At 34.9% G+C, this 53,337-nt stretch carries 33 protein-coding genes; 7 read left to right on the forward strand and 26 right to left on the reverse strand.

Features of this window, described 5'->3' with window-relative positions; genetic code table 11:
• From KHA98_RS21770 to KHA98_RS21790, 5 genes are all read right to left on the reverse strand, one after another.
• On the reverse strand, positions 1-448 hold a 448-nt coding region (locus tag KHA98_RS21770; protein WP_379732444.1), incomplete at its 3' end, for a sugar-binding domain-containing protein.
• A gap of 130 nt (positions 449-578) precedes the next feature.
• A complete protein-coding gene (locus KHA98_RS21775) occupies positions 579-1,358 on the reverse strand; it encodes an L-fucose dehydrogenase (RefSeq protein WP_213260102.1) in 780 nt (259 codons plus the stop codon).
• Between the two features lie 33 nt (positions 1,359-1,391).
• The gene (locus KHA98_RS21780) at positions 1,392-2,225 is read right to left on the reverse strand and encodes an amidohydrolase family protein (RefSeq protein ID WP_213260103.1); all 834 of its coding nucleotides are present in this window, start codon (positions 2,223-2,225) and stop codon (positions 1,392-1,394) included.
• Complete coding sequence (locus tag KHA98_RS21785; RefSeq protein ID WP_213260104.1) at positions 2,212-2,559, reverse strand: L-rhamnose mutarotase; 348 nt, start codon at positions 2,557-2,559, stop codon at positions 2,212-2,214. Before KHA98_RS21785 ends, KHA98_RS21780 begins: the two co-directional genes overlap by 14 nt.
• Before the next feature lie 427 nt (positions 2,560-2,986).
• Positions 2,987-3,853 carry an AraC family transcriptional regulator gene (locus tag KHA98_RS21790; RefSeq protein WP_213260105.1) on the reverse strand — a complete coding sequence of 289 codons (867 nt, stop codon included), beginning with the start codon at positions 3,851-3,853 and terminating at the stop codon, positions 2,987-2,989.
• 459 nt (positions 3,854-4,312) lie between these two features.
• Between KHA98_RS21790 and KHA98_RS21795 the strand changes: the two genes are divergently transcribed.
• The 4 genes from KHA98_RS21795 (at position 4,313) to KHA98_RS21810 (ending at position 12,070) form a co-directional block, all read left to right on the forward strand.
• A complete protein-coding gene (locus KHA98_RS21795) occupies positions 4,313-6,805 on the forward strand; it encodes a carboxylesterase family protein (RefSeq protein WP_213260106.1) in 2,493 nt (830 codons plus the stop codon).
• A gap of 216 nt (positions 6,806-7,021) precedes the next feature.
• Positions 7,022-8,029 carry an isoaspartyl peptidase/L-asparaginase family protein gene (locus tag KHA98_RS21800; RefSeq protein ID WP_213260107.1) on the forward strand — a complete coding sequence of 336 codons (1,008 nt, stop codon included), beginning with the start codon at positions 7,022-7,024 and terminating at the stop codon, positions 8,027-8,029.
• A gap of 384 nt (positions 8,030-8,413) precedes the next feature.
• Complete coding sequence (locus KHA98_RS21805; RefSeq protein WP_213260108.1) at positions 8,414-9,862, forward strand: alpha-L-fucosidase; 1,449 nt, start codon at positions 8,414-8,416, stop codon at positions 9,860-9,862.
• Positions 9,863-9,943: 81 nt separating this feature from the next.
• Positions 9,944-12,070, forward strand: coding sequence for an alpha-L-fucosidase (locus KHA98_RS21810; RefSeq protein ID WP_213260109.1), 2,127 nt, complete (start codon positions 9,944-9,946; stop codon positions 12,068-12,070).
• Positions 12,071-12,603: 533 nt separating this feature from the next.
• Here KHA98_RS21810 and KHA98_RS21815 read toward each other — a convergent pair.
• The 8 genes from KHA98_RS21815 to KHA98_RS21850 all read right to left on the reverse strand — a co-directional run bounded on the left by KHA98_RS21815 (position 12,604) and on the right by KHA98_RS21850 (position 27,751).
• On the reverse strand, positions 12,604-14,847 hold the full coding sequence (locus KHA98_RS21815) for a GH92 family glycosyl hydrolase (RefSeq protein WP_213260110.1): 2,244 nt from the start codon (positions 14,845-14,847) through the stop codon (positions 12,604-12,606).
• A gap of 7 nt (positions 14,848-14,854) precedes the next feature.
• On the reverse strand, positions 14,855-16,339 hold the full coding sequence (locus KHA98_RS21820) for an alpha-L-fucosidase (protein ID WP_213260111.1): 1,485 nt from the start codon (positions 16,337-16,339) through the stop codon (positions 14,855-14,857).
• 309 nt (positions 16,340-16,648) lie between these two features.
• The gene (locus KHA98_RS21825; protein ID WP_213260112.1) at positions 16,649-18,970 is read right to left on the reverse strand and encodes a glycoside hydrolase family 20 protein; all 2,322 of its coding nucleotides are present in this window, start codon (positions 18,968-18,970) and stop codon (positions 16,649-16,651) included.
• Between the two features lie 5 nt (positions 18,971-18,975).
• The gene (locus KHA98_RS21830) at positions 18,976-22,116 is read right to left on the reverse strand and encodes a glycoside hydrolase family 2 TIM barrel-domain containing protein (RefSeq protein WP_213260113.1); all 3,141 of its coding nucleotides are present in this window, start codon (positions 22,114-22,116) and stop codon (positions 18,976-18,978) included.
• A gap of 213 nt (positions 22,117-22,329) precedes the next feature.
• The gene (locus tag KHA98_RS21835; protein ID WP_213260114.1) at positions 22,330-23,409 is read right to left on the reverse strand and encodes a putative glycoside hydrolase; all 1,080 of its coding nucleotides are present in this window, start codon (positions 23,407-23,409) and stop codon (positions 22,330-22,332) included.
• Between the two features lie 7 nt (positions 23,410-23,416).
• Positions 23,417-24,484: a carbohydrate-binding family 9-like protein gene (locus KHA98_RS21840; RefSeq protein ID WP_213260115.1), complete on the reverse strand. Its 1,068-nt coding sequence runs from the start codon at positions 24,482-24,484 to the stop codon at positions 23,417-23,419.
• Between the two features lie 7 nt (positions 24,485-24,491).
• The gene (locus tag KHA98_RS21845) at positions 24,492-25,457 is read right to left on the reverse strand and encodes a glycoside hydrolase family 130 protein (RefSeq protein WP_246522483.1); all 966 of its coding nucleotides are present in this window, start codon (positions 25,455-25,457) and stop codon (positions 24,492-24,494) included.
• A 416-nt stretch (positions 25,458-25,873) separates the two neighbouring features.
• On the reverse strand, positions 25,874-27,751 hold the full coding sequence (locus tag KHA98_RS21850; protein ID WP_213260116.1) for a sodium:solute symporter family protein: 1,878 nt from the start codon (positions 27,749-27,751) through the stop codon (positions 25,874-25,876).
• 444 nt (positions 27,752-28,195) lie between these two features.
• Between KHA98_RS21850 and KHA98_RS21855 the strand changes: the two genes are divergently transcribed.
• Together KHA98_RS21855 and KHA98_RS21860 are read left to right on the forward strand one after the other, a co-directional pair.
• The gene (locus KHA98_RS21855; protein ID WP_213260117.1) at positions 28,196-29,254 is read left to right on the forward strand and encodes a sensor histidine kinase; all 1,059 of its coding nucleotides are present in this window, start codon (positions 28,196-28,198) and stop codon (positions 29,252-29,254) included.
• A 65-nt stretch (positions 29,255-29,319) separates the two neighbouring features.
• The gene (locus KHA98_RS21860; RefSeq protein ID WP_213260118.1) at positions 29,320-30,033 is read left to right on the forward strand and encodes a LytR/AlgR family response regulator transcription factor; all 714 of its coding nucleotides are present in this window, start codon (positions 29,320-29,322) and stop codon (positions 30,031-30,033) included.
• 12 nt (positions 30,034-30,045) lie between these two features.
• On the opposite strand, the gene KHA98_RS21865 is transcribed toward KHA98_RS21860, so the two are convergent.
• The 13 genes from KHA98_RS21865 to KHA98_RS21925 all read right to left on the reverse strand — a co-directional run bounded on the left by KHA98_RS21865 (position 30,046) and on the right by KHA98_RS21925 (position 51,536).
• The gene (locus KHA98_RS21865) at positions 30,046-30,378 is read right to left on the reverse strand and encodes a 2Fe-2S iron-sulfur cluster-binding family protein (RefSeq protein ID WP_213260119.1); all 333 of its coding nucleotides are present in this window, start codon (positions 30,376-30,378) and stop codon (positions 30,046-30,048) included.
• Between the two features lie 8 nt (positions 30,379-30,386).
• Positions 30,387-30,740 carry a DUF488 domain-containing protein gene (locus tag KHA98_RS21870; protein WP_213260120.1) on the reverse strand — a complete coding sequence of 118 codons (354 nt, stop codon included), beginning with the start codon at positions 30,738-30,740 and terminating at the stop codon, positions 30,387-30,389.
• A gap of 324 nt (positions 30,741-31,064) precedes the next feature.
• A complete protein-coding gene (locus KHA98_RS21875; RefSeq protein WP_213260121.1) occupies positions 31,065-32,009 on the reverse strand; it encodes an ROK family protein in 945 nt (314 codons plus the stop codon).
• Between the two features lie 315 nt (positions 32,010-32,324).
• Positions 32,325-33,227 (reverse strand): ROK family protein, encoded by a 903-nt coding sequence (locus tag KHA98_RS21880; protein ID WP_213260122.1) that lies wholly within the window; start codon positions 33,225-33,227, stop codon positions 32,325-32,327.
• 141 nt (positions 33,228-33,368) lie between these two features.
• A complete protein-coding gene (locus KHA98_RS21885) occupies positions 33,369-34,829 on the reverse strand; it encodes a glycoside hydrolase family 125 protein (protein ID WP_213260123.1) in 1,461 nt (486 codons plus the stop codon).
• Positions 34,830-34,833: 4 nt separating this feature from the next.
• Positions 34,834-37,116 (reverse strand): GH92 family glycosyl hydrolase, encoded by a 2,283-nt coding sequence (locus tag KHA98_RS21890; RefSeq protein WP_213260124.1) that lies wholly within the window; start codon positions 37,114-37,116, stop codon positions 34,834-34,836.
• A 245-nt stretch (positions 37,117-37,361) separates the two neighbouring features.
• Positions 37,362-39,626 (reverse strand): GH92 family glycosyl hydrolase, encoded by a 2,265-nt coding sequence (locus tag KHA98_RS21895; RefSeq protein WP_213260125.1) that lies wholly within the window; start codon positions 39,624-39,626, stop codon positions 37,362-37,364.
• Positions 39,627-39,800: 174 nt separating this feature from the next.
• Positions 39,801-41,792, reverse strand: coding sequence for a beta-mannosidase (locus KHA98_RS21900; RefSeq protein WP_213260126.1), 1,992 nt, complete (start codon positions 41,790-41,792; stop codon positions 39,801-39,803).
• 442 nt (positions 41,793-42,234) lie between these two features.
• Positions 42,235-43,749 (reverse strand): SusD/RagB family nutrient-binding outer membrane lipoprotein, encoded by a 1,515-nt coding sequence (locus tag KHA98_RS21905; RefSeq protein ID WP_213260127.1) that lies wholly within the window; start codon positions 43,747-43,749, stop codon positions 42,235-42,237.
• A 16-nt stretch (positions 43,750-43,765) separates the two neighbouring features.
• A complete protein-coding gene (locus tag KHA98_RS21910) occupies positions 43,766-46,855 on the reverse strand; it encodes a SusC/RagA family TonB-linked outer membrane protein (protein WP_246522486.1) in 3,090 nt (1,029 codons plus the stop codon).
• Between the two features lie 312 nt (positions 46,856-47,167).
• Positions 47,168-48,178 (reverse strand): LacI family DNA-binding transcriptional regulator, encoded by a 1,011-nt coding sequence (locus KHA98_RS21915; protein WP_213260129.1) that lies wholly within the window; start codon positions 48,176-48,178, stop codon positions 47,168-47,170.
• Between the two features lie 212 nt (positions 48,179-48,390).
• Entirely contained in the window at positions 48,391-49,359 is a 969-nt protein-coding gene (locus tag KHA98_RS21920) for a type I phosphomannose isomerase catalytic subunit (protein WP_213260130.1), read from the reverse strand.
• A gap of 74 nt (positions 49,360-49,433) precedes the next feature.
• Complete coding sequence (locus tag KHA98_RS21925; RefSeq protein WP_213260131.1) at positions 49,434-51,536, reverse strand: glycoside hydrolase family 97 protein; 2,103 nt, start codon at positions 51,534-51,536, stop codon at positions 49,434-49,436.
• A gap of 287 nt (positions 51,537-51,823) precedes the next feature.
• Between KHA98_RS21925 and KHA98_RS21930 the strand changes: the two genes are divergently transcribed.
• Positions 51,824-52,852: a proline-specific peptidase family protein gene (locus KHA98_RS21930; RefSeq protein WP_213260132.1), complete on the forward strand. Its 1,029-nt coding sequence runs from the start codon at positions 51,824-51,826 to the stop codon at positions 52,850-52,852.
• Positions 52,853-53,337: the final 485 nt, after the last annotated feature.

Consider the following 53,337-nt stretch of genomic DNA (forward strand, 5'->3'; position numbering starts at 1 on the left):
CATAAGGCCAGGTTCCGACATAATTTCCGTTGAGGTAAATTTTGGCATTGGCCATTGCTCCATCAAAATCAACAAAAATCTGTTTTCCAGAATCGGAGGCAGGAACGGTGAAATGTTTGCGATACCAGCCAATTCCTTTCCATGGCAATTTTCCGGTTTCGCCTCTTAATTCAATTCTAAAAGGCCCTTTTATAGCCCAGTCGTGCGGAAGGTTTAATTTTTCCCAGTTAATTTCATTAGTAGCAACTGCTTCCAGATTTTTAGGTTCTTCCTTAATCAATCCATCTGCCTGAAGTCCGTAGCGGGAAAAAATCCAGTTATCATCAAAAGACTGCGTATCGACTGAGCCCATTCTTTTAATCGCGGTTTGCTGAGAAAATCCGGTCGATCCTATCATGAAACAGAGCAATAAAGCGAGACTGTTGCGTAATGAAAACATCTTACCCATATCTATATTTTTTATTATTTTGGTTTGGTTGGTTTTGTTCGTAAAACGAACGGCATTCTAAATACTCTTTTCTGGTTATTTACTTTTAATATATTGTCTGGTTATAATAAATACTAAAAATATATTTAGATTATAATGAACGATCTAAATGAGTATAACCTCCATCAACATAAATAAGCTGCCCCGTAGTATGACTTGATTTATCAGACAATAAGAACACGGCCATATTGGCAATTTCCTCAGCGGTCGTCATTCTGTTTTCTAACGGAATCTTAGCGGTTATTTCTTTTAATTTTTGTTCCGGATTTTCTAATGTGTTAATCCAGGTTTCATACAATGGTGTGTAACATTCTGCGACAATCACAGCGTTTACACGAATTCCGTATTTGAGTAATTCAACAGCCCATTCGCGGGTCAAAGCATTACGCCCGCCGTTTGACGCTGCATAAGCAGAAGTATTTCCCTGCCCTGTATCGGCTGTTTTTGAACCTATGTTTACAATTGCTCCTTTTGTTTTTTTCAACTCCGGCAAAGCATATTGTGCCATCAAATAATAATGAACCAGGTTTTTATGAATCGATGCCATGAAATCTTCATAATTGCCATTCTCAAGACCTACTCCGTCATTTACACCTGCATTATTTACTAAGCCATCTATACGACCACACAATTCAATTACTTTATTTACGGTATTTTTACACGCTTCCGGATTAGTCAGTTCAGCTACTACGGCGAGTGCTTTTCCTCCTTCTGCTTCTATTTCTTTAATCGCAATTTGATTGTCGCTATCCTGTCTTCCAATTATTACGGGAGTTGCACCTTCGGCAGCCAGAACTTTACAAATTCCAAGTCCGATTCCTTTTGCGCCTCCGGTTACAATGATTATTTTATTATTAAGATTAAGATTCATTTGTGGTTGATTTTAGTTAGATAGTTGTATTGCTTATTCCTTCAATTGATAAAAATCAATTGCATTTCTGCTCCAGAATTTATCCTGATCTGCTTTAGAAAATTTAGAAAAATAATCTTCTACAATTTCACAGGATTCTGCATAAGATGCTGCCAGTAAACTTACCGGCCAGTCACTGCCAAACATTAGACGGTCAATTCCGAATACTTCAGTCACAACGTCCAGACAATGCGTAAAATCTTCTGCTGTCCAGTTATTCCAGTCGGCTTCGGTTATTAAACCCGATACTTTACACATCACGTTCGGAAATTGTGCTATAGCTCTCATTCCGGTTTCCCATTCTCCAAATTCCTTATTTTTAAAATCCGGTTTTGCCAGATGATCAATTACAAATTTTTGTTTTGGAAATTGGGCTACCAGTTTTGCAACATTCTCCAGATGTTTTGGAAAAATCAGAATATCATACGTGAAATTATATTTTTCTAGTTTTGAAATTCCGTCTTGGAATTTTTCCTGCAGCATAAAATCAATATCGGCTTCCGCCTGAATGATATGTCTGAATCCTTTTAATTTTTCATGTTTGGTATAATACTGCAAACGTTCTTCTATAGTATTGGCACACAAATCGATCCAGCCTACTACTCCTTTTATAAATGGATTGTTTTTTGCCAGATCCAGCAGAAAAAGAGTTTCCTCTTCGCTTTGGTCTGCTTGTACGGCCACACATCCTCCAAACTGATTTTCTACTAATAAAGGTTCTAAATCGGCCGGCAAAAAATCCCGTCTGATCACTTTCATCTGATCATCGATCCAGGCGTCTTTTACAGGGTCGTATTTCCAAAAATGTTGGTGGCTATCTATTTTCATTCAAATCGAATATTTTGTCCATCATCATCCATTTTTCACCTTCTTTTGCCCATGGCAATGCTTTTTGGTATTTCCACATCAATTCTTCCCATTTCTGAACTACTGGATTATTGGCGTCCATTTGTCCTTTTCTTTCAAAAGTAAAAGTCTCATTAGCTTCAATAATCATAAACATTCTGTTGCCTACACAATAAATATCTAAATTTTCAATTCCTGAATCTGTAATACTCTGCGTAATCTCCGGCCAGATTTTTTCATGATATTTTTTGTATTCGGCCATTAATATGGGATCTTCGACTAAATCTAATGCAAGACAATATTTTTGAGTTACCATGCTTATTCTATTTTAAAATTTAAGTTTGAAACCTAAACTATTGATTATCATTTAAAATTCGATTTACACTTTAGACCCTCTTTTTGTATACAATTACCTGACTATAATCGTTTTAAAAGATGCTCTGTTTTAGCCCTTAAAATACTAAATCGTTTTAATATTTTTGAAAGGTTTAGTACTGCAATCTCAAAAAAATAAAATTATTGCATTATATTCTTTTAAATTACCTCAAAATTATCATTAATTAAGCATTTATTATCTTTACAAGTAATTTCACAAAAAACAACTGAATAAGTAGCCTTTTTTGGAATAAATTATAGATTGAGAAATTTTATACTATTTCGAAAAATAAAAAAGAAAAAGAAGTATGTGTTTTTTGAGTAGAACAAAATAAGTATTACTAAAAAGAATTTATTAGTTCGAAATACTAAACCAAAGTATTTTTTCGGTATTCTTTTGGAGTTGTTCCAATTAATTTTTTAAACAGTTTATTGAAGTTTGAGGCTGTTTTATATCCGCATTCATAGGCTATTTCAGAAATACCCAAATCGGTTTCGATCAAATATTTGCAGGCATTTGAAACCCTTATCTCATTTAGATATTCTACAAATGGTTTTTTCGTTTTGGCTTTAAACATTCTGCAAAAAGAGGTTGGGGTCAGATTGGCAATTTTAGCGATTTCGTCCAGCGAAATTTCTTCTTTATAATTTGACTTCACATATTTAAAAACTTCTGCAAGCCTGTCGCTTTTATTATCTTCATTTACTGAGACATATGAGTTATCATTAATATATCTAAGGTCTTTGCTTTTAGACAATAGAAATATAATTTCAAGTAATCCCATTACGACTTCAAAACCTTTTTTGTTAAGTAATTTGCTCATTTTTTTGGCAATAAGCGCATTGGTTTCGCCAGAAATGGAAACTCCTTTTATAGCCTGAGAAAAAAACTTTTTTACTTCCTGGGCTTCCGGTAAATCATAGAAAGAAGTACCAAAAAGATCTCTGCTAAAATAAATTACAATTGCTTTTGCCTTTAGACTGTTTATTCCTTTATAAAAAATTTCATCATTAAGCCATACATGCGGAATATCATCGCCAAGAAAAACCATATCTCCGGGCTCAAAAGATTCTACAGAATTGCCTATAATTCTCTTGCCATGACTTTCTAAAATATACACCAATTCAAATTCAGGATGCGAATGAAAAGGCGACTGAAAAAACGACTCCTCACGAGAAAATACAGACAGCGATGTATTGGTATAGGAAGCGATGGTAGTCTTAACAATTTTCATTTTCAGAATAGCAATGATAATTAATAATTAAATAATGATAAAATTGAATTAATTACTAAATTAATTTAGATATAATTTTATTTTTTCACAAAAAACAAAAATAACAAAAAATACACATCATATTACTAAATCGATTTACTTAGCAGAAAATTGATGCTATAAATCTAAAAAATCACGGTAATTTTGGTTACTAAATCGTTAACTGTACGTTTAAAAATTCTTGCTTAACCCTTAATAAATGGGCAAAACACAAAATTTAACACGTAAAAAATGGAAGCGTTTTTATAAAACAGTAAGGTTAAATGAATTAGCAAGTGATTTCTTTAAAAATCATTTTAGTACTGACATAAACGAGAAAAAAAGTTCAAAAATATTCAAATGCATCTTGTAACGAAAAAGATGTAAATCAGATTTTTTGAAGCTGAAAAAACATAAAACAAAACATCTAAAATAAAAAAAATGAACAAAGGCCTTTTAATTTTCCTTCTTGCTTTAGGTACAAATTGTATTGCACAAACAAAAGCTACCGGAAATGTTGTTGAATATTTCGGAAAGGAAAAAATTACAACCACTGCCGAGGGAAGCGTTTTATATCATTTCAGTGAAGGTTACACACTTCCTGCTGATAAAAAAAGCGGAACTCTTTTTAATGGTCAAGATCCCGTTGCCTGGCAATATGCCGTTGGAAAATTTACCAACCCGGCTAAACAAAAAAGTGACTGGTTGCCTCTAAAAGTCGATACTGCCGGAGTATTTAATGGGAAAGAAATGAAATCTGCTTTTCTTTTTACGGAATACAATTCGCCAAAAGAACAAATCGTAATTCTGGAAACTACCGGAGGAACCCGCACTTACATAAACGGTTTGCCACATGAAGGTGATCATTATGATTTTGGCTATACCTTAATTCCGTTTAAACTAAAAAAAGGCAGCAACGAATTTGTTTATACAAAAGGACGTTTTGGACGTGTAAAATCAAAGATTATTGTGCCTTCAAAAAGCATTCAGTTTACCAAACGTGATTTGACACTTCCGGATGTTATTAATGGAGAAAAGGACGAAAAATGGGCTGCTGTCCGCATTATAAACGCCACTGAAAAAGAATTAAAAAATCTTGTAATCACTGCAAAATTATCCAGCGGAGAAACGGCTGTATATGCAACAGATGCTATTATTCCTTTGTTTGTTCGAAAAGTAAAATTTAAAGTTCCTGCTACAAAAGCCAACTTTACCGGCGAATTAAAAATGGAACTAACCCTTACAGATAAAAGTGGAAAAGTAATTGATAAAACAGAAATTCCAATACAACAACGTTCAGCAACCGTACATCATGAACGTACTTTTTTAAGTAAAGTAGATAATAGTGTACAATATTACAGTATTGCTCCTGCGTTGGGCGAAGGACAAAAAGCATTGGTTTTATCGGTTCACGGTGCTTCGGTTGAAGCGCGAAATCAGGCGAGAGCTTACAAACAAAAAGACTGGGCGCATATTGTAGCCGCCACCAATCGTCGTCCGTTTGGGTTTAACTGGGAAGATTGGGGAAGAATTGATGCTTTGGAAGTTTTAGAAGAAGCCAAAAAAGTATTTCATACGATTCCGGCTCAAACGTATTTAACGGGACATTCTATGGGCGGACACGGAACCTGGTTTCTTGGAACAACGTATCCTGGAAAATTTGCGGCAATCGCGCCCTGCGCCTCCTATCCTGACATTTCAATGTACGGATTTGACAAAGGAGATGAAATGCACGACCAAAACAAAGCTTTTGAATCTATTAAACGTTCAGCCAATTCGGGACGTGTAAAAAGCCTTGTACAAAACCTAAAACAAGCCGGCGTTTATATTCTTCATGGCGATGCCGATTCAACGGTTCCAATTTCACAAGTGCGTGAAATGCGTCAGATTTTAGGAACTTTTCATCCTAACTTTTGTTATTATGAATATCCGGGTGGTGAGCATTGGTACGGAGATCATTCTGTGGATTGGTTTCCTATTTTTGAATTCTTTAAACGTCAGACAATTCCAGCCAACAAAGAGGTTAAAGAAATTGATTTTAATACTGCTACACCACAAGTTTCTTCAACGGATTACTGGATAAAATTACAGCAGCAAATCGTTCCGTTTAATTTTTCGAATATCACGGCTAAATTGGACAAAGAGCAAATTACCATTACAACTAAAAATGTTTCGATAATGGAAGTTGATTTGGCTTCCTTAGATTTAAAAGATGAAATCTCCATCAATATTGATGATCAAATCCCGAAAACGCCATCAGATAAAAAAGCAATTCTGGCTTTGCAAGGGGAAAAATGGACGTTAATAAACGAAATCAATACTTCTAAAAAATATGCAGATCGTCAGGGCGGATTCAAGTTTGCATTTAATAACAATGTTGTTTTTGTTTACGCGACCGGTGGTTCTGCGACAGAACGCGAATGGTACCTCAACAGAGCCCGTTTTGATGCAGAGACTTTCTATTACAGAGGAAACGGAAGCATCGATGTAATTGCTGACAAAGAGTTTTCATTAGAAAAATACAAAGACCGAAATGTGATTATCTACGGAAATGCATCAAATAATAGTGCCTGGAAATTGGTATTAAAAAATTCACCAATTCAAATTGATAATCAGCAAGTGAAAATTGGAAGCAAAGTACTGAAAGGTGATGATTTGGCTGCTTATTTTGTGGTTCCGAGAAACGACAGTAAAACGGCAATGATTGGTGTTGTTGCCGGAACTGCTGAAAAAGGAATGAAAGCAACCTGGGCAAACAATTATATTTCCGGAATTACCGGTTTTCCTGACGTCATGATTTTTAAAGCTGATTTACTTTTAAACGGTTTACCGGATATGAAGGTTAGCGGTTTCTTTGATAACGACTGGACTGCTAAATCTTTAGAATTTTTCGATACTACAGATCAAAATAGAACAGCAAAAGCAGAAAATTAAAAATTTAAAAACCAAAATAAGAACGTTTAAATTATTTTACTAATACGATTTAGTATTTCAAATAAAACGCCTATTTTTAGCAAAAAAAGACATCGAATCAAATGAATATCATTGATTTAACCAAATCGGAATCTATCATTTAAAAAGAACAGTGTTTGCTTACAAAAAGAATCCATTTTTCTCTTTTTTTTAAGCATACAGATTAAATAAAAAAACATGACAAATCGTAGAAATTTTCTAAAAACAACTGCAATAGCATCTGCTGCTGTAGTATTAAATCCTTTCTCAGTAAATGCGGAAGAGATTAAAGAGAAACGCAATGAACTTCCTGACGGAAAAGTGAGAAAACCAATTGTACTTTCTACCTGGCGTTTTGGACTTCAGGCTAATGAAGCGGCATGGGAAGTATTAAAAAATGGTGGTCGTGCCTTAGACGCGGTAGAAGCCGGAGTTAAAGTTCCGGAAGCAGATCCAAAAGAAAGAAGTGTAGGATACGGCGGAAGACCTGATCGTGACGGACGTGTGACACTTGATGCCTGTATTATGGATGAATTATCTAATATTGGTTCTGTTGGCTGTCTGGAATACATCAAACATCCCATTTCTGTGGCTCGTGCTGTTATGGAAAAAACACCACACGTTATGCTGGTTGGTGACGGAGCGCTTCAGTTTGCTTTATCACAAGGGTTTCAGAAAGAAAACTTATTACTTCCTGATTCAGAACGCGAATGGAAAGAATGGCTAAAATCATCCGAATATAAGCCAATTGCCAATATCGAAAATCATGATACTATTGGAATGATTGCTCTTGACGCTGCAGGAAATCTTTCGGGCGCCTGTACAACAAGCGGAATGGCATTTAAAATGCACGGTCGTTTGGGAGATTCCCCGATTATTGGTGCAGGATTATATGTTGATAACGAAATTGGTGCTGCAACCGCAACCGGACATGGCGAGGAAGTGATTAGAATTGCAGGTTGTCATCTTGTTGTTGAATTAATGCGTCAGGGAAGATCTCCGCAAAAAGCATGTGAAGAAGCCGTTCTGAGGGTCGTTAAACTAATGAAAAACAGAAACAAGGATTTAAAAGATATTCAGGTTGGATTTATTGCTTTGAATAAAAAAGGAGATTATGGTTCTTACTGCGTTCAAAGCGGTTTTAATTACGCTGTTTATGATGAAACCGGAAATCGATTAATTGATCCGGAGTTTTATTTAAAATAACTAATTGAAGATAATTAATAATAAAAAAAACGTACAAATCTGCGTTTTGGTAATAATGAATCCGTAAAATCAGAACGCGGATGAAACTGATTTGCTACCGCAAAAACGCTGATTAACACAGATTTTTACCTATTGGGTAATTATTCAAAATAACCCTTTGAATATAATTAATAATAAAAAATCCGTGCAAATCAGCGTTTTCGTGATAACGAATCCGTAAAATCAGCGTTCAAAATGAGTTCATTTAATAAGAACTGGTAAAAACGTAGTAAAATCAGAACGCGGATGAAACTGATTTGCTACCGCAAAACGCTTATTAATACAGATTTTTACTTGTTGGATATCTATTTTCAACAGCCAAAAAACCAAAATAAAAAAACCAAAATGAAGAATAAATTCAAGTTATTGTTTACAGCTTTAATCTGTGCCAGCGGATTTTCGCTTCAGGCTCAGGGAGATTTCAGCATGAAAGCCGACCAATCTGAAGAGGCTGGTTATATCTGGACAAAAGATCCAAAGGTAAAAGCCAATCTTGACAAATGGCAGGGTTACAAATTTGGCGTATTAATCCATATGGGTCTTTATACGCAACTGGGAACTGTAGAATCCTGGGGACTGGCTCCGGAAGACTGGGTAACCAGAGATGGTTATGATGATTACTACAAATATGCTACTGATTACAGAAATACAAAATACAAACTGAACCCAACGAATTTAAATTCTGAAAAATGGGCAAAAATGTTCAAAGGTGCGGGAGCGAAATATATGATTTTCACCTCTAAACATCATGATGGTTTCTGTATGTACGATTCAAAATTTACCGATTTTAAAATCACTAATCCGGAATTGCCTTATGCTAAAAATCCAAAGGCTGATGTATTAAAAGATGTATTGGATGCTTCGAGAAAAGAAGGATTAGCGGTTGGGGTTTATTACTCAAAACCGGACTGGACTACCGAAAATTTCTGGTGGTCTTATTATCCGCCAAAAGACAGAAATCCGACTTATGATATTAAAAAGTTTCCAGAACGCTGGAAAAGTTATGTAGAATATACTCAGAATCAATTAAACGAACTGACTACAAATTATGGAAAAGTTGATATTTTATGGCTTGACGGATGCTGGGTCCGACCGTTATCGACTATCAACAAAAAGGTAGAAGAATTTTGCAAATATCCGTATGATATGGATATTGATATGAAATTAATTTCGGAAACTGCCCGCAAAAAACAACCGGGAATGCTGGTTGTAGATCGCTGGGTTCCTAGTGAATATGAAAACTATTTAACGCCGGAACAAAAAACGCCCGAAGTACCTTTAACTGTGCCTTGGGAAAGTTGTATTACCTTAGGCGGTGCCTGGGGATGGGTACCAAATGATCATTATAAATCATCTAAAGAGGTGGTTCAGTTAATGACCAATATTGTGGTTAAAGGCGGAAACTTATTATTGGGTGTTGGTCCGGATGCTAAAGGAGAATTTGATCCCAAAATTGAAAAAACTTTAGCAAATGTTGGAAAATGGTTAGCAGTAAACGGTGAAGCTATTTATGATACTAAACCGGTTGCTCCTTATCTGGATGGAAAAGTGGGTTACACTCAAAAAGGAAATGCAATCTACGGAATTTACATGCCTGCAAAAGAGGAAAAAGAATTACCTTCGGAAATTACAATCAAAACGGATATGAAAGGCAGTTTAAAAGCTGTTTTAGTATCTTCTAAACAGAAATTGAAAAGCAAAAAAACTGAAGGCGGAATTATTGTTACCATTCCGAATGAGTTGAGAACATCTTTGGCAACTCAGGAAGCAGTGGTTATTAAAGTTACTCCATAATTCAAAATGATATCGAAATAATCAGTCAACAGTATGTAACTTTTGACTGATTTTTTTCTTAAAACTATTCACAAATACAAAATGAAAAAACTGCTATTAACAATTTTGGGATGTTTTGCCTTTTTGTCAATGACGGCTCAAAAATTAAATGCTCCGGCACCATATGGCGCTTTACCAACCGAATCTCAATTGCGCTGGCAGGAAGTGGAACAATATGTTTTAGTGCACTTTACGCCCACTACTTTTCAGAATAAAGAATGGGGATATGGAGATGCAGATCCTAAAATTTTTAATCCGTTAAAATTTGATGCCAGTCAAATTGTAAATGCCGCCAAAGATGGAGGTTTTAAAGGGGTTATTTTTGTTGCCAAACACCACGACGGATTTTGTTTATGGCCAACTAAAACAACGGCTTATAACATTAGCGCAAGCCCTTTTCGCAACGGAAAAGGTGATATGGTAAAAGAATTTGAACAGGCAGCTCGTAAAGCGGGAATGAAATTCGGATTGTACTGTTCACCATGGGATAGAAATAATGAAGACTACGGAACACCAAAATATGTAGAAACATACCGAAATCAGTTAAGAGAATTATATTCTAATTATGGTGATTTGTTTATTACCTGGTTTGATGGTGCTAATGGCGGAGATGGCTATTATGGCGGTAAAAAAGAAAAAAGAAATATTGATCGCTCTACCTATTACGGATGGAATACCACTTGGGAAATTTCCAGAAAGCTACAGCCGGGAGCTGTTGTTTTTGCTGATAATGGAGATGTACGATGGGTAGGAAACGAACAGGGTTTTGCGGCAGAAACTTCATGGGCAACTTTTACACCGGAACCAACTGCCGGAAAATTAGTTGCTGCTCCGGGTGAAACCAATTCGGAGAAAGCTCCGGAAGGAACAAGAGACGGAAAATTCTGGAAACCTGCCGAATGTGATGTACCGCTAAGAAATGGCTGGTTTTATCATGCTAATGAAGATAATCATGTAAAATCGGTTTCTGAATTGTTTGAAATTTACTTAAAATCTGTTGGAAGAGGTGCCGGAATGGATATCGGACTTTCACCCACTACAGATGGTTTATTGCACCCAAATGATGTTAAAGCACTGAAAAATTTTGGCGATTTTCTAAAGAAATTATTTGCTGATAATCTTGCTCAGTCGGCTGTGATTACTGCTTCTGAAATTCGTGGTGATAATCAGATTTTTTTCGGAACAAAAAATCTTACTGACAACGATCGCTACTCCTATTGGGCAACCAATGATGAGGTAAAAAAAGCATGGTTGACTCTGGAATGGAATAAAGAACAAACGTTTAATATCATTCGTTTAAGAGAAAATATCAAACTTGGTCAGCGTATTGAAAAAGTCGAAATTGATGCTTTTCTCGATGGAAATTGGAAAAAAGTAGGCGACGCGACAAGCATTGGTGCTAACCGATTGATCCGTTTACCACATTATATCACTACTTCAAAATTGAGAATTCTTATCAAAGAATCTCCGGTTTGTATTGCTTTAAGTGATGTTGGTGTTTTTAGGGAGCCGGAACAATTGGCTCTTCCTAAAATTAAAAGACACAAAGATGGAAATGTTATTATTACAACAGAAACAGCCGTAAATCAGATTCACTATACAATTGACGGAACTGAACCTACAATTCACTCGCCAGTATATGAAGGTCCATTTCTGTTTTTGTCATCAGGAGATATTAAAGCCAAATCGTTTGGAACCGATATGAAAGCTGGCGAAACTGCCATTCAATCTTTTAATATTTGCAAAAAAGACTGGAAAGTAGTTAACGCTACTTTTGAAAATGAAGAAAAAGATCAGGCTGTAAACGCTATTGATGAAAATGCCTTAACTTTTTGGAGTACAGCCGACAATACTTCTTTAATGCCTTTACCACAATATATTGTTATTGATATGGGAGAAGAAATAGAGATTTCTACTTTATCTTATTTGCCTCGCCAGAACGGAACGGGCGGAATTGTAAAAAATTACCAATGGGAAATTAGTACAGATGGTACCACCTGGAAAACTGCCGCTGAAGGTGAATTTGCTAATATCAAAAGTAATCCGGTGGAGCAAAATATTACTTTAAAAACATCGAAGAAAGCCAGATACATTAAATTTATTGGTAAATCCACTATCGATGGTAATTACATTTCTGTGGCTGAACTGGGTGTAAAAACAACTAAATAAACCCATGGAGTGAAATTGATTTTATCTAATTCCACTCAGCAGATTAAATTTAATCTGCTTTAATCTGCGTAGATCTGCGTGAAAAATATATGCGCAAAAAGCATTTCACGCAGATCTACGCAGATTTTAGCAGATTAAATTAGATTTTTACTTGCAATAAGATAATGTGCATTTGTTTTATCGATTCAAAAAGCAATCTGAACTCCTGCAAGGTTTTAAAAACCTTGTAGGTCTATTTATTCAAACCCAAATAATTAGGAAAAAAAAGTAAAAATTAATACCTACAAGGTCAAAAAAAGACCTTGCAGGAAAACAAAATAAGAACGTTTAGAAACAGCTCATTTAATTTCCTCCAGTTTCAACTGGAGTTTTTTTTGTGTATTAAATTAAAAAGGCTTTAGCCAAAAACTCGTATTTTAGCTAAAGCCTTTTATGTTGACTTTATTTTTTCCTCTAGTTAAAACTGGAGGCTATTGACTAAACTAAAGACTGTTCAATGTCCTTTTAGAAAGCCCTTTGTAAACATTTGCTTTTTATTCCTGAATCACTTTTAATGTTGTTCCGTTTACGAAATCATCATGTGAAATAAAATAGCTATTCAGGTTTTTTCCGTTTAACTGAATTTCTTTGATTTTTCCATCATTATTGATTTCTCTTTCAATTACAATACTTTCTTTCTTGTAATATTTTGGATCCAGTTTAATCGTTACTTTATCAAACATTGGCGTTGTAAGGGTATATAATGGATCTCCGGGAGATATTGGATAGAATCCCATCATCGAATAAACTAACCATGCAGACATCGTTCCTGTATCATCATTTCCGGGTAATCCTTTTGGTTCGTTTTTGAAATATTCTTTTACTAATTTCTTCACCATTTCCTGACTCTTCCACTCTTCACCTTTCACATAATTGAACAAATAAGGATAAGCAATATCGGGTTCGTTGGCCATATCAAATTGTTTGATGTCAAAAACTTTTTGCAATTGCTCAGAAAAAGGTTTTTCACCGCCCATTAATTTCATTAATCCCTTGATATCATGTGGTACCATAAAAGCGTACTGCCATGCATTTCCTTCTATAAAACCAACATTGGCCTGAAAATTGGATCCTGCCGCAGGATCAAAAGGTTCATACCATTTTTCAGTAGCTGTTCTTGGTCGAAGCAATTTTAAATCTTTGTCGTATAATTTTTGGTAGGATAGCGAACGTTTCGCAAAACGTTTGTAATCTTCTTTTTCACCTAAAGCCTTCGCTAATAGTGAAATTGCATAATCTGAAGTATTATATTCTAGTGTAGTAGAAACTGGTCCTGGATAATTGGTTGACAAATATCCTCTATCGATATATTCTTTAAGTCCCGGACGCAAAGGATTTTCTTCAATCTGATCGGCACCTTTTAGCATCGCGTGGTACGCCTTGTAAATATCAAAATCCTGAATTCCTTTTAAGCAGGCATCAACTATAACAATACTTGCGGGATCTCCAACCATTGTAAAAGTTTCGGTCGAATTTAATTCCCATTTTGGCAGCCAGCCATTTTCATCATACATTTCCAACATGCTTTTTATCATATCAGATTGTTGCTTCGGATAGACTAAAGACGTTAACGGATGCATATTTCTGTACGTATCCCACAAGGAAAATACGGTATAACGAGTACCCATGGTTTTACCAATCGCACTTCTTTTTATTTCCGGATATTCACCATTAACATCATTTAAAACATTAGGATGAATTAAAGTGTGATACAAGGCCGTGTAAAAAATAGTCTTGTCTTCTTTTGTACCACCTTCTACCAAAATTTTAGAAAGTTCCTCGTTCCAGTCTTTATAGGTTTCTTTATAAATCGTGTCAAATGGTTTGTTTCCTGTTTCTTTTTCAAGGTTTTCGCGGGCATTTTGTATGCTTACGTATGAAATCCCTACTTTAACCTCAACGACTTGTTCTTTATCAAATTTATAGGAGAAATAAGTTCCGATACTATCGCCAACAACCGTTTTTACGGTATTGTCCATCATTCTTGTTTTTCCGTTATAACCCATCCATTGTGCTTCTACACCTTCATATTTAGGTGTTTTTTTCCAGACTCCAAACTTAGTTGCTGGTTTTGAAAACTTTGCCACAAAATATACCGGATAGGCGTCTTCTGGACTATTGTAACAAAAAGAACCAACGCTTCTCATTCCTTCAATTTCTGTCGAAGAAACTACTTTTACCATCGCGCCTTCTTCGTTTGTTAATCCTAAACCAAGATTCAGTAATATATTTGATTTTCCTTTCGGGAAAGTAAATTTGCTCACTCCAACTCTCTTTGTAGCCGTAAATTCTCCTTTTACTTTATATTTATCAATGCCTACGCTGTAATAAGCTGCTTTGGCAACTTCATTAGAATAAGTTGAACCGTATTTTAAGTGATTGATTTCAACATCTCCCGTTGTTGGCATTAGTAAAATAACACCCAATTCCGGACAGCCTACTCCGCTTAAATTGACCTGACTAAATCCAGTCAGAAATTTATTTTCATTTACATAAGGATTGGACAGCCACTGACTGTCTTTTTCCATTGGTTTGTTCTTAATCCCGGCAACATTAAACGGACTAATACTTGCCATTCCTCTTGGTGCAATTGGCCCCGGGAAAGTTGCTCCATAATTTGAAGTTCCAATAAATGGGTTTACAAAATCTGCAGGTTCTTGTCCAAAAACCGTTATACTAAAAAACAGCAGGCAAAAAGCACATGCTGTTTTTATTATTTGTCTTGCATTACAAATCATAAAAATTTTATCTTTTAATCGCTTCAATCTTGAGAGTCCAGGCTTCTTTACATGGCAAATTATTTCTTAAACTCTCCGGAATTGTCACTTTAAATCCTTCTGCAAATTTAGTCCATTGTAATTGTTTTTTACTACCCAAAAGTGTGATTTTTGTTCCTTTTGCAGGATTAATAGATTTTACAACAATCTCTGACGGAATTGTGTTTTCTCCTTCTTTTGCCAAATAAAACAAGAATACATTTCCGGCTTTATTTTGAGTCATGCAAATATTGTCTTCTTTATAAGGCGCAATTGGCTTTGTATCGTAAATGGCAGTACTATTTACTTTCATCCAGTCTCCGTAAGCAGTCAATAAATCATACGCGTCTTGCTGCCATTCGCCTTCCGGACTTGGTGCAATATTCAATAATAAATTCCCGCCTTTTGCTACAACATCAATCAGCATGTGAATTCCTTGTCTTCCGGTCAGGTATTTTGCATCCGGAGTATAAGACCATCCGCCGCCGGAAGTAATACAGGATTCCCACGGATAAGGCAATGTTTTTTCGGGCACTCTGTTTTCCGGCGTCAGGTAATTTTGGTTTTTACCATGAACTGCGCGGTCTACAACTATCAGTCCCGGTTGTTTCTGACGAGCTTTAATTACAAGTTCATCCATTTTAGGATCCTGATCGACAACTCTGTGTTTTATAAAACCGTTTTTAGATTCGTTTTCTGCAAATTTCTCAGCATAGTTTTCTTTGATATTTTGCAAATCTCTCTTTTTAACCCAACCTCCGTCTAACCATAAAATATCAACTTTACCGTAATTGGTCAAGATTTCTAAAATCTGATTGTGGGTGAAGTCTACATATTTTTGCCATTTTTCAGGATATAAGGACGGATCATAATTTACGTTTCTGTCAAAAGGAGGGAAATAAGGATCCCAATAGTTTTCGTTATGCCAGTCCGGTTTAGAAAAGTATGCTCCGGTCGAAATGTTCTCATTTCTAAAAGCTGTAAAAACCTCTTTTAAAATGTCCGCTTTTGGATTTGTACTGAAAGGACATTCTTTATCGGTTACTTTATAATCGGTATATTTTGAATCAAACATGGTAAATCCGTCATGATGTTTGGTGGTGAAAACCATGTATTTCATTCCGGCTGCTTTTGCCGCCTTTGCCCATTTTGAAGGATCAAATTTTGTCGGATTAAATGTTTTTTTCAATCCTTCATATTCTTTTACATATTCTGTATAATTTCCCGGATTGCTTCCTTTTTTACGTTCGCACCAGCCGTAATCTTCCGGACAAATCGACCAGGATTCTACAATTCCCCATTGGCTGTAAGTTCCCCAGTGCATTAACAATCCGAATTTCTTTCCCTGCCATTGCTCCAGATTTTTTAATACTAAAGGATCGGTTTCCGGTACGTAACGCTCATCTTCGTAAATAGCCTGCGAGAACATTTGAACTGAAAATAATACCGTGATCAGAAATAGTGCTTTTTTCATCTTTATTCTGTTTTGTTGTTTTTATTTCACTTTAAACCTTTGTGTGTAATTATTTAAACACATAGAATCATAGCTTATAGGAATCTTAATAAGGCGTTTCACTTGTATCAATTCACATAGCATTTGTTGTCTTGATCTTTGTCAAAGTTTGAAACTTTGACAAAGATTTTACTCATTTTTGTCATTCCGAGGAACGAGGAATCGCACTAGAAACTCGACAAAGATTGGCGACCACTGTTGCGGAATCCCGCGTGTGATTTCTCGTTCCTCGAAATGACAAAAAGGGCTTATCAAAGTTCCGCGAACGATTTAATTCACTAAAATTTCATCCACAAATAACCAGGAACTTTCTCCTCTGGGGCTCTTTCTTAAATTTGCTCCGACTACTTTTACATATCTCGCATTTTGTTTCTGAAAGCTGATTTTGAAATCTTTCAATTCTGAAATTGGGTTCGCATTATAAGGACGGGATACTTTTCCAACTTCTTTATAATTAATTCCATCATTAGAAATCAGTACTTTTATTTGAATCGGAAAAAATACTCCCGCGCCCTGACTTTCTAAAGTTCCTACTGTAACTTGTTGAATACTTTCCGGTTTTTCAAAATCAATTACCAGTTCCATGTCATTTACAAGCCATGCCTGCCATTGTCCGTCATGAAAGTTTTTAGATCCGCGAATGGTATTTACCATCGTAAAAGGACCATCGCCTTTGTAATTGTTATTAAAAGGTGTCAAGTAATTTACTTTATGCGCCACGGCTTTGTGAAATACAATGGTATCTGTAAAAGTTTTTCCAACTGGTTTATTGTCCTGAAATAAAGACGCTTTTAAAACGGTAGTTTCTTTAAACTGAATTGGATTTGTATATCTTTCTGCATGCTGATCCATCATTTTATCTCCCAAAACATAACGAATATCCGGATTTGGAAATTCATTTTTCAACGTGACATTGATTTGTTTTTTAGTTAAATCTGCTGTTGAAGAAGCGGTAACCAGATAAGCACTTTTTGCATAATTGATTCCCAGATAATCGTAACGTTTAAATTGTTTGGCCAGTCTTGCACTGAAATCCTCCCAATTACGGTTTTCTTTTGAGCTCCATAAAACCTCTGATAAAGCGGCTAATCTTGGAAAAATCATATACTCAGAATCTTTTGGTCCGGCCAGATGTTCTGCCCATAAATTGGCTTGTCCGCCTAAAACATGATTGGCTTCGGCAGCTGTCATAGTTGAAACCACAGGATCAAATTCGTACACTTTATTTAACGGATTATAGGCATCAAAAGCTAAAGGTTCTTCATTTTGCGGTCCCTGATAAAAGTTGAAATAGCAAGGTGATTCCGGTGTCATAATTACATCATGTCCTTGTGCTGCCGCTTCAGTTCCGCCTTTTGTTCCTCTCCAGCTCATTACTGTGGCTTCAGGAGCTAAACCACCTTCTAATATTTCGTCCCAGCCAATTAGTTTTTTGCCTTTAGAATTGATGTATTTCTCCATTCTTTTTACAAAATAACTTTGTAGTTCGTGTACGTTTTTCAGGCCTTCGTCTTTCATTCTTTTTTGACAATTCGGACATTTTTCCCAATTGGTTTTGGTCGCTTCATCTCCTCCAATATGAATGTATTTTGAAGGAAAAACAGTCATTACCTCATCCAATACATTTTGCAGAAACTCAAAAGTTGTTTCTTTTCCTGCGCAATAAATGTCGGTAATTGGCCATAATCCGCCTGAAGGAACTCCGATACGCTGATCAAAACAAGCTAGTTCAGGATAGGCTGCAATAGCACTGCTTACGTGTGCCGGCATTTCGATTTCCGGAATTATTTCAATATTTTTTGATGCTGCGTATTTTACGATTTCTTTTAATTCGTCTTGTGTTAAAAAACCACCGTACGTTCCTTTTTCATCTGGATTGGTAACCAGTCTCGCATTCCATGATAAATTTTCCTGATCAACTCTCCATGCACCAACTTCAGTTAGTTTTGGGTATTTTTTGATTTCGATTCTCCAGCCCTGATCGTCTACTAAATGTAAATGCAGCACATTCATTTTGTGCATTGCCAGACGGTCAATTGTAGAAAGAATATAGTTTTTGTCGAAGAAATGTCTTGACAAATCGAGCATTAAACCTCGATATTGAAAACGGGGTTCATCTGTAATCGTTACATTCGGAATTTGCCATTTTGCTGATGTAATAACATATTTACTTTCTATCGCAGCGGGAAGCAATTGTCTGATGGTTTCTAAACCGTAGATAAATCCGGCATTTCCGTTTGCGGTAATGACAATACTATTTTTATTTACTTCTAATTTGTAGGCTTCTTTATCCAATAAAGGGTCGACTTCAAACTTAATATAATTACTATTTGGGGCTTTTGCAGCAACTACGGGACGCCAGCCAGCCGCAACTCCAAATTTGCTGATTAAAGCATTTGAAATGTCTTTTTGAAAATCGGTGCCGGCAACAAAAGTGGTGTTTTTTGAAAACTCAAAAGATCCCGGATATAAAATCATCTGATTGGGTTTCGGGATGATTTGAATGTCATTCTCTATTACTTGTTTCTGACTGTAACCCGAACTTAAAACAGTTAAGAAGATTAAGACGAATAAGGGTTTTAATACTCTCATAATTATTATTTTAAAGAGGGTGTAATTTTAAATTGGTATTGATAATTTTTGTCTTTCAAGAGATATTTTTCCATTGGCCATGCCTGCCAGCTGTCTATTCCTCCTACTCCCATTTGTTTATAGTCGATTTTTAAACTGGTTAAATCTCTTTCTTTCAATTCGGCAGCATGTCTTTGATCTTTTTCTAAACCGTCATCTAAATCTTCGTTTAAATAATGTAAAGCGGTTATTGCAATTAAAGTATCTGAGGTTACTGTTAATTTCAGTTTGTCGCCTGATACTTCTAAAAATCTGATGTCTGTTTTATTTCCGGTTTCCTGCGGACGAATGTAGGGATAATATTGTTCTGAAACGGTTTGATTGTAAAGTCCAACTTCTGAACTGTAATTCCTGTCGATGTAATTTTCGTGTGGTCCTCTTCCGTAATACGTCAGATTGCTGAAATCTTTCGGAACAATTATTTCCATACCAAATCTTGGCAACATTGGTTGTTCTTTTGTTTTATCAATATTTAAAACTTCTTTTACAGCCAGTTCTCCATTACTGTTGATTTCATAATTCAGTTCTACCGTAGCTGAAACCTGAGGCAAACTATACGTCGCTTTTACTATAATTTTATTGTCTTTTGTTGCAGAAAATGTCCAGTTTACCAATGTCGGATTTTCTGTTGCTTGTTTCCATGCCACTAAAGTTTTCTGGAAATTCGCTCCAAAATCATTATCGTTTGGTGCTCTCCAGAAATTAGGACGCAATTGATAACCGTCTTTTATAATTTGTAAATTATTAAAAGAATATCCGCTGATAAATCCAGTCTTTTTATCAAACGTGATTTCGGCTTTTTCACTTTTAAAAACAGTCGCATTGGCTTTTTTCTCCACTGTGATTTTTAAAGCTCCGTCTACTTTTATGTCATTTTTCCATTCGCCTTTATACGCCAGTTGTTCTTTAGCAATTTCAAAACCTTTTGGCAGAAATGGTTCTTCTTCTTTTGAAGTATAAGAGATATTTATAAAGGCCTCTTTAAACTTTTTATCTTCTAATTTTACTGGTAAAGTATAGTTTTTGGACTGATTTGGATCTATCGCCAAATAATCAATAACTCCGGTTTCGGCTTTTTTTCCGTCTAAAATTAATTCCCAATGCAAAGTGACATTGCTTAAATCTTTAAACGAAAATTCATTGTATACTTTGATTGTTGCGGTTTCTTTATTTTCCCATGAAGTCAGGATGTTTTGCAGCACTTTTCGCATTTCAAGCGCATGCGGATTTGGTTTTCTGTCTACCGTAAAAACGCCATTGTTGACAAAGTTGTTATCGCTTTTTACATCTTTTGGACCAAAATCTCCACCGTATGCCAGAATTGTAGTTCCGTCTCCGAGTTTTTTATAAACCGATTGATCAATCATATCCCAGATAAAGCCGCCCTGAAAGTTGGGATATTTACGAATAACATCCCAATAATCTTTAAAATTTCCCATCGAATTTCCCATCGCATGCGCATATTCGCACTGAATGTAAGGTCTTGACGGATTTGGATTTGCCAGAATGTATTCTTCCATTTTATCGGGAGAACTGTACATTGGATCTATAATATCAGAATCCCATTCAAATTTTAAACCTTTTCCGTCCCAGGCGCCGGCTGTGGCACGTTCGTACTGAATTGGTCTTGATTTATCTCGGTTTTTAATCCATAGATATCCTCTGTAGAAATTATAGCCATTTCCGGCTTCATTCCCCATACTCCAGATAATAACCGAGGTATGGTTTTTATCCCGTTCGATCATGCGTTGCATACGCTGAATGTGCGCCAGTTCCCAATCGGGTTTATTACCTAAAGTTTTGGTAATATCGTAGCCCATTCCGTGCGATTCGATGTTTGCTTCATCGACTACATAAATTCCGTATTTATCACATAATTCATAGAAATATTCGTCGTTTGGATAATGCGACATTCTTACCGCATTAAGATTAAACTGTTTCATTAGTTTAATATCCTCCTCCATGCGTTCTCTTGAAATGGTTTGTCCGGTAACCGGATCTACTTCGTGACGGTTTACTCCTTTAATATAAATTGCTTTTCCGTTTACCAAAAGCTGTCCGCCTTTAATCTCAACTTTTCGAAATCCTATATTCTGATTGATTACCTCAACAATGCTTCCTTTTTTATCTTTTAAAAGAAAAGAAACCTGATATAGATTCGGAATTTCTGCACTCCATTTTTTTGGATTATTTACTGCAAAATCGAAAGTTTGTTTTTCGCTTAAAGCGGAAATAACTTTTGAAGCTACAATCTTGTCACCGTCTTTCAATTGGGTTTCTAAAGTATAATTATCTTTTGCATTGACATTTGAAAATTGTGTTGCAATTTTCAAACTTCCGTTTACGTAATTCGCGTCTAAATCCGGAATGATTTCAAAGTCATTTAAGTGTGCTTTATTTCTCGCAACTAAATACGAATCTCTGGTAATACCGCTCATTCGCCACATATCCTGACATTCTAAATACGAACCGTCATTCCATTTCATTACTTGTAAAACGATGAGATTTTTACCGGTTTTAACGTATTTGTTCAGATTGAATTCTGATGGTAATTTTCCGTCTTCGCCATATCCAACATAAACGCCGTTTACCCAAACGGTCAGATTTGATTTTGCTGTACCAATGTGAAGAAAAATATCTTTTCCTTCCCACGATTTATCAATTGTAATTTCTTTTCTGTAAACGCCTGTTGGGTTGTAATTTGCGGGAACAAATGGCGGATTTGGTGCCATTAAATAATCAAAATCGTAAGTTGTATTTACGTAAACCGGATATCCGTAACCGTTGACATCCCAGCTTGCGGGAATTTTGAAATTATCCCAGGCTGCATCGTTAAAATTGGTTTTTTCAAATGCTGCCGGAAGGTCGGTTGGCTTGTCAACGTATTTAAATTTCCATGCTCCGTTGATATCTAAATAATTCTTAGATGCTCTCCAGTTGTTTTTGGCGGCTGATGTTTCATTTTCAAAAACATAATAGGCGGCGTGCATTGGCTCTCTATTATCTTCATTGATTTTTTCATTTTGCCAAAACGGAACTTTTTCCTGTGCGGTAACAGATAATATCGAGGTAATTAATAAGGATAGTATTGAGATTGTTTTTTTCATTCTTTGTCTTTTATTCGCTCTGAATGCTATTTCGAGACAGTGCGAAACCTAATTTTAAAGTTAAAACAAAAGTAGTTAACTCTGTTTTTTCATGTCAAAACAGAGATTAACTACATAGTTATAATTAAAGAAAAACCGCAACAAAAACCCATAACTAACCAATATTATTAATTTTCTTATATGCGGTTTATTCTTTAATAAAGCGGGAATAACTTACTCTAAACCTGCTTTTGTTTCTTTGATCGTTTTAAAATTACTGGCAGACAAAGCGTTTCCATCGAAAAAAGAAACTCCGATTGCGCCGTTTTCTTTGGCTAATAAAATCGCTTCTTTTAGTTCTGCATCATTCTTTAATCCAGGAACATAAATTCCTGTATTGATTTTTGTTTGTTTGTCTTTTAAATCGGCAACTCCTTGTTTGGTAGCGTAACCAACCCAGTCAATTTCTTCATCATAAAAACTATGATAAATCATTGGATACACCTGATCGATATTCCATTTGTCCCAACGCTGGCGTACCATGTGGTCTGCCATTTCAGGATAAGGAAATACTGCTGCTGTTAATTGTTTGTTGTGTTTGTGCGCAATTTCATAAGCATCGTTAACGACTGCCTGAACAGCGTTTAATCTAAAGTTTTTCCACTCCATATCGATAGAAGTGTTATGGCTTTCTTTTGGATTTTTGTGGTGTATTTTTTCAAATGCTTTTACGCATTCGTCACAATAACAGAAATCGAATTGTGGCAATTCTACGTCCTGAACCAGATTGTATTTTGGCAATAAACTAATTGGCAGGAAAATATCCGGGAAACGAATATAATCTAAGTGTACACTTTCGATGCCTTTTATTTTTGCCAATCCTTCAACCAAAGCCAAAACGTGTTCTCTGGATTCTTTTCTGGTTGGGCATAACCATTGGTAATAATCTACATAAGGACGGTTGTCAAAACAGGATTTTCCTTCTTTACTTACCTGATACCATTCGGGGTGTTTTAATGCAATAGAATCTCCCGGTCTGTTCATTGCCATAATCCAGGCGTGCACTTTTAAACCTTCTTTTGTAGCCAAAGGCACTAATCTTGCCAAAAGTTTTGGATCTGCAGAAGTATTAATTAAAACCTCATCGATTCCTCCGTCTTTGTATTTTTTGAATTCTTTTGTATAATCTTCATCTGATTTTTTAGCATCTGCGGTTGTCCAGACACCAAATTTAAAAGTGGTTTTTTCTTCTTTTTTGGCACATGAAAAGATACTGAATGCTAATAAAAGAAGTAATAGTTTTGGTAGTTTCATAGTTGGTTTATTTTGAGATTATTTTGCCGTCCTCCCTTATAATAAAGGTTTGGTTTGAAAAAGGACTTTTTACTGCTATGTTATATCCGGAAGCATGGTTTTCTACAACTGGTTTCAAAATTTTGCTGTCGACCACGATTGGTTCTTTCGTAAGATCTGCAATTGATTTTGCCCAGATTTTATGCTTTTGGTTGTATTCTTTTTGGGCTCTGTATAATGTATAAAGTTCCCATTTTACTTTTTCGTCCTGCGGAATTGTAAAGCTTTCTTTTCCTTCTTTTGAAGAGAAATAAACATAACCCCATTTTTCGGGTTCATGCATGTTGATCACGCCCATTGGCGACCAAACCCAGTTGTACTCGGGCAGGAATTTGCCTTCGGCGTCTTTTTTACGTTCGTATTTGCCATCAACAATTGCATGTTGCCAGTTTACTCTTGAAAAATTGACTCTCCAAAATTTATCTGCAGGAACATTTTTATCGAAAAAAGATGTTTTGTAAGTAGCCCACGGAATCGCCATTTCCAACACCCAACCCTGATCGGTATCGTTAGGATTGTTTAAGGTTCCGTTTACTTTTACTGCCGATTTTAACCCCGGAATATTCCAGTCGTTTACAACAACTTTATCCTCTTCGCGATAAGGTTTGGTTAAAAATAGATCCCAAGCTGTGTTTAAGGCGTTTATTTCCAGTTCGTAATAATTAAAAGTGTCACTGTCAGGATCTATAAAAACCTCAAAATCATTATTATAAAAAATGATTGTATCGCGTTGTTTCAAATTGGCCCAAACATGCGGTTCTTCCATTTTTGCCAAAATGTAAAAATTGGTTTCATCCCAAAGCATTTTAACTTTGGTTGCATATTTTGGTTTTATGCCATTTTCGATATCTTCAAAAAGGTCTGTCCACTCGGTTTTACTCCAGGAAACATCGGTTTCGTCTCCGTCAATTGTAATTGGAGTGGTCGTTTTGGCCGCTACATAGGTTTTGGGTACAATCGTTTTTTTGGATTGTGCATATCCCGTTATTGAAAAGAATCCCAGAGCAACTGCTAAACATTTAAATTTCAGACTCATCTTTTTGTTATAAACTGTTATCTTTTGTAAACTGAACTACTTCGCTTAATTTACCAAAAGCTATTGCAACAACAGTATCGGCTGCACCGTAATAAACGGCTAGTTTATCTTCTTCTGTATCGTGTAAAGCGGCACACGGAAATACTACATTTGGTACATCGCCAACCTGCTCATAAAGTTCTGCTGGCCCAAGTAAATAAGGTTGTGTTCTGTATTTTACCTTGTCCGGTGAATCAACATCTAAAAGTGCTGCTCCCATTGCATATCTAAAACCGTTGCAGGTATTGATAACACCATGATAAATCATCAGCCAGCCATCGTTGGTAAGAATAGGAATTGGCCCTGCTCCAATTTTGGTACATTGCCATGCACTGTCTTCAAAAGGTGTTGGTTTCATGACCAAACGGTGTTCTCCCCAATATTTCATATCAGGACTATAACTAATCCAGATGTCTCCAAAAGGAGTATGACCGTTATCACTTGGGCGGCTTAACATGGCATATTTTCCGTTTATTTTCTGTGGGAATAAAACGCCGTTTCTGTTGAATGGTAAATAGGCATTTTCACATTGAAAAAACTCTTTAAAATCAAAAGTATATCCAATACCAATTGTTGGTCCGTTGTAACCGTTACACCAGGTAATCCAGTAACGATCTTCGATAAAAACAACACGCGGATCGTATTTGTAAGCAGACTCGATCATATCGGTATTACCGGCTTTCATTTCGATCGGCTCATGATTGATATCCCAATCGATTCCGTTTTTACTAAAACCGACAAAAATATTCATTTGAACGGCTTTGTTATCACATCTGAAAACTCCCGCAAATCCATCTCCAAAAGGAACCACAGCACTATTAAAAACACTGTTTGATGATGGAATGGCATATCTTTCTATAATGGGATTTTCAGTATATCTCCACATTACATCATTACTGTTTTCGGGTCTGTCTTGCCAAGGAATACTGCTCATTTTGTTTATTTTTTAATTTATTGTTTTTATGATTTAAACACATAGGGACATAGTTTTTAAAAAAGCATAAAAGGCGTTTCACTTATTTAAACAAACATAGCTTTGTGCAGAAACCTGTTTCTTCTTTATACTTTTTACACATAAAAATCTATGATTCTATATTGTAAAATTTTATTTTTCTGTTTTTCATCTTTTAAAACACATAGAAAACATAGTTTTTATAATTTTAAAAAAGGGGCATTAGCTTCTACAAAATACTTCGTTATGTGTGGAGGACTTTTCTTTTGTATCACTACTTCTTTAAACATAAAAACGTATGTTTCTAAGTGTTTAATTATTTGATCCGCTATGTTGCGAACTTTAGAACTTAAAGCTTTGTCAAAGTTTAAAACTTTGACAAAGCTGCTGTATTTAAATTAATCTTCTATTTGTCTCACTTTATCCAGCCAAGTAAATTTCAGGATTGTGGTGGTTGCCAAAAAGACAATTAAGGCTATTATTGCTTTTGGATAATCTTTGATGACGAAGAATATCGGAAGCAAAATCATACTTGATTGCCATATAATACCGATAAAACAATTCAGCATATCTTTTCCAAAATCTTTGTTTTTTTCGAAAGTATGATCTTCTGCTTTTAATACTTTATAAACCGGATTCCAGAATCCCCAAGGTCTAACATTAGAATAAAAAGATTTTAAAACTTCCATGTCTGTTGGCTTGCTCAGAAAAGTTCCCAAAACGCATCCTAAAATTGAAAATCCAAAGATTAACGGAAATAAATAGATCGCCTGAACATGTGACAGGTTGTATAAAAATGAACCTTCGGTTAAATTACCCTGATTCTGGCCTAAAATAAATTGCAACGAAGCAATTATTAATCCGGCGAACATTCCCCAGAAATATCCCCAGCCGTTAAAACGCCACCAAATCCATTTCAGGAAATTTGCTGCCACGTAACCTCCGTATAGGGCGCTGGTAATCCAAAGCGTTAATGAATTGATTGAATCTGCAAAGAAGCCCATGAAAACTCCAAGACCAACTACTAAGAAAGATGAAATCTGACTTACTTTGATATAATGAGCATTGGTTGCTACTGGTTTGAAATACTTTTTATAAATATCATTTACGATATAAGCGGGTCCTGCATTTACAAAAGCAGAGAATCCGGACATAAAAGCAGCTAGTAAACCAGCCAGTAAAAGTCCTTTTATTCCAACAGGAATATATAAATTAACCACTTTTGGCATTAGTAATTCTAAATCGGCTCCGGTCAAACCAGTATTTGCGTTTAGTTCCGGTGCAAGATTTACAAGGGCAATTACCACAATTCCGGTAATTAATAAATATCTTGGAATGAACAAAATCAAGTTGGTAAAACCACTCATGTAGGCGGCTTCTTTTACCGATTTTGTAGAAAGAATTCTTTGTAAATCGTAACTTGGCGTTGGTCCGGCAACACTTGCAAAAAATCCTTTAAACAAGGTCATTCCGATAAATGCACCAAACATTTTATATCCTTCAGAATCAATTAAATTATTGAAGGTTTGAAATTTATCACTCCATTGTGTTTCAAATTGCCAGCCAAAGAAGACATTTTTCCATTCTTCTGTAATTACCGAATTGATCTGAATATCAGAATAATTTACAAAAGCATATCCTGCGATTAATGTTCCTGCTGTAATCATGATTAAATACTGCACTACTTCTGTAGCTACTACAGAAAACATTCCGCCTTTTACGGTATAAATTGTCGTTAAAAATATAATAAGTAATGCATAAGAACGCTCTGAGGTCAATACAACCAAGTCTCCGTAATGAAGCGTTAAATCCCACGGAAGAATAATGGTTACAAATTTCCCTATACCTTCAAAAAAGTAGGCAATGAATCCAATGGTAGAAATAATGGCAAAAATAGCTACAATAATATGCGATGCTTTTCCGGCTCTGTCGCTTCCAAAACGGGTTAAAATCCATTCGGAACCTGTCATTACTTTTGATTTTCTAATCCAGACGGCGAGAAACATCATCACAAAAATCTGATTCCATATTGGCCATAGCCACATAAACATGAAACTTTTTACTCCGTATAAAAAGAGTACTCCAATCATCCAGGAAGTCCCGGAAACATCAAACATTCCAGAGCCGTTACTTAATCCTAAAAAATACCATTTGATTGTTTTTCCTCCCAGAAAATAATCATCTAAGCCTTTTGATGCTTTTCTTGAAATCCAGATTCCTATTCCTACTGATAGCACAATGTAGGCTATGATGATTGCTATGTCAATGATATTCATTAATCTTTATTATTTTTTATTGGTTGGGGTTAATTATATTCGTGCTGGTATTATAAGAACCGATGGTTAATCGTTCTTAATTTAGGCTTTGATGTTGTCTGGAAACTGATCTTAGATTGATCTTAAGATTCTCATGAAAAATCTATTGATAACGCGATATTGATTTTTAGTAAGCATAATATTTTATATTTTAAAAAAGTACATTTACTACTGTTTTGCAATAAATGTGTAGTTTGACAAAAAAATCTTGTTCACTATTATTTTTGTCTATCTTTATTTCACATCTTGCAGTCATAATTGCAATTATCCGGGTAAAACGTTGTATAAAACAATAATAATTTAACTTTAAATTTATATAAAATTGATTTTTACCTAAAGTAATTTAGACAAACGACATCTAAACTAAGACCAACATCAAAAAAAGCTTCAAAACGTACTATTATTATGCATTTCAACTCGAGTAGATTATATTCAATCCCCTTGCGTTACCATATTTTTTTCTGGCTTACGTACTTTTTATTCAACACTTTCCGCTGGGGAATTTATTTTAATGATTACGGATATTCATTCAAAACTAATTTGTTGGGTTTTCCTATTCACATGACGCTTTGTTATCTGAATATTTTGCTGTTTATGCCTTATTTGGTTTATCGAAAAAAATATCTTTTGTATGTAATCGCTGTTTTGGTTTCGATTTTTATTATGGTGATGGTAAAATTTAATCTGACCTATTTACTGATCAATCATAATGTCTGGCCTGAAGGTCCGCAGACTATTAATGAACTGACGCTTAATTACACAATCGACATGATGATTGGTGAACTTTATGTGATCACTTTTGTGACTGCAATTAAGCTTACACTGGATTTCATGAAAGAGCAAAGAAGGGTAACTGATCTGGAAAAATCGCAACTGGAAACGGAATTATTGTTTCTGAAATCGCAAATTTCGCCTCATTTTCTGTTTAATACGCTTAACAATATTTATTCTTTATCGGTAGAAAAATCAAACAAAACGCCTAAGATTGTTCTGAAGCTTTCGGAATTAATGCGCTATATGTTGTACGACACTAAAAACAAGCGACAAAGTCTGGAGAGTGAAATACTTTGTATTCAAAATTATCTGGATTTGGAGCGCATTAGAAATGATGAGCGACTGGAAATAAACATGTCTATTTCGGGAGATATTCATGATAAAGAAATAGCGCCTATAATTTTATTGACTTTTATTGAAAATGCCTTTAAACATGGTGTAAATAAAAACACCGGAAAAGTGGTTATTAATATAGGCTTTACTGTAAAGGGTGATTTTTTGCATTTTACGATTTCAAATCCGCAACCTGAATTTACTACTCTGGAGGATAATTTTAATGTTTCCAGCGGAATAGGTATCGAGAATGTTAAGAAAAGATTGGAATTAGGTTATAATAAAAATGACTATACTCTTTCTTTTAAAAAGAAAAAGAATATTTTTGCTGTGAAGCTTGTAATCAAGGTCGCCTAAGGAGATTCTTTATTGATTAAAACTTTGCAAACCAGATTATTTTGCCCAAAAAATAATAAAAACAAATGAAGATAAATTGTTTAATAATAGATGATGAGCCATTAGCAATTAATGTTATCAAAAATTATTTGGAACCTATTGAAGATTTTGAGGTTTTAAATACTTTTAGTAACCCGATTGAGGGCTTGAATTTTTTAAAAAACAATAAAGTCGATGTCATTTTTTTAGACATTAATATGCCTGTTCTTGATGGTATAAATTTTATAAAAAGTCTCGAAAATCCGCCATTAGTTATTATCACAAGTGCGTATAGTCAGTTTGCGATTGAAACTTACGAATTGGATGTTTTAGATTTTTTGGTAAAACCTATCGAATTTCCGAGGTTAATGAAAGCGCTCAATAAAGTGAGCAAAAGGCTTGAAACAACAAACAGCAGCACACCTGAAAATACGGGAGAAAATCCTTTTATTTTTATCAAAATCGATAAAAAAAGGATGAAGAAAATTTTTCTAAATGAAATTCTGGTAGTTGAAAGTTTGAAGGATTATTTGAAAATAAGCACTTTAACAAACAAATATATTATCTACGGTACTTTATCTGACTTTACAGATCAATTGCCGGAAAGGAATTTTTTAAGAATTCACCGCTCTTATACTATTGCAATTGACAAGATTGATGCTGTAGAAGGTAATACAATTGAGATTGAAGGCTTGAGATATGTAATAGGTAGATCGTATATGGACCATGTTAAACAAAGAATTTTAAATTCTTCGCCGTAATTGAATTTGTAATTACAATTCCAAAATTTCGATTTGGCACCCCTCTAAATCTGGTGTGATATACAATTGACAGGATAGACGAATATTTTCCTGCTCAAATCCCATTTTAGATAAAGTTGCTGGTTCATTTCTGTCCTTTTTAAGCGAATTCCCTTTTATTCCGTCTGCCTTAATTACACAAGTTGCACATCTGCCCACTCCTCCGCATTCTCCAAAATCATCTAAACCGAGTTTGTCTTTCAGTAAAAACATCAAATTAGGATATTGACCTGTATAGGTTTCGATGGTGTAAACTGTATTGTTTTCGCTAATACTAAAACTTATTTTCTTTTTGTCTGTGATCAAAATTCCTGTTAGTTTTCTTTTAGTAAAAATTCCTGCAAAATTACAGCGTGATTGATTTTCGGATTTTTTGCTGCGTATAACAAAGTTAAGGGTTTCTCTTTTGCAATACTTCGCAAACGTTCGACTTCTTCCGGTTTTGCTTTTAATTCGGCGAGATACAATTTTTTAAATTCTGTGAATCGTTCTTCTTTATGATCAAACCATTTACGCAATTCTGGAGAAGGCGTTATTTCCTTATCCCATTCATCAAATTGTAAATCTTCTTTTTTGATTCCGCGAGGCCATAAACGGTCGATCAATATGCGATAGGTTTCGTCATTTGTTTTACTGTCGTAAACTCTTTTAAGAATTATATCTTTCATTTTAGATTCATTTGCAAACTGAACTTTAAAATCCAGTCCCGATTCATAAAGATACAAATAGATTTTTTTAACCAGTTGAGTGAAATTATAATGTTTTTCGTCAACAATTACTTCTATCTTTTAATGGAGGTACCTAAAAATTAACGCAGAGTTCGCTAAGGTATTTTTATTCTAAAACTAATCAGAACCTATATAGTAAGTTCGCAAAGCTAAGTCTACACAAAGCTTTGCGAACTTTTCATTTTAATGATTCTTAAAAAACTTCGCGCACTTTGCGTACCCCGATCCCGAAACTTCGGAACAAGACGGGACTATGTTTTTATTTTAAAAATTAGGCAGTTCGTTTTTAATTCGTTCCCAAAAAACATCGTTGTACAAATAACTAGATCCTAAAATACTGGTTTGCTCTGTTTCATCAACAATTGAAATCGTTAAATCGATATCTCTGCTTTTAAAGTTTTCTTCTAATTTGGTGAGAAACAGTTTGTATGATTTTGCAATATTTCCGCCAATAACGAGTAAATCGGCATCAAAGCTTATGATATATGGCGATAAAAAAGAGGTTAAATTGTCTGCAAAACTATCAAATATTTTTGCTGTAGAAGGATTTTCTAAACCTGCAATTTCTTTAACGCCATTGGTTGCGATTTCACCGGAAGCACTTTCATATTCTTTTAAAAACCATCTGGTCGAAAAATAATTATCAGCAATATCGTCTTCAAAGGGTTTATCCCACAAACAGCCATTATTGGGTACATTCAAACCTTGCGTTATTGGCAGTTTATCATCTAAAAAAGTAGCTCCAAAACCGGTTCCTAATGTTATTGCGATTACTTTTTCATGCTCTAAATTAGGTACTTGCTGAATTGTACTGCCAACTCCAAAGCAACTTGCATCGTTCAGGAATCTGCAAATTACATTCTTATTGCTTAAGTATTTCAAAAGTTCTTCGGAAATGGAAACATTAAATAATGCTTCGTATTTGTTATTCCCTTTAAACATCGCAATTCCTGATTCATATTGAAAAGGGCCGGGCATAGAAAATGCAATTCCAATAGTTTCGTTTTCCGCAATTAGTTTCTTTTCTTCAATTACTGCAATGGTCTGGTTAATTATTTCTGCCCATTTCTGAATAATTATTTCTTTGGATGCCATACAATCTACAGCTCCTCCAAAATAGGTTTCAGGAAGTATTCTGAAACTTTCACCGTTTACCGCTGCACTACTTATATGACTTCCACCAACATCTACTCCTATAATTATTGACATCTTTTTATTTATTTACCTAATAATAACCATCTTTTTTATACAAAAACGCAGCATCATCAACAACATTAAACCTCTTTTATTACTGAATTCAAAATACAGTTCAAACTTAAACAGAAAAAAACTTAACTGACGGTATTATATTGTCAAATTACTGTACTAAATAACGATTTTCAAAGAAAAAGAAACAATCAATATTTAATTAAAAATCAAACACTTAAAGCTAAATTCATTACTATTTAAAACAAAAAAAACAGCGATTAAAAAATCGCTGTTTTTGTAAAGTTTATTTATAAGATTGATATCAATCTTGCAAAACTATAAAGTATAAAGCATACTTGCCGCGCCCAATAACGCTGCAACTTCATTATCTGTTGAAATAGAAACACTAATTTCAACATTTGCTTCTTTCATTTTTTTATTGAAACCAGGAAGAATAAACGCACTGGCATTGGCAATTTTTCCTCCAATTACAAAGCTGTCTGCTTCAAATTTTTCTAACCACGGTGTTACAACTGATGCCAAATCTTCTCCCAATTGTTCAAATGCTTTAATCGCAATTGCATCTCCGTCTAGTGCAAGATTATAAACTTCTAGTCCGTTAGGAAGGCTTTTTCCGCTTAACGTTTTATAGCTACCCAAAAGCCCGCGAGCCGAAACATAATCTTCTGCCATGCCTTCTTTATATGGCAAATTATAAATTTCTCCATCTGCTGGTACACATTCTCCAACAGCAATTGAAACTCCTTTATCTATAAAACAAGCTCCAAGTCCGGTACCAAGTGTTACGGCCATTACTTTTTTAGAAAGGTTTTCGGCATCTTTGAATACCTCTCCTTTTCCGAAACAAACGGCGTCGTTTTCAAAAAGAATCGGAAAATTACCTGAGAGATCAAGTGTTCCCTGAAATAAATGACGCACATTCAATCCATAAAAATGTTCGTATTTTGACTGGTCTTTTATCCAGCAAAGTCCGTTGGTATAATCAAACGGTCCAGGCATACATACCGCAAGTCCTTTTACTGCTTCAACTTTTGAATTTTCAATCGAAGTTCGGATCACTTTTCCCCAGATGTGCATGACTTCATCTACAGGCAAATTAGAATCAAAAGATTCTTTTTGCAAGGACTGGTCTATTACTTTCATGTTTGCAATATCTATAATTGCAGCGGTAATATGTGTTCCTCCGATATCAATTCCAACGGCATATTCTTTGTTCATCTCTTCTAGTTTATCTATTTTTTAAAATCGTATTGTAGTCTTTCAATTTTCATTACCAACATTAAAATTTCTTCATTTAATTTTGAAACTATAACTACAACCGATCGGTTAACTCATTCTATTTCTAACTGCGGTAAAATTTTAAAGATTCTTATCTTTTAAAATCTGTGGATATTTTATGCTGGTGTGCACAATCATTTCTCCAAAAAGTGTATTGGCCCACGCAAACCATTTTCGGGTAAATTTTGTCACGTCGTCTTTATGAAACGATTCATGCATAAAACCGGTATCTGCATTTGTTTTAATCAAATTACTAATGCAATGTCTGATTTCTTCTTCGTCTACACTGGTTATGGCTCTTAAAACAATACTCATTGGCCAGATGGTATCTGTTCCTGTATGTGGTCCTCCAACTCCTTCTCCTGCTTTTCCTTTGTAGAAAAACGGGTTGTTTTCTGAAAGGACTACTTTTCTTGTATTTAAATAAAGTGGACTATCCGGCTCAATAGCTCCTAAATAAGGCAATGACAATAAAGAGGGTACATTGGCGTCATCCATCATATGAAAACTTCCGTATCCGTTTACTTCAAAAGCAATGATTTTTCCGAATTTCGGGTGCTCGATAATGGCATTTTCTTCTAATCCTTTCTGAACCTGATCTCTTAATTCTTTAGCTTTAGCAACCAAATCATTGTCTTTTAATGCAGGCAAAGAGAAAATTTCCATTAAATATCCAAGCACTTCGATGGCAAACATATTACTCGGAATTAAATATCCGAACAAGGTACTGTCGTCACTGGGTCTGAAAGTAGAAACGATTAATCCACATGGTTTTACAGGATATCCGTAACCTCCTAATGGTACACCATCTGTAGCCCAAGCCGTTACTCTTTGAAAATTATAAGGGCCTTTGTCATGCATTCTTTGTTGTTCCTTGAAAGTCTGGATAACCAAAAGCATTGCTTCTTTCCATTTACTGTCGAACAAACTGATATCTCCGGTTTCTTTCCAGTATCCGTGTGCTAAACGTATTGGGTAACACAAACTGTCAATTTCCCATTTGCGCTCATGAATCCCCGGCTGCATTTTGGTCATATCGTTTTTCCATTCGCTCACTTGTGCAAAATCTTTATAAAAAGCATTTGCATAAGGATCTAACAAAATACATTTTGTCTGACGATTGATTACTCCTTTTACCAATTCAGCCAGTTTTTTGTCTTCTTTTACAAACGGAATATAGGGCCAGATTTGAGCTGTACTATCACGAAGCCACATTGCATCGATATCTCCTGTAATTACGTACGTATCTGGTTTTCCGTCGATAATTTCAAAATCGACTGTGGTGTCTAAAGTGTTTGGAAAACAGTTTTCAAACAACCATGCCAACTCCGGATTTGCAATTTGTTTTTTGATTCTGACAATTGCTGCTTCAATAGCTTTACTTGTAAATTTTCTTTCTGCTAATGGTGGTCTTTTGCTGATAAAATCTTTAAGAGCAAAATTAAAAGTATCTGATTGCGATGCAAAAACATCCGTTTGAATCGCCAATAATCCTGCGGAAAAAATTCCGGCATTTTTAATAAATTTTCTACGTGATTGCATAGTATTATTTTGAAGTTGAATAAGAATATGGAAAAGAAGCTGCTGTAGTTCCTCTTTGTAAATTAGGCTCGGCTGTCATATCAAAATTTAATTCACCGCCTTTTAAAACATCCGAATGATTGATATAATTTTTGGTATAACCTGCATTGTCCCATTTTAAATCCTGAACATATTTGTTTGTTTCTGAATTTTTAGGTGCATTTATAATCAGGTTTTTACCGTTCTCTAACTGCAAAGTCACTTTTTTAAATAATGGCGCGCCCAGAACATATTCGTCTGTTGCCGGACAAACCGGATAGAATCCCATTGCCGAGAAAATATACCAGGCAGAAGTCTGACCGTTATCTTCGTCTCCGCAATATCCGTCGGCAGTTGGTTTGTACAAACGATTCATAACTTCTCTTGACCAATATTGTGTTTTCCAAGGTTCGCCTGCATAATTGTACAGATAAATCATGTGTTGAATTGGCTGATTTCCATGCGCATATTGTCCCATATTCATAATCTGCATTTCGCGAATTTCATGAATTACAGATCCGTAATAACTGTCATCAAAAACTGGTGGCGTTGTAAAAACACCATCTAATTTAGCCGTGAATTTCTTTTGTCCGCCCATTAAATCAATAAGCCCCTGAACATCATGAAAAACACTCCAGCTGTAGTGCATACTATTTCCTTCTGTAAAGGCATCTCCCCATTTAAGCGGATTAAAGTTTGCCGGGAAACTTCCGTCTTTGTTTCTGCCACTCATCCATCCTACTGCAGGATTGTATAAGTTTTTATAATTCATCATTCGTTTTTCAAAAAGACTGATTTCTTTTTTAGGACGATTTAAAGCTTTTGCCAATTTCCAGATCGCAAAATCATCATAGGCATATTCTAAAGTTCTGGCAGCGTTTTCATTAATTTTCACATCATAAGGAACGTATCCTAAAGTATTGTAATACGAAACTCCTTTACGTCCAACCGCATCCATTGGGCCTTCATTATTTGCTCCGTGAACTAATGCTTCGTACAAAGTATTAATATCGTATCCGCGAAGTCCTTTCATATAAGCATCCGAAACTACCGAAGCAGAATTATTACCAACCATTACATTTCTAAAGCCGGGGCTTGACCATTCCGGTAAAAATCCGCCTTCTTTATAATCGTTGATTAAACCTTCCTGCATTTCTTTATTTATTGAAGGATAAACTAAATTCAATAATGGATATAAGGCACGGAAAGTATCCCAAAAACCTGTTCCTGCATACATATAACCCGGTAAAACATTTCCGTTGTATGGGCTGTAATGCACGGTTTCGCCTTTGGCATTTATTTCATATTGTTTTTGCGGAAAACAGGTTGCGCGGTATAAACACGAATAGAATGTTTTTAACTGATCTGCATCATTACTTTCGGCAGTTATTTTTCCTAAAACTTTGTTCCATTCTTTTTTAGATATAGCAACAGTTTCATTAAAAGATGCTGTTCCTAATTCAGATTTCAAATTTAACTCCGCTTGTTCCGGACTTATGAATGAAGAAGCTGTTTTTACATTTACAATTTCTCCTTTTTTAGTTTTAAAACTAACTACTGCACCGGCATGATCGTCCTGTAATTCTAATTTGTTTTTTTCTAAACCTTTGTCATTCCATGTACTGCTAGTTGTAAATGGTTTATCGAAAATCAGTACAAAATAGTTTTTGAAATTACTTGGAACTCCCCCACTATTGCGGGTTGTATATCCTATGATTTTATTTTCTGAAGGAATAATTTTGATATAAGAACCTTTATCAAATGCATCAACTACTATTGAAGATTGCTCGTTTTCGGGAAAGGTGATCTGAAAATGTGCAGCTCTTTCTGTTGCTGTAATTTCTGTTGTAACATCATAATCAGCCAGATAAACGCTGTAATAATATGGTTTTGAAACTTCGGCTTTATGACTGAACCAGCTTCCTCTTTCTCCTTCGGCAACTACTATTTTACCTGTTACTGGCATGATAGAAAACTGTCCGTAATCGTTCATCCAAGGCGATGGCTGATGGGTTTGCTTGAATCCTCTGATCTTGTCGGCTGTATAAGTATACGCCCATCCGTCACCCATTTTACCGGTTTGCGGTGTCCAGAAATTCATTCCCCAAGGTCTGCAGATTGCCGGATACGTATTTCCGTTTGAAAGACTATGAGACGATTGTGTTCCCATTAACGGATTCACATATTCTACCGGATCTAAAGTTTTAACTTGTGCTGTGGCAACACAACACTGTATTAATCCTAAAAAAAGTAAGCTTTTTAATTTCATGTTTTTTGCTTTAGGCTTTAAGCTGTAGGCTATAGGCTTTCAACTTTTGACGTTTCACATTTCACTTTCGACTTTCGACTTTCGACTTTCGACTTTCGACTTTCGACTTTCGACTTTCGACTTTCGACTTTCGACTTTCGACTTTCGACTTTCGACTTTCGACTTTCGACTTTCGACTTTCGACTTTAATAATACCTACAAGGTTTTTAAAACCTTGCAGGAAATCTAAAATCTTAACTCTAAAATTAATTAGGTCTGTCTTCTTTTTTCACTCCAAAAGTTGCAGATGGTTTGCTTCCCATATATAATTTCAACTCTCCGCCTTTTACAATCATATCGTGTGTGATATACGATTTTGTATAAGGTTTTCCGTTGTATTCTGCTTTTTGAATGTACATATTTACGGCGCTGTTATTAATAGCATTCACTGTAAATGAAATTCCTTTTTTGTGGTGAATTGTTGCTGTATTTACCAACGGGCTTCCTAAAACGTAAACTCCGTTTGCGGGATTAACTGAATAGAATCCCATTGAAGATAAAATGTACCAAGCCGACATTTGTCCTAAGTCTTCATTACCACATAATCCGTCTGGTTTCGTGGAGTAAAATTTATCGTCGATTTCTCTGATTAGTTTCGCTGTTTTCCAAGGTTCTCCTGCAAATGCGTATAAATACGGAATGTGGTGATTTGGTTCGTTTCCTTGTGCATATTGCCCGATTAATCCACTGATATCCGGTGAAATTTCTTCTCCTTCTACTTTATCTGTGATTAGAAAAAGTGAATCTAATTTAGCCAAAAATTTACTTTCGCTTCCAAATAATTCAATTAGTCCATTAGGATCCTGAGGAACTAACCAGGTGTATTGCCAAGCATTTCCTTCTACATAATCGTCTTTACGGTGCGCTGATGAAAGCGGATTGAATGGTGTTCTCCAGTTTCCATCTGTTAATTTTCCGCGCATGAATGTAGTTTCTTTATCGAAATAAAGTTTGTATAAATTGGCTCTTTTTGAGAAATAATCGTAATCTTCTGTTTTGTTTAATGCTTTTGCCACCTGAGCGATTGCATAATCATCAATAGCATATTCTAATGCATTACCAACAGATTCCAACATTTTATCAGCAGGAATATATTGCAGTTTTTGCACATAATCCATTCCGTCACGCGTTTGCATGGCTGTTTTTTTCATTGCTTCATAAGCTAAAGCAACATCGTAATCGCGATATCCTTTTAAATAGGCATCTGCAATTACTGCAATGGAATGATTTCCGTTCATTGTATTGGTTTCATTCCCCATTAAATGCCAAACCGGTAATCTGCCTTGTTGCTCGTAAATTGCCAAAAATGATTTTACAATGTCATTAATTTTATCCGACTGTGTAATCGTGTATAAAGGATGAAGTCCGCGGTACGTATCCCAAAGTGAAAAAGTAGTGTAGTTGGTAAAATTTGCTTTCTCGTATACTTTTTTATCTGTTCCTCTGTAATCGCCATTTACATCATTAAATATTGATGGCGCAAACATAGTATGATACAATGCAGTATAGAAAACTTTCATTGTTTTATCGTTTCCTGTAATCTGAATTTTGTTTAATTCGGCATTCCATTTTGAAGTAGCCGTTTTAACTGTCTGATCAAAATCCCAATTCGGAATTTCAGCTTTAATATTTGCAGCAGCATTTTCAGCACTTACAGGAGAAATTCCAACTTTTACTAAAACTTGTTTGTTTTTTAATGTAGCAAAATCTAGAACTGCTTTCATTTTTAAACCTTCGCCTTCGTTTCCTGAAACTGCTTTTTGATCATCATACAAAGCTAGTTTTGAAATAGGCTCAGAGAATTCCATCGTAAAATAAATGCGCTGATCTGTCGCCCAACCTGCAGAGAAACGATATCCTGCCAGTGTAGTTTCATTTATTTTTTTGATATATGTTTTTACCGGTTTATCCCATCCAATTCCGTCTGCAAGGTCTAATAAAACGTGTGCATCATTGGCTGAATTAAAAGTATATTTATGAAAACCAACTCTTTCGCTGGCTGTTAATTCGGCTTTGATTTTATATTTATCAAGTAAAACACTGTAGTAACCTGGTTTACTTACTTCATTTTCATGAGAGAAATAAGAACCGTAACCGTTTACCATGTCTTCTTTTGTTCCTTTAAAAAGAGGTACTTTTCCTGAAACCGGAAGCAATAAAATATCATTTAAATCTCCAATTCCGGTACCGCTTAAATGTGTGTGTGTAAAACCTAAAATGGTATTACTCGCATAATTGTATCCGCTGCACCAATCCCAGCCTTCAAAAATATTTACAGGTCCTAACTGAACGCCTCCGAAAGGAACATTTGCACCCACAAATACATGACCATGACCCGCTGAGCCAATAAACGGATTTACATATTTTGTGTAATCTAAATCATTTTGTTTCGCTTTCTTAGCCTGTGAAAAGGTAGGTAAATTAATTAGCGTAATTAATAAAAAAACAACGTATTTGTATTTTGTAAACATATATTATGAGTTTTATAATTGTATAATTGGCCACGGATTAAACGGGTTAGACCGATTTATGCGGATTTTTTTTTATTTCAGAATCTTTATTTCTTTGCGAAAGATGCACTGCAGTGCATCTCTACAGTAAACCTTTGTAACTTTGTCCCTTAGAACCTTAGCACCTCAGTACCTTTATTTGTACCTTCCTAAAACCTCATATAAAGAAAAAACCTTTAATTCCGGTTTTACCACTTTCCCTTCAAACGTAATCGTTTTTTCTTCTCCTGCATTTAGATCAATATAATTATCGCTCCATTTCCCTGTGTATCCTTTTATTGATACATAAACATATTTGGCAGCTTCTGAAGCTTTCAAGGTCACTTTATTTCCAGTTACTTTCCATGTTATTTTTGGGTCTTCTAAGTTTAAATTAATCGGACGTGTCAAATCAATTTCCGGGGTTTTATCGTCTCTGTACGCTTCTTTCATGGCATACCAAGCGGCTTTTGGCTGACGATCGTAATAATCGGTAACGCTCCAGCTTGCTACAGGCCAGCAATCATTAAGCTGCCAGACTAAAGTTCCCATATTATAAGGTGCTTTTGAACGATGAATTCCGATAATGTTTTTTAATGAATAATATTGTAGACATTGCGTTAGATACGTGTAATCTTCAACACTCATTTTCTTTATTTTAGATTCCTCGATGAAATAACGACTCAGATAAGAATCTAATTTCATGAAACCTTTTCCGGCTTTTTGATGCGCTTCTAAAATATCAGAATATAAATAGCGGTCCTCCGGTTTTGTAAAGGCTTCTATTGACGAGTAATTTGGCATTGCCTGCATTCCGTACTCGCTTACAAAACGTCCTGTTTTTTTCTGTACTGCTTCGACATCTTCCAGTCCCCACCAGGTTCCCCAGTAATGGCTATCGCCTTCGGTGATACTTGATTTTTTAGACCAGTGAAATAATGGTGACGAACTAATATAAGGGCGTTTCGTATCAACTTCTTTTACCCACTTTGGAATACTGTCCTGAAATAAACGAACATAGTCTTTCCATAAACGAGTGGAATCCTGCTTTGACATTTTCATGCTTTTTTGCCATCCCCAATCTTTAAAAGCTTCGTCTATTTCATTATTTCCGCACCATAAAACAATACTTTTATGATGACGAAGACGTTTTACCTGATATTGAACTTCTGCTTTTACATTGTCAAAAAAGGCTTTGTCGCCAGGAATCATTGTTCCGGCAAACATAAAATCCTGCCAAACGTAGATTCCGTTTTTATCACATAAGTCATAAAAATAATCATCTTCATAAATTCCGCCTCCCCAAACACGAAGCATATTCATATTGGCATCTTTTGCCATAGAAATCACTTTTTCGTATTCTTTTTTGGTCACTCTTGAAAGAAAAGCATCTGATGGAATATAATTGGCGCCTTTCATATAAACAGGCTTTCCATCAATCTTGAAATAAAATGATTTACCAAGACTGTCCGGTTCTTGCACCAATTCTATTTTGCGATTCATTACGTATGGTTTCTCCATGCTTTTCTCGTCATAAGCTTCCAGACGTGGTGTTTTCCAAATACCGCAGGTTGTAAATTTTGGTCCCCAATCCCATCCAAAATGGTATTGTGCTTTTCGGGCATAGGCGCGTGGATTATCCGGAATAACAAATGGCAAATCTTTTTTGGCAAGTGAATCGACAACGTTTTGTGCCGATTTAAAAACAATAACCAAATCATTGTTTCCTGGTTTCAGTAGCTTTTTTACTTCTACTTTCCATTGACGAAACATATTATCTGCTTTTAAAACCTGTTTATTATTCAAATAAACGGTAGCATAAGTATCTAATCCATCGAAAACTAATTCGGCATTCTTTCTTTTTAAAATTGCAGATGAAACCTGAAAAGTGGTTTTATATTCCCAGTCTTTCTTTTCGATCCATTGCAGTTTTTTTTCATTATCTCTATAAAATGGATCTTCAATTGTTTTATTGTTAAGCAGGTCTGTATGGATTTCGCCGGGAACTGTTGCCGGAAACCAATTTTCTGTTTGTGTTTCACGGTATTGCCAGCCTGTTTTTATATCAATATTTTGAGCTTTGGCCACAAATGAAAAGCTTGCGAGACAAATACCTACGCACCAATAAAAGCTTTTTGTATGTTTCATTTTACCGAGTAATATAATTTAATTTTCAATTTAATTGTTGGCAGTTGGAGAAGGTCATAATTGATTTTCGCAATTATTTCCTTCTCTTTTAGGTTTTATATCAGAATAAGAGCAACTAACAAAATATCCAGAAATCATTTCCTTTTTTATGACTGCCAAGTTTTAGTTTATTTTTTGATATTTTAATTGAAAAACTTCTGTTTCTCTTTATTAAAAATCAACAACTACTTTTTATTTTTTGAATCCATTTTTAAATGTAATCCCATCTTTTTCAGCATAAGCAAATTTTCTTTTGCGAAAAAAAAGGTACTAAAAATCAATGAAATACTAATTAAAGCAGCGTATCATTTTTTATTAAAATAGAAAAGAAATTAAAAATTAGCCGGGAGGTACAGGTATTCCTACCCGGCTTAATTCAAACTAACTAACCAAACTTTTTAAACTATTTGTCCCACCAGATTCTGGTTGTCATTAAATCCAACCCTTGGCGTGATATTGCTTCTTTATAATTAGCCCCATTGGTTATCAATTCTGACTGATCATAAATTAATCTTCTAGGAATTGTTCCTTTTGTTTCTCCCGTAGGATCATTAACAGGAACTAAAACCGGATATCCTGTTCTTCTGTATTCTGAAAAAGCTTCAAAACCGTTGAACAATAATACAATCCATTTTTGAGTAATAATCTGCTCAATTTTTTCTGCTTCTGTTCCGGCAGATTTAAATGGGTGAGCTAACATATACGCATCATATTCTGCTGTTGTAACTGCTGGTACTTTATCTCCAAAAATGGTTAAAACATCCATAGCTGCTTTTACACCATCTTCATAATGTTTTTGAGCTGTTCCACCAACATTCCATCCTTTTACTGCTGCTTCTGCCAGAATAAATTTTACTTCGGCATAAGACATAATTAAAGTTGGTGCATCTAAACGCAATACCGTTGATGTGTTAGGATCTGAAAACAGTTTTTTGTCTCCACCCGGAAATTCTTTTGCATCATTAGCAAGACCTTGCTGGCTAGCAGGAGTATTGTTTCCTGAAGCTTCTAATTTTGCATAAATTCTTAAACGTGGATCGTTACTGTTTTTCAATTGATCAATATACGTTTTACTGAATTTGATGTTTGAGTCACCACCATTCAAATCATTACGTACCCAAGATGAAGTTATTGGGTTTGTTTTAACTCCTGCTGGTCCTGAATCATGTTTTAAAATTAAACAATCACTGTTTGAAGTGAAAACACCTTTTGCAACCGCTTTTTCAACATATTCTTTTGCTTTTGCAGGGTTTACTTTAGACAAACGCATTGCAACTCTTAACATTAAAGAGTTAGACAATTTTTTCCATTTTGCAACATCACTTTGATAGTACAAATCTGCATTACCAACAAATGCTTTACTTGCATCTAAAGCATTACCAGCTTCGTCTAATTCTTTTAGTAAATCATTGTAGATTGCTTCTTGTGTATCATATTTCGGAGCATAAACATTTCCGTTATATCCTTTTCCGGCATCGAAATAAGGAACTTCACCGTAAGTATCTGTCAATTTCTGGAACAAGAAAACTTTCATGATTCTTAAAGCCTGAATCGCATTAGAATTTTCCGGAGCGTCTTTTATTACAGATAGTAATTGAAAAATCTGATTCAATCCTTTTCCGTAAGTTTCTCCAAAAAGTGCTGCTGAATATTCAGAAGAATACGTGTATTTTGAACCTGGTCCTCCTAATGAAGAAAACTGTTGTACGATTTGTGCTGCGTATAAGTTATTTCCTCTTGTGTTAGAAAAATCCTGACCGTCAACATAAATTTCAGCAAGAGTAAACATTGATTTTACTGCCGGATCTGTCAGAGCATTAGGATTTGTATTCATTTCTTCAAATCCTTTATCACATCCTGTTAGTGTCATTGCACTAACAATTGCGATACAAAATATTTTTATATATCTATTTTTCATCTTTCAATTTTTATGATTAGAATTTGACATTAAGTGTTAAACCGTAGTTTCTTGTCAAAGGCATAGAAGCTCTTTCAAGACCCTGAGCATTACTATTAGAATAGTTAGACTCTGGATCAATGTTTGGCACTTTGTCATAAATTGTCCATAAATTGTGAGCAGAAAATGCTAAACTAACCGATTGAAATGGTGTTTTTGCAAGATTTGCTTTTGGGAAGTTGTAAGCAAAAGAAATTGCTCTAAGCTTAATAAAATCAGCATCGTAAACAAAGTTTGATGTTACATCGCTATAACTTCTCCAGTAATCGTATGCAGAAACTGTTGTGTTTACAGGATTACCGTTAATGTCTTTACCTGAAACTGCAATTCCGCCTTCACGGCCTGCAAGTGTAGACTCTGATAAACCGTAACGCATTCCTAACTGGTTTGTAGCAGAATAGATTTCTCCTCCAAATTTAGCATCAACAAAAATCGAAAGTGTAAAGTTTTTATAAGTAAAATCATTTGAAAGTCCCATTGCAGTTGGAGCAACACCTTGTCCTGCATTGATTAAATCTCCTCTCATAAATTTACCATTTGTATCCAATACAATGTTTCCGCTTGCGTCTCTTAAATAATCGTAAGCTTTAATAATTCCAAAAGGTTGTCCTTTTTCTAAAACTACAGAAGCTCTTGAATCTCTGTTTCCTTCTAATGTTTTTGTCGTAATTTTATCAGACAGATTAATTACTTCACTGTTATTGTAAGCAAAATTATATCCTACGCTCCAAGAGAATGTTGGTGTTTTAATTGCTTTTACATTGATTGCAAACTCTACTCCTTTGTTCAGAATTTCTCCAACGTTGATTTTTGTTGTTCTGTATCCAGAAGCCAAAGAAATATCAGCATCAGTAATATCGTTAGTTGTTCTTTTGCTATAGAAAGTCAAATCTGTACTAACTCTGTTATTGAAAAATGTATTTTCGAAACCAAATTCGATTGTACTTACATTATAAGGTTTTAAAGTTCTGTTTGGAACTGTTTCTCCATTAACACCCAAAATTGGTTGTCCTAAAGCATCTGTTTGCCCGTCTGGCGCAGTATACGTTAAAGCTAAAGCATAAGCGTCTGGCAATGCTCCTCCTACGTTACCCCAACCCGCTCTGAATTTTCCGTAAGTCATCCATTCTGGTAAATCAATTACTTCAGAATAAATAAAACTTGAACTCACAGATGGATAAAATGTACTGTTACTTGATGGATCTAAAGTAGAGAACCAATCTTGACGTCCTGTTAAACTTACATACAAGAAATCTTTGTATCCTAAATCGGCAGAATAGAAAAGAGAGTTTACTTCACTTTCAGAAAATAATTTTTCTGTTTTGTCCGGTTGTGTATTTCCGTAAAAATATTTGAATGGAACGATAAAATTGTTACCTCTCATTTTAATTCCACTGTATCTGTTATGTTGACGGTTACCCCCAACGAAAGCATCTAATGAAAGATTTTCTACGATATCACCTTTGTATCCTAAATAAGCAGAAGCGTTGTATTCTGTACGACCCTCAACTCTGTTTTCGTAAGATCCACCAGGATTATAATTTATTCCGGTAGGCTCGATTTCAGTATATTCATAATTAATATCGTCAATACCAATAACACCTTTAGCATAAATTTTTTCTGTAATGTTATAATTTACTTTTGCAGAACCAATAAAACGTTTTCTAAGGTCATTATTTAATGGTTGTTGTGTTGCAAAATATGGATTTGTATGATACGTATTTGCACCAAAATAATCCGCTTCACCACCATTTGCATCATATGGATTGCTTAACCATCTAATATCCGTTCCCGGAGTTAGGAAAGTAGTTGGGAAAGAAGCATTTCTAGGAGAGTCATTCAAATATGGTCTGTTATTACTTTTTTCTGTAATATACTGAGCATTTGTCTCTACACTTATTTTTTTGTTTGGAGCCGAATTCAAGCTTAAAGCTACGTTATTTCTTCCAAAGTTTGTTCCAGGCAAAATTGACTCGTCTTTAGTATTTCCGAAAGATAACCTGAAGTTGGTAGTTTCATTTCCTCCCGAAACGGCCAAAGTATTGCTGAAAGAATATCCAGTTCGATAGAAATTCTCAACATTGTCTTTTCCGTATGCCTGATATGGTTTAGTAGATCCGTCAAGTGCAAGAGATGGCGTACCATCGTACTTATCTCCCCATGCAAAATAGTAGGAGTCTCTAAGTTCCTGTAAATCTGAAAATCTTGTAGCAACACCATTTACCGGTGCTCCTGCTCCATATTGGTCTTGCCAGTGCAAAAGACTTGCAGGTGTGTTAAAAGTAGAGTTTGTACTAAAATCTACTCCAAGTCCTGTACCGCTTTTTCCTTTTTTAGTTGTGATTAAGATAACACCATTAGATCCTCTGTACCCATAAAGAGCAGAAGCAGCACTACCTTTTAATACCGACATAGAAGCAATATCATCTGGATTGAATGATGACATACCGTCTCCTTTATCTGCACCACCCCACATATTAGCGTTTCCTTGTTGACTGTTATCAATAGGAATACCATCAACAACATATAAAGGCTGGTTAAGTCCTGAAGCTGAAGTTGCTCCACGAATTACCACACGGCTCGAACCTGATGGTCCTGTAACCGGCGCAGAAACGTTAACTCCGGCAATTTTTCCCTGAAGGGCATTTCCTAAGTTAATTTCTTTATTTTTTGTCAATTCGTCACCTTTCAGTTCTCCAACTGCGTAACCTAAACTTTTCTTTTGTTTTTTAACTCCGAATGAAGTTACTACAACATCTTTTAATTCCTGAGTATTTTCTGCTAATACAACTGAAACTTTGTTTTGGTTTTGCTGTAATACAACTGCTTGTGGTGCAAAACCTATAGATGATACATTTAATGTAACCGGTCCTTCCGGAACATTCATTTTAAATCTACCTTCAGCATCTGTAACTGCGCTAAAAGGTTTTCCCTGAACTTCGATGGATGCGGCAATAACTCCTTTGTTTTGTGCATCAGTCACTATACCTGTTATTAATCGGTTTTGTGCGACAGCCCCTAAACTGCACAACAATACCATTCCTAACACTGCGAATATACGTCTCATAAGCATTTTTGGTTATTTGTTTTGATTTTTGTTTGTCTTAACGTGTGATTGTTTTAACGTGATTGTTTTTAAATAATTAATAATAAATTCGAACTCAACTTTAAAATGGCATTTAAAGATCTCCACCTTTAAACACTATACTTTTATAAAAACTTACTTTTCTAAATTGCAGAAATCGATATCATAATCCTTTTAAATACAGGACTAATATTCTCACTTTATTCATCTAAAACTTACTAAAACGATTTAGTAAAATGACTAAAAAAAAACGAAACCGTTTTTTCTTTTTTTAATTGTATCTACAGCCAAAAATTAAACTGACTCTCTAACTATCAGGTTTCCTTTTTTAAGGCTTTTTTCTATTTTAAATGCATCCATATCTGTCATTTGACTCATTAACAACTGTATAGATTTAATTGCAATATCTTCAATTGGTTGTGCAATAACCGAAATTGTTGGTGTATGCAATTTAAAACTGTCATGATCATCAAAACTAATAACCGAAATATCTTCCGGAATACTAATTCCTAATTTTCTAAAAACCTGAAGTCCTGCAAGTCCCATATAGTTGGCCAGGAATAACACTGCATCAATCTTCGAGTTTTTTTGAAAAAAGCTTAATAATGAAGCGATTCTGGTTTCTTCATTGCTGTGATAATCTACATGCAATACCAATTCCTCGTTATAAACACCTTCTTCCTTTAAAGCATCTCTATAACCGTCTTCCCTTAATTTCATCTGAATCATTTCAGAAGTATTATTAACAACAGCTATATTTTTACATCCTTTATTCATAAGGAATTTGGTTGCAGAGTTGGCCGCTTCATAATTATCCATTACGACATGGCTCACTCTTTGTCCTGGAAAATACCTGTCAATTAACACAACCGGCTTTTTCAATTTTAAAAGAAGTTCTATTTTCTCTTCTAAATTTTGTGTTGGCGTAATAATAAAACCATCAACATTTGCCTGCAAAAGACTACTTATTAATTCTTCTGAACGCTCATCGTCATCACCTGTACTACAGTAAAAAACTCTATAGTCTATATTTTTTGCTTCATCTTCGATAACGCGCGCCAAATCAGAAAAAAACTGATTTGAAATATCTTCTACTATAAGTCCAATCGATCTTGTTTTTCCAGTTCTTAAACTGGTTGCAATCATACTTGGTCTATAATTAAGGCTTTCGGCTACATCCTGCACTTTTTTAATAACAGCTGCACTTATTCCCATCTTCTCCCCTTTTCCATTAATCACAAACGATACTGTAGATATAGAAACTTTAGCTTCTGTAGCAATATCTTTGATCGTGATTTTTTTCATTTTGGGAGTTAATTTTTTATTAAAGTGTTATTAATGATATTACAAATATATACATAATAATTACTAAAACGTTTTTGTAATTGATTTTTTATACAAATCGTTTTTTTACAAGTGTTTTAAAGATAAAATACTAAAATTAATTACCTTTTTGTGATTTATCTTCAAACACAAAAGCCTCTATTCCGTAATTTCTCCACTAAATTAAGTTATTTTTATGAAATATAGACTTCTAAAAGTGAAGCATTTCCATTTAAAACAAACTTATTAACTGAAGCTGGAAGCAAAATTGTATCTCCCTTTTTATAACTATATTTTTTGTCTTCTATTTCTATTTCAAAATTACCTTCGGTACACATATAAACAGTAAAAGTTTCGCCATTTTTATCTACCTGAACTTCTCCTTGCAACGGAATAAAATTCGTTGTAAAATAGGAACAGTCTACAATAGCATTAGACGCATTGGCAACTTTAGCATATTTTTTATAGGTATCCGTTTTTTTATAATTTATTGCATCAAGAGCCAAATCAACATGTAATTCTCTTTTATTGCCTTGTGCATCTGTTCTGTCAAAATCATACAAACGATACGTTATATCCGATGTTTGCTGAATTTCAGCCACTACAAGTCCCGCTCCGATAGCATGCACAGTTCCTGTTTCCAGAAAAAACACATCTCCTTGCTTCGCTTTTACATCATCTAAAATTGAAATTAGTGTTTTGTTATTCAGGTTTTCTACATATTCTTCTTTACTCGAATCCTCTTTAAAACCAACAATAATCCTCGCATCAGTATCTGCCTGCATTACGTACCACATTTCAGTTTTACCAAAAGAATTATGTCGCTCTTTGGCTAATTTATCATTAGGATGCACCTGGATCGAAAGATCTTCTCGCGCATCAAGATATTTAAACAACAAAGGAAACTGTTTACCAAATCTTGCATAAACAGCTGTACCCAGAACTTCATTTGGTGATTCATTAATTATCTCAGAAAGTGATTTTCCTTTTAAATCGCCATTTGCAATTAAGCTTACATCACCTTCAACGGTAGATAATTCCCAGCTTTCACCTGTAATTTTTGATGTGATAGGTTTGTTCAGTAAGGTTTGTAATTTTTCGCCTCCCCAAATTCTTTCCTTCAGAATTGGTTCAAACTGCATTGGATACATTTTTGTGCTCATCTTTATATTTTTTAAATTTTTGTCTTTTTGCTGCTACTTAAATATGTATTAGCCTCTTTAATTGGTCGGTATAATTATTTAATAGAAATTGCAGTTCCTCCGCTCGATGCTAAATTTTGTTTTAACTTAGTTTTACTGTTTACTGTTATTTTTCGAATATTATACGACTGCGGATTTGTTTTATAATCAGCAGTTTTTCCATCTTCATAAATAATTGCAGTATATGATTTTCCTGCAGGAAGAAAACTAAAATCAATTAAAGCAGTACGATGGTTTTCATCTGTTATTGCTCCCACAAACCATTCTTGTTTTCCTTTTGTTTTTCGGGCAATTGTAATATAATCGCCAGGTTCAGCTTCAAGAATATAAGTTTCATCCCAATCCAGTGCAACATCTTTTATAAATTGAAAGGCATCATTAAAACGAATATAATTTTCAGGCAAGTCAGCTGCCATTTGCAACGGACTGTACATTGTTACATACAAAGCCAATTGTTTAGCTAGTGTTGTACTCAGTTTATTTTTCTTAGAACCATAAACAGATAAGTCGCCTTGAAATATTCCTGGTGTATAATCCATTGGACCTCCCATTAAACGCGTGAAGGGCAAAATAGTAGTGTGATCTGGATGAATTCCTTCCATAGATTCAAACTCTGTACCTCGCGCTGATTCTTGTGCGAACCAGTTTGGATATGTTCTATGCAAACCTGTGGGACGAACTGCTTCGTGAGAATCAACCATAATTTTATGCTTTGCCGCTTCAGTCGCTACATAAGTATAATGATTTACCATTTGCTGACCATCATGATGCTCACCTCTTGGAATAATAGGACCAACATATCCGGTTTTTACTGCATTATAGTTATTTGCTGTCATAAAATCTAAAGCGTCACTTAATTGTCTTTCGTATTCTGAAACAGACGATGTTGTTTCATGATGCATTATTATTTTCACATGCTTCTGCTGAGCATACTCATTTAATTCCTTTACATTAAAATCGGGATATGCTTTTGTAAAACTGTAAATATGTTCTTTTTTAAAAGCAGTATTATCTTCCCAGCCTTCGTTCCATCCTTCAACTAAGACAGCGTCAAAGCCATTTGATGAAGCAAAATCGATGTATTCTTTAACATGTTTTGTATTTGCTCCGTGTGTATTATTTGGTTTTAATTTAGAGAAATCTGTTTTACCAATCACCACATCCTGATTATCTGAATACGCCCAAGTTGATCCGCCACCAGTAAAATATTCCCACCATACACCTATGTACTTTACAGGTTTAATCCATGAAACATCTTCATAACTACAAGGTTCATTAAGATTTAATATCATTTTTGAAGCCAATATTTTTCTCGCATCATCACTAACTACAACCGTTCTCCAAGGTGTAAAACTTCCAGTCTGAATATATCCTTTATTTCCCACTGCATCCGGCACAAGATGCGAACTCAAGGAAAAAGTTTTATCATTTACATTAAGACACATTGCAGGATAATTTTTTAAAGCAGCTTCATGAATATTTATATAAAGTCCACTGCTTGTTTTCATCATCAATGGTGTTTGAGTAGCCAAATTTTTAATGGTGCTTTGCGCTGCTAAAGGCACATGCACTGCATCATAAACCAAAGCCTGCATTTCTGATATATTTGAAGTAGTATAACTATATTCATTTGTATCGTAATCTCCCGGAATCCAAAAAAGCTTATGATCTCCTGTTAAGTTAAACTCACTAGTTTCTTCCTGAATTATAAAATGACGTAAATTTTCCTGTACCGGAAATTCATACCTAAAAGCCAAACCATCATTAAACAAACGGAAATAAATAAGCATCTTACGTTTGCTTTTATCTTGCAATAAGGCAACTTTCATTTCGTTGTAATTATTTCTAATCTCTTTTTGCTCACCCAAAACAGGATTCCAGACACTATTCTCGGTCTTAAGCTCGCTGTCAATAATTTGAAAATCTTTATTAAGCATAATATCCGATTTCAAAATGAAACCCATTTTACTGTCCTGAAGGACTTGCTTATTTTTAAAATCAAGAGAATATATCGGAGTTCCTATCTTATCTAAATGGAATGCCAATTTAAAATTTCCATCAGGAGATTTTATTTCCTGAGCATTTACAGACAGGCTTAAAACCAAAACAAACAAGCAGCTTAATAATATATTTTTCATAAGTAGTTAAAATAAATATTCCTAAATCGATTTAGTAAAAATAATAAAAATTACACAACACATACACGATATTTTCAAAAAGATGCTTTTTACAACAAAAAAGTTCAGACTTGTTTTTAAAACCACGGAAACCATTCCTATAAAAATATACTATTCTTGGATTATAATCACAACTAAACTTTCAGTAATAAATATTACATAACTCATTATCAATTCATTTACAATAAAAAAACGTAAATTAGTTTTATCCAATAATATATCAAGGCAACTTTAAAATCTAAATAATTATGCGTTCACTTCTATTTTTACTCCTGATATTCTTAACAGTCTCCTGCAAAAAAGAACCTCAGAATAACACACTGTCTGATTATTTCACCTATAAAAACAATAACAAGATCGAAGCTGCCGGAGTAAAACTGATCCCCATTAAAACTCCTGTTGGAGACTATAAAGTCTGGACAAAAAGATTTGGAAACAATCCAAAAATAAAAATATTATTACTTCATGGAGGTCCTGCTATGACGCATGAATATATGGAGTGTTTTGAAACTTTTTTTCAACGCGAAGGTTTTGAATTTTATGAATATGATCAATTAGGATCTTATTACAGTGATCAACCAAAAGATAGCTCTTTATGGACTATAGATCGTTTCGTAGATGAAGTGGAACAGGTTCGAAAAGCTATCGGAGCAGATCAAAGTAACTTTTATATTCTAGGAAACTCATGGGGAGGCATTCTAGCAATGGAATATACACTAAAATACCAGAAAAACATGAAAGGATTACTAGTTTCAAACATGATGGCCAGCGCACCAGAGTATGGTAAATACGCTGAAGAAGTACTTTCCAAACAAATGGACCCAAAAGTCCTGGCAGAAATTAAAACAATAGAAGCAAAAAAAGATTTCACAAATCCCCGATACATGGAATTATTAATCCCTAATTTCTATCAAAAACATCTGTGTCGCTTAAAAGAATGGCCAGACGGTTTAAACCGCGCAAGTAAACATGTAAACAACGAAATCTATACCTTAATGCAAGGTCCTAGCGAATTTGGTATTAGCGGCAGACTAGCAAAATGGGACATTAAAAACCGATTACATGAAATTACAATTCCAACGCTAATGATTGGTGCCAAATACGATACAATGGACCCAAAAGCTATGGAAGAACAAAGTAAATTAGTCAAAAATGGTCACTATTTATATTGTCCCAACGGAAGCCATTTAGCTATGTGGGATGATCAGAAAGTTTTTATGAATGGCGTGATTCAGTTTATAAACAACGTTAATTTAGAAAAATCCGACCCTAATTAAAAATACAAACAATTAAAAATCAAACCTTTAATATATTCATGTTTTTAATGGCGTTTCCCTGCGGGTCGTGCTGTCCGCTGTATCTTTTGCGGAAGAAGTTTCATGGAAAACATGTATCTTTTTCTTTCCCGCAAAAGGATGTCGCTTCCATCACTAACGCAAGTACAGATTAATTGAAGTTTTATGTACAAACACCAATGAAAAACAAAAAACCCTATCCATTTAGGATAGGGTTTTTGAAAAGAAATGCGACGACCCCCGATAGCTATCGGGGCTCCAGAAAAATGCAGTACATTCAATATTTTACAAAACAAAAAATCCTTATCAAATAAATGGATCAATGCATATTGTTGTGGGGAAATATTAAAAGGTCGAAATTTGTATTTTAAAATCAAATAGAAATGCAGGATTCTTTTATTGATCTTCTCAAGTTGTTATTACCTGAAATAATAGTTGAATACTTTGAACTTACTTCTTATGAGAAA

This window comes from Flavobacterium branchiicola (assembly GCF_018383905.1).
Classification (GTDB): Bacteria; Bacteroidota; Bacteroidia; order Flavobacteriales; family Flavobacteriaceae; genus Flavobacterium; species Flavobacterium branchiicola.

Coding starts and splice junctions, on each gene's coding strand:
- KHA98_RS21885 (WP_213260123.1), bottom strand. CDS start 34,829: ATGCAATCACGTAGAAAATTTATTAAAAATGCCGGAATTTTTTCCGCA.
- KHA98_RS21820 (WP_213260111.1), bottom strand. CDS start 16,339: ATGAAAAAAGCACTATTTCTGATCACGGTATTATTTTCAGTTCAAATG.
- KHA98_RS21930 (WP_213260132.1), top strand. CDS start 51,824: ATGCGTTCACTTCTATTTTTACTCCTGATATTCTTAACAGTCTCCTGC.
- KHA98_RS21920 (WP_213260130.1), bottom strand. CDS start 49,359: ATGAGCACAAAAATGTATCCAATGCAGTTTGAACCAATTCTGAAGGAA.
- KHA98_RS21775 (WP_213260102.1), bottom strand. CDS start 1,358: ATGAATCTTAATCTTAATAATAAAATAATCATTGTAACCGGAGGCGCA.
- KHA98_RS21850 (WP_213260116.1), bottom strand. CDS start 27,751: ATGAATATCATTGACATAGCAATCATCATAGCCTACATTGTGCTATCA.
- KHA98_RS21815 (WP_213260110.1), bottom strand. CDS start 14,847: ATGATTTGTAATGCAAGACAAATAATAAAAACAGCATGTGCTTTTTGC.
- KHA98_RS21910 (WP_246522486.1), bottom strand. CDS start 46,855: ATGAGACGTATATTCGCAGTGTTAGGAATGGTATTGTTGTGCAGTTTA.
- KHA98_RS21785 (WP_213260104.1), bottom strand. CDS start 2,559: ATGGTAACTCAAAAATATTGTCTTGCATTAGATTTAGTCGAAGATCCC.
- KHA98_RS21835 (WP_213260114.1), bottom strand. CDS start 23,409: ATGAAACTACCAAAACTATTACTTCTTTTATTAGCATTCAGTATCTTT.
- KHA98_RS21900 (WP_213260126.1), bottom strand. CDS start 41,792: ATGAAACATACAAAAAGCTTTTATTGGTGCGTAGGTATTTGTCTCGCA.
- KHA98_RS21870 (WP_213260120.1), bottom strand. CDS start 30,740: ATGAAAGATATAATTCTTAAAAGAGTTTACGACAGTAAAACAAATGAC.
- KHA98_RS21810 (WP_213260109.1), top strand. CDS start 9,944: ATGAAAAAACTGCTATTAACAATTTTGGGATGTTTTGCCTTTTTGTCA.
- KHA98_RS21800 (WP_213260107.1), top strand. CDS start 7,022: ATGACAAATCGTAGAAATTTTCTAAAAACAACTGCAATAGCATCTGCT.
- KHA98_RS21825 (WP_213260112.1), bottom strand. CDS start 18,970: ATGAGAGTATTAAAACCCTTATTCGTCTTAATCTTCTTAACTGTTTTA.
- KHA98_RS21895 (WP_213260125.1), bottom strand. CDS start 39,626: ATGTTTACAAAATACAAATACGTTGTTTTTTTATTAATTACGCTAATT.
- KHA98_RS21780 (WP_213260103.1), bottom strand. CDS start 2,225: ATGAAAATAGATAGCCACCAACATTTTTGGAAATACGACCCTGTAAAA.
- KHA98_RS21790 (WP_213260105.1), bottom strand. CDS start 3,853: ATGAAAATTGTTAAGACTACCATCGCTTCCTATACCAATACATCGCTG.
- KHA98_RS21830 (WP_213260113.1), bottom strand. CDS start 22,116: ATGAAAAAAACAATCTCAATACTATCCTTATTAATTACCTCGATATTA.
- KHA98_RS21915 (WP_213260129.1), bottom strand. CDS start 48,178: ATGAAAAAAATCACGATCAAAGATATTGCTACAGAAGCTAAAGTTTCT.
- KHA98_RS21845 (WP_246522483.1), bottom strand. CDS start 25,457: ATGAGCAGTATTCCTTGGCAAGACAGACCCGAAAACAGTAATGATGTA.
- KHA98_RS21840 (WP_213260115.1), bottom strand. CDS start 24,484: ATGAGTCTGAAATTTAAATGTTTAGCAGTTGCTCTGGGATTCTTTTCA.
- KHA98_RS21875 (WP_213260121.1), bottom strand. CDS start 32,009: ATGTCAATAATTATAGGAGTAGATGTTGGTGGAAGTCATATAAGTAGT.
- KHA98_RS21905 (WP_213260127.1), bottom strand. CDS start 43,749: ATGAAAAATAGATATATAAAAATATTTTGTATCGCAATTGTTAGTGCA.
- KHA98_RS21880 (WP_213260122.1), bottom strand. CDS start 33,227: ATGAACAAAGAATATGCCGTTGGAATTGATATCGGAGGAACACATATT.
- KHA98_RS21925 (WP_213260131.1), bottom strand. CDS start 51,536: ATGAAAAATATATTATTAAGCTGCTTGTTTGTTTTGGTTTTAAGCCTG.
- KHA98_RS21855 (WP_213260117.1), top strand. CDS start 28,196: ATGCATTTCAACTCGAGTAGATTATATTCAATCCCCTTGCGTTACCAT.
- KHA98_RS21890 (WP_213260124.1), bottom strand. CDS start 37,116: ATGAAATTAAAAAGCTTACTTTTTTTAGGATTAATACAGTGTTGTGTT.
- KHA98_RS21795 (WP_213260106.1), top strand. CDS start 4,313: ATGAACAAAGGCCTTTTAATTTTCCTTCTTGCTTTAGGTACAAATTGT.
- KHA98_RS21860 (WP_213260118.1), top strand. CDS start 29,320: ATGAAGATAAATTGTTTAATAATAGATGATGAGCCATTAGCAATTAAT.
- KHA98_RS21805 (WP_213260108.1), top strand. CDS start 8,414: ATGAAGAATAAATTCAAGTTATTGTTTACAGCTTTAATCTGTGCCAGC.